Below are 57,671 nucleotides of genomic sequence, written 5' to 3' on the forward strand. Positions count from 1 at the left end.
AACCGGTCGAGAATCTCCCGCCACTCCTCGCTCGACCGCCTCACCTTCCCGTTCGCTTGCACCCGCATGCCGCCTCCTCCCGGATTGTCATGCGGTGGGTCTACATCTCGCCGGCGAGCCCGGGAAGAACGGCGATATCCGGCCGCTTACCGCTGGGTGAATCCTCGAGGACCGTGTGTACTCGTTCGACGTTTTCGTAGGCGACGTAGTTCGCAAGAAGCCGCCTGAGGTGGCCCTCGCCGAAAACGATCACGTGATCGAGGAGCTCGCGCCGACAGGTTCCCACCCACCGTTCGGCGAACCCGTTCTGCCAGGGACTGCGGTACGCCGTTCGTACGGGCTCGATCCCAAGGTTCCGAACCGTGGCGGTGACCTCTGCCGAGAAGATCGAGTCGCGGTCGTAGACGAGAAAGGGAAGGGCGGTGTCCGAGGGAAATGCCTCCCGCAACTGCTGGATCGTCCAGCGGGCCGTCGGACTCGTCGTAACGTTGAAATGGATCAGCCGTCGCCGATCATGGTCGAGGACGAACCAGACGTACAAGAGCTGGAAGCGAACGGTCGGGACGACGAAGAAGTCCATCGCCGCGATGGCATCCTTGTGATTCCGTAGGAAAGTCAGCCAGTTCTGTCCTCGCGCCGGATCTAGTGGTCGCCTCGGGAGGTAGCGTGAGACGGTCGCCAGGCTGACTTCGATACCGAGCTTCGCGAGTTCGGCGTGGATCTTTCGGGCACCCCACGGATTCTCCAGCGCCATGCGCCGGACGAGCAGTCGCACTTCCTTGGGGATGCGCGGCCGGCCGGGTCGCCTCCCGGAGCGGAACCGCCAGTAGAGGCGAAACCCCTTCCGGTGCCAGCGCACGACCGTTTCGGGCTGGACGACGACCAGGACCTCCCTCCAGCGAGGCAGAGCTGGCGCAGCAGGACCCAGAAGGCACGGTCCAAGGACGTGAGCCTGGGTCGTCGTCCTGGCTGGGCGAGGACTGCGAGCTGCTCGCGAAGGGCAAGCTCGACGAGGGCCTGCTCACTCTGGTTGCGGAAGCAGGCCCGCAGCGAGTGGAGCAGGGCGATCGCGAAAGAGAGCAGGGCAACCACGACAAGCGGGGAGCCTGCACGATCCCGCGCACACTCACCAGGCTACCGGGGCTGGTTGGGCGTGCGATACGCTTTCCCGGTTCTGACTCAGCAACGGGGAGCGGCCGATCCGATAGTGAGAACGCACAGCCGAGAACGGAGTAGACTCCCGCCGTCATGATCTGCTCGCGCTGCGCCATCGAGGCCCCGCCTGCCGCCGCCTTCTGCGCGAGCTGCGGTGTGGGGCTGCGCGCCACATCTACGGTGCGCGGCCTCTCCTCGCCGGTGGGTGCGCACGCCCTCGCGAAGCCGCGCATCCGGGAGCTCGCCAGTCCGTGACGGCGTGCGCCCGCGCCGAACTCCAAGCCGACTCCACTGTCGGCTGGGCGCGCAGCCTCGAGTGGCGCGTCGTCCAGCGGCTGCCGCTTCCGGCCTGGGCCGTGGGCCTGCTGCTCACGGGGCTGATGCTGGGCCTCTACGCGCTGGTCGAGCTGGTGGCGGGTCCGCTCGACGCGGACGACGTGATCATGATCGGTCCCTTCACGGACTCCCAGCTCGGCTTCGCCCTCTCGGCCGCGGTGGCGGGCTACGCCCTGGCCGCGGGCGCGGCGATCGCGGCGGGCAACACGGCCGACCTGGACGCCCTGCGCCTGGCCGGCGCGCTCGAGGGCCTGGACGAGCCCACCCTGCGCGGGGGGCGGGTGGCCGGCGTCGCGGGTCTCGCGTCAGGCCTGCTCTTCACCGCCTCGATCGATCCGCCTGCCCGCGACCTTCTGCTGCTGCGAGCCTGGAACCCGGACGGTCTGCTCTCGGTCCTGGCCATCGCCATCGCCTTCTGGCTGGCGACCCGCGCCGCCTGGTTCACCCTGTCCCAGCTCAGCGCCGTGGCGCGGGCCGCCGGCGCGTTTCCCGCCCCCGACCCGCTCGAGAGCGAGCGCTTCGAGCCGCTCGGCCGCATGGCCCTGCGCGCGGCCCTGCTGTGGGCGGGCGCGGCGGCGCTCGCCTCCCTTTCCATCGCGATCACCGAGGGCAGCTTCGCCGAGCTGACGGCGAGCGCGTTCCTGATCGCCGTGGCCGCCGGCGCCTTCCTGATCCCCATGCGCGGCGTGCACCGCAACCTGCGCACGGCCAAGCGCGCCGAGATCGCGCGCGTGCGCCAAGAGATCCGCCGCGACCGCGAGGCTGTAGCCGCCCTCGGTCCCGGGGCGGCCGAAGCCGCGCAGCGCCTGCCCGGCCTTCTGGCCTTCGAGGCCCGTCTCGACCGGGCGCGCGAGTGGCCGTTCGACGCAGCGACCCTTCGGCGCTTCGGGATCGTGCTGTTGCTGCCGCTCCTGTCGTGGCTCGGCGGTGCGCTGGTCGAGCGCGTCGTCGACGCGGTCCTCGACTGAGGTGAAGCGCCAGGCTTGGGATACACGCGGGATACAAGTTTCAGGGATCCTGATCCTTGCGTTTCCGCGCACTTACAGCCGAAGGTTGGGCTTTCGAGTCCCGTCCGCCCCGCCATAACTTATTGAATTTGCTAAGCAATTTTCATTTTGGTTGTGATTGGTTCCTCGGGTTGGCTGCGCTTGGTTGCGGCGACGATTGGTTTGGTCGGTCCTTTGCACCCACTGGTCTTTGTCAGGGCGCCAGATTCGCGGAGCTCGCCCGGATTCGAGTTGGTATCCCTCAAAACGGATCTTCATCCGCACCGCGCGGCGCTTCGTAGTCATATTCGATGGTGTGCTCGTTCGCGGCGCTTTCGATTTCTCTCTGGACTCGTCGCCTGTATCCCATCGCCGTGTAGCCCTTGAGGCGTTTCGTGAACATCCGCGCCAGCATCGGCACCTGAGTGTCCACATAGTCGAAGATCCGGACTTCGCTCTTGCCGCGATAGCTTCGATGCAGCCGCCCCGCGTACTGGACGAGAGTGCCCTTCCAAGAGACCGGCATCGTCAGGAACAGCGTGTCGAGTCGGGCGTCGTCGAACCCTTCACCAACGAAACGTCCCGTCGCCAGGATCAGCCGCTCTTGATCGTCGGGAATCTCGGCCAGCTGTTCTGCCGTGGCTCTTCGCTGCCTCGATCCCATTCCACCGCGGAGCACGATCACGTTCCGTGCCATGCGGCTCAGCCGTTCGGTCAAGTGGTCGAGGTGATCTCTGCGTTCAGTCAAGACCAGTGGCGATCGCCCGGCTTCGAGAGCCCGCAGGATGTCGTCCAGTATCAGCTCGTTCCGCTCGTCGTTCGCTGCAAGCTGACCGTAGACAGCCTGAATCGTTGGAGCCGAATCGCCACCCGGCATCTGGAATGCTGTCTCCCGCACGATGAGCGAGTGTTGGAACGCGTTTCGTGCGGCGCTGCTTCGTGGATCGATCGAGTCGCGGATCGGACCGAGCTGGAACGACAAGATCGGATCATGGCCGTCCCGCCGTTTCGGTGTTGCTGTGAGCCCGACCACGTACCTCGCCCGGACCTCGCTCATCACACGTTCGAATGAGACTGCCGGGACGTGGTGGCACTCGTCGACGACCACGTGACCGTAGTCATCCACCTCGTCTGCCACGTCGCCCTTCTTGACAAGGCTCTGGATCATGGCCACATCGAGCTTTCCGGTGACCTTGCGCTTTCCTCCGCCGATCTGTCCGATCTCCTTCGCAGGGAGCTCGAGGAAGAGAGCGAGCTGTGCGCGCCACTGCTCGAGGAGCTGTGTCCGGTGTACGAGAATCAGCGTACTTCGAGCGCGCGCCGCGACGAGTTGGATGCCAAGTACGGTCTTTCCGCTGCCCGGGGGCGCCACGAAGACCCCTGTATCCGCAGCGAGGAGTGCTTTCGAAGCGCGGGCCTGTTCCGGGCTGAGTTCGCCATGGAACCCGACCTCGAGATCGTTGCCAAGTGTCCTCTCATCCTGAACGACCAGTCCAACCCCGTGCGCGCTCATCAGGTCTTCGACCGAGCCCAGGCATCCGCGCGGAAGCGCTACGTGCTCTGTAAGATCCTCCGCGCAGCTGACTATTCGGGGTGTGAGTGCGGTGGAGAGGCGCATCGCCTGCTTCTTGTAGAACTCAGGGTTCTGGAACGCGGCAAGACGCTTGATCTCGTTGAGAAGGGGGGACGAGAGACCTGTCTTCTCGACGAACAGCCGCCCCGCGAGGATCGCCCGTACTCGATTTGGCGGGGCTCCCTGGCTGGGAAGTGCAGTGGAGGCACATGGAGCGCGCATTGGCAGGGCCGAACCGGCTCTGTTCTCGAAATCTCCGACCATCGGGACGCCGAGGACCCTGCCGAGATTCGAGGCCTCGCCAGCAAGTTTCTCGACGACGGCTGGCTCGATGCGAGGAATCGAAGCGAGGTAGATCCACTGGTCCGGGAGGGGCGCCCAGTTCCCATCGACGAATGCGGTGTTCCCTTGCTGGCGCGCAGCATGCTGGAGCGGCAAGGCGATCAGGTTGCCAAACCCGCCGCGGGGCATCGTGTCCTGATTCGGGAAGAGCCGATCGTAAGATGTCATTGGCAGCTCGTGCCGCTCCGCCATCGTTTCGGTCAGCAGGTACGAGCCCATGCGCCGGGCATCGATGGCCGGAACCGGCTGGGAGAAGAAGAACCAAACATGCGCACCGTTCCCGGAGCGTGAGCGCTCGACAGCCGCGCGAAGCCCGAAGCGTTCGCAGGTCTGGCAGAATGCCCGAACGTCCGCTTGCCAGTCAGCCTTGTCGAAGTCGACAGCGAGGAACCAGCAGGTCTCGTCTTCGAGAAGAGGATAGACACCAGCGATGTGTCGACCTTGGAGATGGTCGAGGATCACCTGGTGCGTGACCGCCCGGAATGCCTGGTGGGGACAATCCCCACACTTGACGCGGGGCTTCTCGCAGACGCCGGGAGCCCACTCGTTCGAACAGGCCAGTGAGTATCCGCTGGTCTGCTTCCGGGCATTGTGCCAGTGGGTTGGAAAGACATCGGTTCGGCCGCGGAAGAGTGTCTGGAACAGATCGACCTTCTCCGCGGCCGACATCGGCGTGAGTGCAGTCTGTTGCTGAGCCGCTGAAGAACGTTCGGGGGCGACGGCGGCCAACTGGCTTCTGAGGGCCGAGAGGCGCTTCTCCGCGTTCTGGCGGCTCGCCTCCGCGCGGGCGAGCTGAGCCTCTTCTCGGGCAATCCGCTCGAGCAGCGTGGTCCGGTTCGATTCCGCGTCGCCCATCGGCGTGATTCTACCGGCTCGAGCGCTTCTTCCGCCGAGGCCCTTCAGCAGTCGTGGGTGCTGGAAGGCTGGATCCTGGATGGTCTACTCGTTGGCCGCGGTCAGCGCCTCGTCTTCGCTGTCGAATTGGGTGATTCGCACGTTGGTGTCCGGGAAGCGCGCGATGAGTTCGAGTTCGCCACCGAGCGCGTGAACGTAGCTCGCGAGCTTACTGAGCAACACGTCGTGGCGGTTCTCGACTTGGGAGATTGCCCCTTGTGTGACCTTCATCAGATCGGCCAGCTGCGTCTGCGTCAGCCCGCTGACCCGCTGTCGAAGCTCTTGTAGGGTCATCTCCTGCAGCGCATCGCGCACGCGGCGGTTGACGCGCTCACGAGCCTCGGGGCTCATCCGGTCTCGTAGCTCCTTGAACGGTCGTGCCATGGTCGTCTCTCTCTGGTCTCGGATCGATTTTCTAGGTAGCGCCATCGCGCTTCAACTGGTCGAGATGCTCGTCGTAGAGGCGGTCTGCGATCGGGACCATCCGGTCGTAGAAACGGCCGTCTCCGGTCTTGTCGCCAGCGACCAGCAGAATCGCAGCCCGGTGTGGATCGAAGGCGTAGAACACGCGAACCGGTCGGCCCTGGTGTTGGATCCGAAGCTCGCGCATGTGCGTGTGCCTCGATTGGGCGACTCCCGAGCTGTACGGGTGCCCAAGCGTAGTGCCCCTTGCCTCGAGGAGACCGACTCCTTGCGCGACGCTTTCTTGCTCGGCTTCCGTGAGACCATTCCACCAGACGCCGAACTCATCGGTGTACTCGACCTCCGTCAACGGTTCAGACATCCCCCAGGATCACAGAGTAGTAGCTGAAGCTAATTATCAGTCAAGGCTAATATCGGCTTGAGTGAGCAGACCCTTGAGGACCACTCCAGACCTGGGATACACGCGGGATACAACTTTCAGGGCTCCGGATCCCTGCGTTTCCGGGCACTTACGGCCGGAGGTTGGGCTTTCGAGTCCCGTCCGCCTCGCCACAGGTGCCTGATTTCGTTGGGCTTTTCGGGTGCCTTTTCGGCCTTTGAGCACACCTTGAGCACGCTTTCGGGTCTGGCGGCGGTCGCTACGCCGGGCGTGATGTGCTCCGAAGGCCTCCACGAGCGCCGAGTCTGCGAGCTTCGGGTAGCGCTCCGTTGAACGGACGTCCCGGTGTCGCAGCATCCGGCGCACCAGCTCGAGCGGCATTCCTGAGGAGTGCCAGCGGCTCGCGCTCGAGTGCTTGGTGCCCTCGTACATGCGCACCTTGACGCCGACCGCTTCAGCGGCCCGGTTCCACTCCAGGCGCAGGGCATTCGCGATCCAGCGGCGCTCGCGGTAGTAGCTCTCCTTGTAGCGGGGATCCGTGCTGAGCAACCTCCGCAGAAGATCTTCAGGGCGGCCGTATCCTTGCCTAGCCTCCGAGGTGCCCACCGTTCCGGCGAAAATTCAAGCGGCGATTCTCGCGCACGATCTCAAGTGGCTGGAATCGCTCCGATCTAGGCGTGTCGACCACCTTCGGCCCGGCCAGAGGAATCCTGGCTGTTGCTTCCACTCGTCCGTCGAGACGTTGACTGGGCCGGGGACTGACGTGTTCGCCTCGATCAACAGCCGGTCGTTGTCCTTCTGAGGGGTGTGGGACGTTGTGACCCATTGCGCTGGAGGTTCTGGATTCAACGTCGTGATTGGGAGTTGATCCCGATCAACTCGAACCCCGATTAGAGTGGCCACGGTGTTCCTGGGCGTGATATGAGAGAGGAACTGTTGGAGGGAATCAGTCCTTGCAGTGCTCGCGCTGGTAGGACTGGAGACTTGGAAACATCGCTGGCCGGTTCGCGCAGGGTGGATGTGACGACTGCGCGCTGGAGGGATGCAAATGGCCGCCTCAGTTTCGTACCCTGGCGTCTACGTCAAGGAAGTCCCCAGTGGTGTGCGCACCATCAGCGGTGTCAGCACCTCGGTGGGCCTGTTCATAGGCTTCACCAAGACCGGCCCCGTCGACAAGCCGACCCGCTGCTTCTCGTATACGGACTACGAGCGAGTCTACGGTGCCGACACCTCCGCGGGCGACATGACGCGGCACGTGAAGCTCGCCTTTCTCAACGGGTTGACCGATTGCTACGTCCTGCGCGTGGCCGACGGCGCCACCGAGGCGGCGGTCACGCTGGAGGCCGAGGACGACACCGACGTGCTGCGGCTGACGGCCCGGCACCCCGGCTCGGACGGCGACAAGATCCGCGCGACCCTGACCTACAACGGCAACGACCCCGAGGGGACGTTCAACATCACGTTGTTCCGCTGGGCCGACCGGGGCAACGGGACCATTGTCGCCCAGGACACGGAGTCGTGGACCGGGCTGTCCATGGACCCGTCGAGCGGCAACTACGTCCAGACCTTCCTTAACTCCAACTCCAAGCTGGTGACGGCAGCCGTGCAGGGAACGCCGCTGACCCCGGATCCAAGTTCGTCGACGGGCGCGCTCGCTCTCGACGACTCGACCGACGCCAACTTCATCGCGGCCTGGGACGCTGCGGTGACGTCGGCTCGGAACCAGATCCGCATCAGCGTCGACGGCAGCCCGTACATCGGGGTCACCCTGCCGGCCGCGAACACCGACGCGACGACTACCGCTGGCGATATCGACTCCGCCATCACGGCAGCCTTCGCGGCGCAGACGCTGACCCTGCCCGGGTCCTTCTCTACCTCGTTCGAGACCTTCGGCACGGAGGTGCTGCTGCGTTTCACGTCCAGCCTCGCGACCGGCGGCAGCGTCCGCGTGCGCACGTCGACGACGGACGACGCGGCCGCCCACCTCCAGATCGGCGCCGAGCAGGGGGGCCTGGAGATCGGCGCGTATGCGGCGTTCCGACCCGCTCCGACCGGCGTGACGCTGAGCCCGCTGACGCTCTCCGACATGGCGGCTCTGGCGGGCGCCGGGAGCACGAACGTGTCGCTCAACAAGTACGACTCGTTGGGCATCGCGACCGTCGTGGGGCCGGTAGCCATCGCGCTCCCAGGCACGACGTTGGCCGACAAGCTCGGGGAGCTCCGCGACGGGATCAACGCCATCGCCTCCAACTCGGCGCTGGTCGCCGCCGGCGAGTCGTTCCCCTGGCAGGCGGAGCTGTCGGGGTGGCGCCTGGTCGTGGTGCCCACCGACGGGCCCGTTGCGGCGGGCTCCGACGACAACCGCACCAGCGGCTGGGTCATCACCACGCCAGGAGCCGGGTCGGTTGACAACGTCCGCTACTACAGTCTGGGCACCAGCGGCGGGGGCACGTTCCAGACCCTGGGCTCGGCCGGCGCCAACGGCTCCGCCGGAGGGCTGGACACCAGTAGCTACGACGATGCGTACAACATCGTTCGAAAGGAGGTGGACCTTTTCAACCTTCTGGTGCTGCCGCGGGCGAAGGACAAACCGGAGTTAGTCGACTCCCTGTGGGCCAACGCGAGTGTCTTCGCAGAGCAGAGCCGGGCGCTGCTGCTGATGGAGCCGCCCGTCGACTGGAGCGGCGCCCAGGTCCCGTCCAACCAGATCAACGGCCTGCGGGTCGGCGTCTCGAAGCAGTACGCGGCGTTGTACTACCCGCGCCTGGAGATCCGCGAGGGCAGCCTCACCGTGTCCATCAGCCCGGTCGGCGCCGTCGCGGGTATCATGGCCCGCACCGACAGCACGGTCGGCGTCTGGAAGGCTCCGGCAGGCACAGCCGCCGACCTGCGTGGCATCGTCGGGGTCGGGCAGCGGCTCAGCGACGCCCAGAACGGCGTGCTGAACCCCAAGGGTATCAACGTCATCCGCGACCTGCCCGACGGCGTGATTGTCTGGGGCGCCCGGACCATGGATGGCTACGACGAGGCCGGCAGCGAGTACAAGTACGTACCAGTGCGACGGCTCGCCAACTTCATGGAGGAGAGTCTGTACCGCGGGCTGCGCTGGGTCGTCTTCGAGCCCAACGACGAGCCGCTGTGGGCGCAGATCCGTCTGAACGTCGGCGCCTTCATGCACGACCTCTTCCGCAGGGGGGCGTTCCAGGGCACCAAGCCGGCGGACGCCTACTTCGTGAAGTGCGACAGCGAGACGACGACCACGACGGACCAGAACCTGGGCATTGTCAACGTGTGGGTCGGCTTCGCGCCGTTGAAGCCCGCCGAGTTCGTCGTGCTGTCGCTGCAGCAGATGGCTGGTCAGTCCGAGGTCTGATCGTCCCGATCTCGTCGGCTGTATCGAACGTCAGGTAGGGGAGGACCACCGCGCCATGGCACAGTTCACCGTCAACACCCAACGATTCGATCCTTACAAGAATTTCAAGTTCCGGCTGAGGTGGGATGGCCGCTACGTGGCTGGCGTCAGCAAGATGAGCCCGCTGAAGCGCTCGACCGAGCCGGTCACCCACCGGGAGGGCGGGGACCCCAGCACGGTCCGGGTCATGCCGAGCCATTGGAAGTTCGAGCCCATCACGCTCGAGCGTGGCGTCACGCACGACACCGAGTTCGAGGGCTGGGCGAACCTCGTCTACAGCACGGATGGCGACGCGGCGATCTCGCTGAAGAACTTCCGCAAGGACGTCGTCGTCGAGCTGCTCAATGAGGCTGGCCAGGTGGCGCTCGCGTGGAAAGTGTTCCGCTGCTGGGTGTCGGAGTACTCGTCGCTGCCGGAGATGGACGCCAACGGCAACGCGGTAGCCATCGAGATGCTGACGCTGCAGAACGAGGGCTGGGTCCGCGACGACGCAGTGACCGAACCCACGGAGGCCTGACGTGTCCGACGTCCTGCCGACCCCCTCCTCGGTCGTTCGGCTCGGTGACGGTCACGTTCGGCTCATGGCGCTCCGGGGTGTGGACGAGCAGGCCGTCGTCGGGACCGACGCGCACCAGGCGTGCGACCTGCTGGACCGGCTGCTCGCCGACGCGCCGGGCACCTGCGCCGGGCCGGGCGACGCCGCTCGCCTGACAGTCGCCGAGCGGGACCGCCTGCTCGCGTCCGTGTACCGGGACAGCTTCGGGGATCACGTCGCGGCCACCGCCACGTGCGCTGGCTGCGCCGAGCAGTTCGACCTGGGCTTCGCGCTGACGGCGTTGGTGGACAAGGTGCAGTTCGCGCCGCTGAAGCGCGAGGTTCGGCTGGAGGACGGGACGCAGCTGAGGGTGCCGACCGGTGAGGACGAGCAGGCCGTCGCGTCGCTCCCCCTTGCGTCGGCCGCGCAGGTGCTGCTGCGTCGCTGCATCGTCGAGCCCGGCGAAGGGCGCGGCGACGTCGACCTGGCAGCCGCGGCACGGGCGCTGGAGGAGGCTGCGCCGGTGCTGGACCTGGAGGCCGACGCGCGGTGCCCCGAGTGCGGCGGCGACAACTCCGTCCACGTGAGCGTCCAGGACCTGCTCCTAGGCGCGTTGTTCCGCGAGCGCTCGGGCCTGCTGGGCGAGGTCCACATGCTGGCGCGCGCCTATGGCTGGGGCCTGGCCGACATCCTGGGGCTCCCGCGAGTCGATCGGCGGGCGTTCGTTGCGCTTCTCGAGCGCGAGGGCCTCGGAGGGGCGGCGTGAACTACCTCGAGCGCATCGCCCACCGAGCAATGGGACAGGCGGCTCCCAAGGCCACGGCGCAGCCCCGCGCCAGGACCACGCCCGACGGTCCGGACTCGGTGGCGTTGCCCCCGGACGATCTCGCGGCGCGCGGCGACATCGCGGCGCCCGTGAGGCTGCCGGCGGAGCGTCCACCGGCCAGCGAGCTCGTCTCATCCAAGGCCGCACAGCCGGCGCCCGAGCGGGTGATGGCGCCGGACGTCCGACCGGGCGCGAGAGAGCGGAACCCACCGCCAGATTCAACGCGTCTCGCGGATGGGCCGCATGAGCAGGTGGGTGGCGAGGAGCGCGTCGTGCACGTCGTGCACGGCGTGGTGCAGGAGACGGTGCGCGAGGCAGCTGCAGCGTCGCGCCCCGACGCGGATCGCGCCGTGGTCCCCTCCGCTGAGCGCGCTCGTGCGCAGGGCCCACAGCCCGCCGAGCGGAGCGCCGAGGCGCCGCCGGAACCTGCCGCCGCCGCCACCCCGGTCCAGAGCCTGGACGACCTGCTGCGCCAGGTCCCGGGTCAGGTCGTGGCGCAGCCGGTCGCCGCACCTGCGCCTCGGGCCCGCCCGTCCGTCACCATCCGCCGGTTGGTCGTAGAGGTCACGCGGCCCACTCCGCCTGCGCCCCCGGTACCCCGCCGCCCCCGCCGCCGTGGCGCGCGGCTCGACACCAAGGCCGGCTCGTCGTCGAGGCTCCCCTTCGGCCTCGGGCAGAGCTGATGTCCCTCGCCGACCTGTGCAAGGTCACGCAGACGTTGACCTGGCTGCTGGAGAACGCCTGCCCGAAGACCGCCGGCTGGCCGTCCGGCGGGGGCCTCACGCTGTCCGTGTCGCCCATGCCCCCCGACGTGGTCCTGGCGGGAGGCGCGGCGCAGTTGGGCATGTACCTCTACCACGTCGCCGAGGACGCCCACTCGAAGAACGAAGCCGGCGACGGGTTGGGCGGCGGGAGCCAGCGCGAGAAGTCGCTGGGGCTGAACCTGTACTACCAGCTCACCGCTCAGGTGGGCGACACCATCGACGGGTGCCTGCTCGCGCAGACGCTGATGGGCTGCGCCATGCGGGTGCTCCACGACTACGCCATCATCACCGACGACGAGGTGGTGGACACCTCGCCCGTGCTCGAGCAGTTCGGGCTGCACGGCCGGCAGAACCGCTTCCGCATCGCGCTCCGGCCCGTGCCGTCCGACGACGCGGTCGATTACTGGACCGCCGGCGAGGCCCCGCTCCGGATGGCCGCCTACTACCAGGTCTCGGTGGTGATGATCGAGCCGGAGCCGGCTGTGACGGCGTCCTCGCCGGTCCTCGAGTACAGCTCAGGCATCTTCGCGACGGGCGCGCCGACCCTGACCGGCAGCCGGTCGACCGCGTCGATCGTCGTAGGCGGCGAGGCGGCTCCGCGCATCGTCACCCTGAGGCCGACGCAGGTCACCCTGAGGGAGAGCTTTCCAGCCATCGCCCCCGGTTTCGAGCACGGCGACGCGGCGTTCGAGCTCGAGGGCAGCGCGCTCAACGGCGAGGGCACCGCGCTGCGGTTGCGCGGAGACCACGGCGCATTCGACGTCGACGCGGCCGAGTGGGGACTGGTCGCCAGCGCCGACCGGGTCTTCGCCACCGTGGCGCAGTGGATGGGGTCCGCGCCCACCATGCCGGGGACGTGGTCGGCATCGGTGCAGGTCCGCAACACCGTGAGGGTCGGCTCGTCGGTGCGTACGGTGGTCAACTCGTCCAACGAGACGCCCATCCTCATTGCGCCGCGCCTCGATCCCGTCGCCGCGGCCGGGCCGATGCTGGGCGACGTCTCCAAGGCGGCGGCGTTCACGCTCAGCGGCTGGCGCTTCCGGGGCACGACGGACTACCCGATCCCCACCGATCCCGCGGACCCGCGCTCGGTGCGGCTGCGCGTCGGGGCCGTCGAGCTGGATAACCTGGTCACGGGGACCGTCGCCGCGGGCCAGTTCCGCGTGGTCGACGAGACCACACTCGAGGTCTTCCTTCCCGCCGACTTGCCCGAGCTGAGCCTCCAGCCTGTTAGCGTGTCGGTCAACGGCGCGTCTTCGACGCCCACCTGGCTGCGGGCGGTTGCCTGATGCACGCCGTGGCCCAAGAGAGCACGGAGCGGCCGGAGCACCTGGGCGTGCTATGCGATCTGGTGCGACTCCGCGCGCGGCTGCGGCTGGCGTGGATGTCGCATCTGGCCGATGGGGACCGCGTCAAGGCGCTGCTGGACGACGCGGACTCGCCCGAGGCCGAGGCAGCGTGGCAGGCGGAGACCCCCGAGGTCGCGTCCTTGCGCAGCGAGCTCGGCTCAGCCCGCGACGCCTGGGACGCGCTGACCGACACCCCCGTCGACCGCCTGGTGCAGGTGCTGCACCTCAGCCTGGCCGAGGCGGATCTCGTTGCGCTGGTGCTGGCGGCGTCGGTCGATCCCCAGGTTGGCGAGCTGTGCGCGCTGCTCGGCGGCGCCGGCGCGGCGCCGACCTTCGCCACCGCGGCCCGCCTGTTCGGCCACGACCGGACCCTCGTGCTGTCGAAGGCGAGCCCCGTGCTCGCGTGGCAGCTGATCGCGCTTGAGGCTCCGCGCGTGGGAGCGCCGGCGCTCGTGAGCATGTGCGCGAGCTTGGTGCAGTGGTTGTCGGGCGAGCCCGTGCTCGACGACGCGCTGCTGGCCCACGCACGCCAGGTGAGGCCGCTGGACCCCCTCCCGCGGTGGCCCGTGACGGACACGGCGCGTCGGCTTGAGCAGGTGCTGGGCACTGGTGCTCCCGGGGCCGTGCTGCGGGTCGACGGTCCGGTCGGCAGCGGGCGCCGTACGTTCGCAGCGTGCGTGCTCGGAAAGCTGGGGCTGGGGCTCATCGCCGTGGACACGGGCGGGGTGCCCGCCGAGCAGCGCGCCACGGTCGAGCTGCGGGCCCAGCGCCAGGCCTGGCTGGACCACGCCGGGCCGGCCTGGGTGACGCCGCCTTCGTGGAGCCCGTTCCCGCCCTGCTTTCCGGTGCAGGTCGTGCTGAACGGGCCCGGCGACCGGCACCAGGGCCCGGTGGACTGGCCCCACATCGACGTGGCGCTGCCGCTGCCGACCGTGGACGAGCGCGCCGCCCTGTGGCGCGCCATTGTGCCGGCGTCGACGGCGTGGCCGTCGAATGAGCTACGTGCGCTGTCTCGGCGCCACCGCGTCACCGTGGGCGAGGTGCGCCGGGCCGCGTGGCTGGCTCCCGACGGCGCGACGGCTGCGTCCATCGAGGTCAAGGCCGCCATGCGCGATAAGCTGGGGGACTTGGCGCGTCGGCTGCCGTGCACGTTCACGTGGGACGACCTGGTCGTCAGCGAGCCGGTCGACGTGCTGCTCCGCGAGTTGGCCTACGAGGCCGAGGTCCGCGGGAGCCTCTGGGAGGACGCCGAGATCGAGCGCCTCTTCCCTCAGGGCAAGGGGCTCATCGCGCTGGTCACCGGCCCGCCCGGCACCGGCAAGACCATGTCAGCGCAGGTGCTCGCGGGGCAGCTTGGCGTGGACCTCTTCCGCATCGACCTGTCGGCGCTGGTGTCCAAGTACGTCGGCGAGACCTCCAAGAACATCGAGAAGGTGCTGGCAGCCGCCGAGCGGCTGGACGCACTCTTGTTCTTCGACGAGGCGGACGCTCTGTTCGGCAAGCGTACCGAGATCAAGGACGCGCACGACCGCTACGCCAACACCGACACGAACTACCTGCTGCAGGCCATCGAGACGTGGCCCGGCTTCGCAATCCTGGCGAGCAACCGTCGGGGCAACCTGGACGCGGCCTTCGTGCGGCGCCTGCGGCACGTCATCGAGTTCACGCCGCCAGACGCAGCGCTGCGGCTGACCCTCTGGCAGCGGCTCGTGGGGAGCATGGCAGGTCCGGAGGCCGCGGCGACGCTCACGGAGGGCTTCACGCGCCTTGCCAACGCATTCGACCTGTCGGGTGCGCAGATCAAGTCGGCGGTCCTGACCGCCCTGCTGGAGGCGCGGCGCGATGCGGCGCCGGTGTCCTTCCCCCACCTGCTGTCCGGCGTGGAGCGCGAGCTCTGGAAGGTCGGGCGGGGCGTGTCCCGGGCCGACCGGGCGAGGCTGGAGCTCCATGCCTCTCGCTGATCTCCACGTGAACGAACTGGTTCTGCGCGTGCCCGGCTTGACGCGCGCCGAGGGCGTGCGTTTGGGGACGCTCGTGGAGGAGCGGCTGGCCGCGCGGGCCGCCATCGGGCGCTTCCCGTCGCATGCGGGCCGCCTGGAGGTCGACGTGAACCTGCCGACCGCGCAGCCGCTGGACCAGCTGGCGGAGCAGATCGTGTTGCGGCTGAGCGTCCAGCTCGGCCTGGAGGCCTGACGGTGGCGAGCGCCTTCCCGCGGAGCCCGAAGCTAACCAAGGGCGCGCTGATCCAGCTGACCGAGGGGCTCATCGGTCCGGTGCCGAATGTGGTGGCCTTCCAGTACAACCCGGAGTCGGTGACCCGGAAGCTCGAGCCGTGGGCGCCGCCGGAGTCCAGCGAGGAGCCCGAGGGCGAGGCCCAGTCCGATCCCCAGATCCAGCCCTACGACCCGCAGGAGACGCTGGATCTGACCCTGCTGTTCGACGCAACCGACGACTGGGAGGAGCCCGACGAGCACCCTATCGCGGCGGTAAGCGGCGTGGCCCACCGGCTGGCGGCGCTGGAGCGCATGCTCTACCCGGTCGAGGAGGACGGCGGTCTGCTTGGCGACGTGGTCTCGCTGATCAGCGGCGACGCGTCGGGCGCCGTGCCTCGGTCCATCGTGCCGGTGGTGCTGCTGTCGTTCAGCCCCGGCCTGGTCATGCCGATCCGCATCACCGGCTACTCCGTCGAGGAGCAGGCATGGTCGCCCACACTGTATCCGATTCGCGCGTCGGTCAGCCTGGGCGTGAAAGTGCTTACCGACCGCGCCTTCCCCGAGGAAGGGGAGGGCGCCCAGACCGGCATTGCGGCCGAGATCGCCCGCAGCGCCTACCGCTACACCCGGGTCCAGCGGGATCTCCTGGCCGCCGCCCACATGGGGAGCGGCCTGGGGAACGTCCTGTCACTGCTGCCCTTCTGACCTGCCGGAGCATCTGCCATGTTCGACAACAAGAGCCGCTTCGCCAACGCCGAGACCTACTCGGTGACCGACCGCCGGGGGCGCACGGTCACCGTCGTCGAGCCGGCGCCGCCGCCCGACCAGACGCTGGCCGGTTACCACCAGCGCAAGGCCGACACCCGCCTGGACGTGCTCGCTGGGCGCTACCTGGACGAGCCGACCGGCTTCTGGCGGATCGCGGAGCAGGCCGACGCGGTGGTGCCCGAGGCGCTGATGCTGGAAGCCGAGATCCCCATCCCGGTGAAGGGCTAGCCGATGCCGCAGGGGGTCGCCATCCTCGTGGACTCGGGTCAGACCGCCGACGCCGAGATCACCGGCGCGACGGTCGTCGAGGTTACCGAGCGGCTCGGCGAGCCGACCCTCTTCAGCCTGCAGTATGCGGTTACCCCGGCCGGCGGGGACCTGACCTGGCTGTCCGACGGGCGCCTATCGCCGGGCACGACGTTGTCCATGCGCGCGCCGTCGCCCGAGGGCGAGGTCTGCCTGGTCAAGGGACCTGTCACCGGGCAGCGCATCCACCTCCTCCACGGTGGGGCGGGTTCGACACTGGAGGTGCTGGGCGCCGACACGTCGATGACCATGGACCGCGAGACGAAGACGGTGGCCCACCTGGAGGTGACCGACAGCGACGTGGCCTCGCTGGTGCTGACCGAGTACGGGCTGGTCCCCGACGTGACGTCGACGGACGCCCGCTACAGCGAGACGGGGCGGCCCCTGGTCCAGCGCGAGACCGACCTGCGGCTGCTCCAGCGCCTAGCGCGTCGCAACGGCTTCGTCTTCTGGGTCGACTGCGACGCGACCAGCGGGATCGAGACGGGGCACTTCAAGCGCCTCGACCTGGGATCCTCGGCGGCGCAGGAGCTGGCGATCAACCTGGATCCGGCGAACCTGGAGGCGCTGGACCTGCGCTGGGACGCGGAGCGGCCGACATCGACGACAGCCAAGGCCCTGGACGCCGGCACGCTAGAGGCCGCCGACGGCAGCGCGGCTTCCACTCCGCTGACGCTCCTGGGCGACCAGGGGCTTCAGCAGATCACCGGCGACACGCGGACCATGCTTCTTTCCGCGCCAACGGCCGACGCAGCGGACCTGCGGGCCCGGGCGGAGGGCGCGCTCATCGAGGCGGATCTGTTCGTTCAGGGGACCGGGTCCACGACGGTGTCAGCCCTGGGCGGCGTGCTGCGGGCGCACACGCTAGTCGAGCTGGCGGGCGCCGGGCGGCGACACAGCGGACGGTATCTGGTCACGCGCGTGCGCCACACCATCGACTCGACAGGGCACGTGATGCGCTTCGAACTCGCCCGCAACGCTTGGGGGGCTGGATGATTCTGCGCGACCTGGTCGACGAGATGCTGACGTGGGTGCAGTCGCGCCACTTCGGCAAATACCGGGGCATCGTGGTCGACAACGACGACCCGGCGAAGCTGGGGCGGCTGAATGTCCAGGTGCCGGCGGTGCTTGGCGACATCGAGGTGTGGGCGATGCCGTGCGTGCCCTACGCGGGCGACGGCGTGGGCATGTACTTCATCCCGGAAGCGGGCACGGGCGTCTGGGTGGAGTTCGAGGCGGGCGATCCGGGCTACCCGATCTGGGCGGGCTGCTTCTGGGGCGACGGGCAGGTTCCGGGCGACTCGGTGCCTGGGGTGAAGGTCCTCAAGACCGCCGCCGCCGAGCTGCGGATCGACGACGACGGATCGGAGATGAAGCTGGAGCAGACCGACGGCGCCGTGGTAACGCTGACCACCGACTTGGTGGCCGAGGGCGGACAGGCGACGCTGAAGCTCGAGGGGAGCCAGGCCTCGCTGGAGGCTAGCCCTGCGAAGGTGGAGCTGAGCGGCGGCGCCGTTAGCCTGAACAATGGCGCCCTGGAGGCTCGGTGATGTCGGGCTTCATGATCGACTCCGGCGCCACGCTGATCTGCCCCCACGGAGGCAGCGTCAACATCGTCGCCAGCAACGCGAACGTGACCGCGGGCGCCCCGGTGGCCGTGCAGACGGACGCGATGATCATCTCGGGCTGCACGTTTGCGCCCGGCGGTGCGGCGAGCCCGTGCGTCCAGGTCCAGTGGGTCGTAGCTGACACCCGCGTGACCGTGGGCGGCGTTCCGACGCTGTCGCAGGGCAGCACGGGGCTGTGCCTCGCCACCACTGGCGCCCCGCAGGGCACGGTCATCGTCGCCTCCACCCAGACCCGCGCGCAGTCGGTGTAGCCATGCCCGACCCCATCCACTCGTTCCGATTCCCGCCCGGCATCGACCGCGGACGCGGCATGTTCGCGGAGGAGCCGAGCCACGCCGAGCACGTCGAGCAGATGATGCTCCAGGTGCTGTTCACGGCGCCCGGCGAGCGGGTCAACCGACCGGACTTCGGGTGCGGCCTGGCGCAGACGGTGTTCGCGCCCAACTCCGAGGCAGCCGTCGGGCTGCTGAACGTCTCGATCCAGTCCGCGCTGGACAAGTGGATGGGCACGGTCATCCGCGTCGACGACGTGGTCACGCGTGCCAACGACGCCACCCTCGAGGTGCGGGTCAGCTACTTGCTGCGGGCGCGGCAGGAGCGGCGCATCCTCAACCTGGAGGTGACGCCCTGATGGCCGAGGACCGCCTCCCGCTGCTGCAGGCCAACGGGTCCCTCGTCGGCATCGACTTCATCCGAGTGGAGCCGTCGACCCAGCAGACCCTGTGGGTGTTCTTCCTGGGGGCAGACACGGCGGTCACGTCGGCGTTCACGGCGTCGAAGTTCACGGCGGAAACCGACGTTACCATCGAGAGCACGTCGCCCGACAGCAGCGTGCCGACGGTCGAGGTCACCGGGCTGTCATGGGAGCCGCTCGCGACCTTCGGCCGGCCCGCGCTGCGCGTCGAGACGGTGTCGCCGGGGGACTTCTCGATCTACACGCTGTCCCTGCCCGACAATCCGGCGCTGGTCGACCCTTATTTCGGCTCGGTGGAGTTCACGTTCAAGGCGGGCTGCGAGAGCCGCCTGGACTGCAAGGAGCCCGAGGCAATCTGCGCCGAGGACGAGCCGGTCGACGTTCCGATCGACTACTCGGCGCGCGACTGGCGGAGCTACCGGCAGGCGCTGCTAGAGCTGGTCAGCCTGCGGCACCCCCATTGGAAGGACCGGCTGGAGGCTGACCTGGGCATGACGATGCTCGAGTCGATGGCCGCCCTGGCCGACGAGATGACCTACACCCAGGATCGCCACGCCCGCGAAGCGCACCTGGAGACGGCGTCCCAGCGGCGCTCGGTGCGCCGGCACGCGCGCTTCGTCGACTTCGAGATGCACGACGGGTTGGCTGCGTCGGGGTGGCTGCTCGTCGAGGTCACCGGCGGCGCCGGGACCGTGAGCATCCCCGCCGGCGCGACGGCACAGGCGACGCGCGACGACGGCAAGCCCATCGTCTTCGAGGTCGGCACCAGTATCGAGGACATGATCACGCGTCGCGCGGCGTCCGACCCGTACATCGTCGACGCAGCACTGAACGGGCTGGCGCCCTACATCTGGGACGAGGACGACACCTGCCTGAAGGCCGGAAGCAAGAGCCTGGACCTGGAAGGGTGGGTCAAGGCGGACTTCGACGCGCTGCCAGCCTACCCGCGACGCCTCCTGCTGCGTGCGGTCCCGGCCGACGCGGCGCTGCCGGTTCGCGTGAACTGGGTGGTGCTCGACGATCCCGATCAGGTGGTTGAGGCGACGGACGCGTTGACCGGGACCAACTACACGCGCCTGAGCTGGTCCGACGCCTGGGTCACCGCGAGCGACATGGACCTGGACGTGCTGCTCGTGCACGGAAACGTGGTGCCCATCGTAGCCGGGAAGACGAGACCGGACTGGCGCGCGGCCCCGGAGCCCTTCACGATCCGGCCCGAGGCCGACGCGTGGAGCGGCGAGGTGCCGCACGCCGTCGAGCGCACCGGGCCGGGTGGCGGCGCGGTGTTCCTGCGCGGCCTGGGTGTCCCGGAGGAGGAACCTGGCTCGGACGAGATTCCGCTGAGCTGGGTGCCCGAGGACGACACGGCGATCGGAAAGGTGGCCGACACCGAGACCCTGGCCCTGAGTCAGAAGCCCGAGGTCTGGCTGCAGGAGGTCGACCCCACCGGCGGCAGCGGCGACACCTGGGACTGGCAGCGGAGCCTGTTGGGGTCGCCAAGCGCCGTTTCGTCAGACAAGGCCTTCACGCTGGACGACGGACTGTGGAAGGAGGTCGTGCGCTACTGGCGCGACGATCCCGATCCCATCCGCCACTACGACTACCGCACCGGTGACGGGTACTCCATTCGCTTCGGCGATGGTGAGTTCGGCATGTCCCCGGCGCGCGGCACAAAGTTCGCCCTGCGCTACCGGCTCGGTGGCGGGGCGCTTGGCAACGTGCCGGCGGGCCGCGAGTTCGAGCTCGTCGACCCCGCCACCAGCAACGCACTCCCGGGGGTCGAGGCGGCGACGAACCCCACCGCGCTGACCAACGGGCTGGAGGCCGAGGCGCTCGAAGACGTCCGGCGCCTGGCGCCCGAGGCGTGGCGGGCCGTGACCTACCGGGCGGTCACCGAGGAGGACTACGAGGAGGCGCTGGAGCGCCTCGACTCGGTGGATCGGGCCGGGGCCGAGGTGCGCTGGACCGGCAGCTGGCACACTGTCTTCGCGACGCCCGACCCGATCGGGCGCGTGACGCTGGACGAGGCGACGCGCGACGTCGTGAGCGCGCAGCTCGAGCGCTTCCGCCTGGCCGGGCACGAGGCCCACGTGCAGGACCCGGTCTTCGCGTGGCTGGACCTGAAGCTCACCATCTGCGTCGCGTCGAGCCGCTACCGCGGGCAGGTCGAGGCGGAGATCCGCGACGCGTTGGTGGGCGCCGACGGCGCTTCCGGGTTCTTCGCGCCGGACCGGTGGGCCTTCGGTGACACGTTGCATCGCTCGGCGCTCGAGGCGGCCATCCACGCCGTGCCCGGGGTGGAGGCGGTTCGCGCCGTCGAGGTCCGGCGCCGCGGCTTCCTCGACTGGCAGGCGCTGGACCCGCAGGGCCTTGAGGTCGAGAGCAACGCGGTCGTCGGCGTGAGCAACGACCCGCTGCACCCGGAGCGGGGCAGCCTGCAGCTCGTGATGGAGGGGGGCGCATGAGCTGCCTGTGTGACCAACGCCCGGCCTGGCCCAAGTCGGACATTGAGCCCGGCCTGGACACCATCGCGCGCCAACTGGTGGGCTTTCCGGAGCTGCGCGCGCTGCTCCTGTCGGCCATCACCGACGCCGAGCACGCCATCCCCTTCGCCCGCTGGACCGCGCGCGAGGGGACAGACCTGGGGCTGATGCTGCTCGAGATGTGGGCGTATCTCGGCGACATCCTGTCGTTCTACGACGAGGTCCACGCCCACGAGGCGTACCTGCGGACCGCACGGCGGCGCCACAGCCTCCGCAAGCTGGTGGAGCTGCTGGGCTACGTCCCGACGCCAGCGGTGGGCGCCACGGTCGAGCTGGCGCTGAAGGCCGACGGGCGTCGCGCGGTGACCCTGCCCCTGGGCACGGCGTTCCGGTCGGGAGCCGTGGACGGCGGGCCGCCGCAGGTCTTCGAGCTGAACGCCGAGACGATCATCCACCCGGCCCGCAACCGGTGGGACATCGCGGCGCCCCAGCCAACGAGCCTTGCCGACGCGGGCGTGCTGGACAGCGGTAGCGCCGTGTTCCTGCTGGCGCGGCGCACCGCCGGCGCCGTCGCCGAGGGGGACCTGGTCCTGGTCCAGGCCAACGGCAGCATGTACACGTCGATCGCGCGCCGCGTCGAGGCCGTCGAGGACGTCCAGGATGACAACGGGAAGCCTTACCGCCAGGTCTCGCTGGACGGCGACCTCGGCGGCATCAGCGAGGCGACGGCGCTGGCAGACATCCGCCTGTATCGGCCCACCCAGACGACGGGGCTGTGGACGCTGACGACGGTGACGGTCGTGCAAGCCGACCAGCTCACGCTCGAGGGCGTCGCGCGCTCGATCCGGCCCGAGGACCACATCCTGGTGACCTACGGCACCCAGATCGCCTGGTTCGAGGTCGACTACATCGAGGAGAAGCCGTTCGACGTGACGGTCAGCACCGACATCAACGTCGGGAAGGCCAAGTTGCCGACGACCGTGATCGACCTGGACGCCTACCTGAGCAACGCCAGTCGCAACACGGCCACCACGTCGTCGATCACCAACGCAAACAAGAAGTACATCGCCGTCCACCACGGCATGGCGCTGGTCGGCACGCCGACGGCGATGCCGAAGACCGAGCTCGGGCCGACGGACGCGCTGGCGCTGGACGGCCCGATGAGGGAGCCCTTCGAGGACTCCGGCGGCGCCCGCTTCTTCGTCACCGACCTGAACGAGCAGGCCGTCGCGTTCAACGGCAGCGTGGACTTCGAGACTGCGCTGCTTACGCCAGAGGCCGATGTGGAGACCCGCCCGACCATGACCCTGCCAGTGGAGGCGTGGGGGAACGTGGCGAAGGCGAGCCGCGGCGAGACGGTCTCCCGGGAGGTCCTGGGCAGCGGCGACGCGACCGTCGGCAACCAGAGCTTCACGCTGAAGAAGAAGCCGCTGACGTACCTGACCAGCGCCACCACCGCCTCAGGGCTGGCCAGCACGCTGCAGGTGTGGATCGACGGCGTGCGCTGGGAGCAGGTGACGAGCTTCTACGGCCAGTCCGCGACGGCCCGGGTTTACGTCGTGCGCTGCGACGAAGACGGCGCGGCCACCGTGACCTTCGGCGACGGCCTGCGCGGCGCACGCTTGACGACGGGCTCGGGCAACGTGGTGGCCAGCTTCCGGTTCGGTGCCGGCGCGGCCGCGCCCGAGGCGGGGTCCATCAAGCAGATCGCCAAGCCGATGGCCGGGCTCGCGGGGGTGAGCCAGCCCATCGCGGCGGCGGGCGGCGAGGAGGCCGAGGACGCCGACGGGATTCGGACCTGTGCGCCGCAGCAGGCGATGTTTCTCGGCCGCGCGGTGTCGCTCCTGGACTACCAAGCCGTCGTGTCGGCCTACCCGGGTGTCACTGCGGCGAAGGTCGCCTGGGCCTGGGCCACCCGCGGCCAGCGGACGGTGGTGAGGGTCTGGTACATCGGCGCCGACTCGCTGCAGGCCGACATCCTGGCGCGGCTCAAGGGGGTGTCGGACCCGAACACGCCCTTCGAGGTCGGCATCGCCGAGGCCGTTCCCATCGACCTGGCCTTGACCGTCGACATCGATCCCGACCACGTCGCCGAGGACGTGGAGGCAGCGGTGACGGCGGCGCTGGCCGACACGAGCACCGGGTTGCTGTGCCACGAGCGCATCGGCATCGGCACGCGGCTCCGGTTCAGTAGGATCCGGGCAATGGTGCAGGGCGTCTCCGGGGTGCTGTCGGTCCGCCTCCGCTGGAAGGAGCTGGGCTCGGAGGGCGTGGCCACGGGCCAGTCTGTGGCCCCGGGGCAGGGGCGCTACTTCGACCTGGAGGGCGGCGCGTTCTCCATCAACGGGATGGCTTATGGCATCGCGTGACCCCAGTCTGGCCGCGGACGGCTACGAGCAGTGGCTCACCGAGAAGCTGTGGGAGCTGGTGCCGTCGTGGACCCGCGCGCAGGACGAGTTGGCCGGGCCGCCCGGCACGCTGCGGCAGCTGGTGGAGATCATCGGCGAGAACGCCGCCGAGCTGCGGCGGAGCCACGACCGGCTGTGGGACGACGCATTCATCGAGCTGGCTGACCCGTGGGCGGTGCCCTATCTGGGCGACCTCGTGGGCACCCGCCTGGTGCAGGCGCTCCTTGCGCGAGCCCAGCGCATCGATGTCGCCAAGACGATCTACTATCGACGGCGCGCCGGCACCCTGCGCGTGCTCGAGGAGCTCATCGCCGACATCACTGGTTGGGAGGGGGTGGTCCGCGAACAGTTCCGGCGGCTGGGGCGCGCGCCTCACGGCCTGGACCCGGCGCCGACGGCTGGCGCGCTCACCGGGACGCCGGTCTTCGGCCTGGCGGGCTTGCGATCACCGGTCGGGGCCGAGCTGGCGGGCTCGCCCTTCGACGAGCTCCACCACACGCCCGACCTGCGGCGCCCGCAGGGCACCGACGGCCGCTACGGCATCAACCGCCTGGCCGTGCACCTTTACCGCTTGGGCTCGTGGGGCGTCGACGCTGCAGACCCGCGGCTGCTCACGGACGCGGACGGCGACTTCCACACGTTCGACCCTTCGGGGCGCGACACGGCGCTGTTCGCGCGGCGCTCGCGGGGCGAGGGCTATGACTACGACGACTGGCGCAGCGCTGCCGAGGCCGAACTGCCGCTCCCGATCCGGTGCCGGCTCCTGGGCCACGGCGTGTTCGAGATCACCTCGGCGGTCATCGCCAACATCGCGGCAGACGTCATCGCCGACCTGGGCGCCGTCCCGGCGGGCTGGGCCGCGGCGCTGCAGGGCGTGCGCGGACATCGGGTCGCCTCCGACCAGCGCCTGCGCGCGACCCTCGAGGCGACGGTGGGCGCGGGTTGGGCCGACCTGCTGGTCTACGTGCGTCGCCACGCACTCCTCGAGGACACCAGGCGCGCGATCCTGCTGCAGGACGACGAGCCATCGCTGGCCGTGACGCCCGACACCGCGACCCCGGGCGACGCCATCGCCCAAGAGCACGTGGGCGCGGGCCGCGTCGCAGGCAGCGCCACGGTGCCGACCGGGCGCCAGGTGCTGGTGGACACCGAGCGCGGGCGCTTCGTGCTGGACGGCTCCGTGACCGTCGACGCGCCGCTGGTGGACTACCGCTTCGGCTTCAGCGGCTGGGTCGGAGCCGGCCCCTGGGATCGGGAGCAGCTGCCCTGGGCCGACGATGACCGGACGCTCCCGGATCTGGGCAGCCCCGACATCGTCGACGGCGCCGCCATCGCGCTGGCCGCCGAGGACACGACGACGGTGGGTGACAGCCGGACCTACCCGTCGGTCACCGGCCCAGGCGCTCCGTTCAGCGAGCTGGCGTGGCGCGCCGGCGACCAGGTGCGCCCGTATCTGCAGCTGTCCGGGGATCTCACCTTCGACGGCCAGGCCGGCGCCGGGCCCGACGACCCGGACGCCTACCTTCTGCTCGACGGCCTGTGGCTGGGTGCCGTCGGGGCGCCGCGGGCCATCGTGCTGGACGGCGACTTCGAGCTGGTCGAGATTCGCGGCTGCACGCTGGATCCGGGCGGAAAGGACGCGGCCGGCAGCGACATCTTCCCGGTGCTCCTGCGCGTCGACGGCGCTGTCGAGCGGCTGGTGGTGCAGTCGTCGATCGTGTCGCGCATCGAGCTGTCCGGCACGGGCGCCGATTCGGTGAAGATCCTGGAGGTCTCCGACAGCATCCTGGACCCGCAGGTCACCGACCTGGCGGCGCCAGCCGTGACCGGCCCGGTCGCGCTGGCCGGGGCGGAGGTTCACCTGGCCCGGGTGACGGTGCTGGCCGACCTGAACGTGCACCGCCTGTGGGCGACCGACAGCCTGGTCGCCGGGACCGGTGACGTCTTCGACACCCAGAATGGCTGCTTCCGGTTCTCGGCGGCCAGCGAGGCCAGCCGCGACAAGCTGCCGCACCCCTACGAGTCGGCGTTCTTCGTCAACCCGGAGCCGCTGCTGGTGTCCCGCACCTTCGGCGACCCGGGCTACGCGCAGCTCTCGGACGCACCTGTGCGGGTCAGCGGCAGTGACGACGACCTGGACGCTCACGCGTCCATCGCGTCCGGCGCGGAGGACGACGGCGAGATGGGCGCTTTCCACGACCTGCACGGACCGCTGAAGGAGCGCGCGCTGCGCGCGAAGCTCGAGGAGTACATGCCCTTCGGGCTACTCCCGGTTCTGCTCCACGAGACCTGATGATTCGCACCGGGCCGCCCGCGTGCGGCCCGACACAACCACGAGGACAGTCCAATGGCCACCGTCGACCTCTCGAGAGACGCGACCCAGCCGCTCAAGCACTACGCCGGCGTACGTATGCAGCAGGGGCGGGTGCTCACCGACGACGACTTCAACGAGGCCGCCGCGCTGGACGCCGAGGGCGCGCGCCTCGCCCTGATCGACCTGGTGGGCCCCTGCGGCAGCCCGGACGACGGGTTCAAGGTGGAGGGGCCGCCGGCAGCCGTCGGCGGGCTGGTCGACCTCACCCTGAAGGCGGGGACGATGTACGTGGGCGGGCTGCGGGTCGGGATCGAGGCGGACATAAGACTGTCGGATCAGCCGGACTTCTTGCTCCAACGCACGGCGGACCGGGCGCGCGACGGGGGCAGGGACGGCGACTTGATCTACTTGGAGGTCTGGCAGCAACCGGTGAGTGCGGTCGAGGATGGTGAGCTCTTCGAGGAGGCCCTGGGCGGGCCTGACACGTCCCAGCGCGTGCGGACCATGGCGCGGGTGCGGATGGTCGGCGTCGACGACACCACGTGCTCCGGCGCTTGGTCCGAGCTGACGGCGCAGCTGCAGACCGACGGTCGCGGCGGGTGGAAGGCGGACACGGCGGCGCTCGACAACGACCTGCGTCTGGTCGTGGACTTCGACGAGACTGGCGACGAGGAGGATCTGTGCGCGCCCGAGATCGCGGAGGGTTACCTGGGCGCCAGGAACACGGCCATCCGCGTGCAGCTGGTCGATCCGACCGGCACCGGGTCGGCCGCAGCGCTCACCTGGGGGTACGACAACGGGGCACCGCTGTACCGCGTGAGCATCAACACTGCGGTCGCACCGCCCCGGACGACGATTACGTTCCTGACCGAGCCGAAGGACCAGGCCCACTGGCCGCTGGCGGACCAGCACATCGAGCTGGTGCCCCTGTCGGCCATCCTCGACCCCAATCGCGAGTTGGTCGGCGAGGGGCATGGGCGGTGCGAGGAGCAGGCGGGTGGCGAGCTGCTGTCGGTCGGTCACGGGCATCTCGCTCCCGTGGTCACGGGCTACGACCCGACGAGCCGGACCATCATCGTGGACGGCCACCCGCCCGCTGGGTTCAACGCGCTGGCGGCCGCCCATGCGGAGGCGGCGCTGGACGACCAGGGCGACCCCCGTGACTTCGAGTGTTTCCTGCGTCTGTGGGACCGCGGGACGGACCTGGGCAGCGACCCGCGCATTGGCATCACGCCGGGTGGCGCCGCGGTCACCCTGGGCAACACCGGCATCACGGTGCAGCTCAACGGCAGCGACGTCGGCGCGGACGCCCACTGGATCATCGCCGCGCGGCCTCACACGCCGTCGCAGGTGGTGCCGTGGGATCTCCAGCACGCCGACGGGCGCGCGCCCCACGGCGTCACGACCTACCTGTGCCCGCTGGCGGTCATCGACTGGACGGGTGCGCCGGACGTGCGGGATTGCCGCGAGACTTTTCGGCCGCTGACGCGCATCAAGACGTGCTGCACGGTAACGGTGGGTGACGGCGAGGTCAGCCACGGCGACTACACGTCGATCCAGAAGGCGATCGACGAGCTCCCCCCCGAGGGCGGCGAGGTCTGCGTCCTGCCCGGGACCTACACCGACCCCATCACCATCCGCGACCGCAGGGACATCCGCGTCCACGGGTGCGGTGACCGGAGCTTGATCGAGGTGAGCGCAGGCGCCACGACCCCGGCCGTATTCGTAGTCGACAGCGAGCGGATCACCCTGGACGGCCTGAAGGTGGTGGCTCGCGAGTTCTGGTGCGTGCGCGTGGCCGAGGACAGGGATTCGACGCGCAGCGTGACCATCGAGAACTGCACCATGCAGGCTCGGGACTACGGCGCGGTCACGTTCGACGACGGGGCGACGCTGACGCTGGCGGGCAGCCACCTGAGAGCGGAGGGGCTGCCCGAGGACCCGGAGCCCGGCAGCCCGGCCGGGCGCATCCCGCTGGTGTGGACCCAGGGTGTGAACGTCCGGATCACCGGCAACACGATAACGGCCGAGGAGGGCGAGAGCCCGATACGGCGCGGCGCCGGCGGCGTGCGCATCGCCGGCAACAGCGCCGACGTGTGGGTGGTCGACAACGGCATCAGCGGCGGCAACGGCGCGGGCATCACCCTGGGGAGCGTGACCACCGAGGAGGTCTCGGGCGATTTCCCCGGCTGGTTCTGGGGTTGGGGCTTCTACTACTGGTACTGGGAGGACGGCTGCCTGAAGCTCGGGTACAGGCCGGGCGGCTGGAGAGACCCTGACGACGAGGTCGTCCTGGTGTCCGAGGGCATCCTCGAGGACGTGGAGATCCGCCGCAACCGCATCCGGGACATGGGCGCCGACGGCATCGCCGTGGCGTGGTTCTTCGACGACGTCGACGGCAACGGGTTTCCCGATGACACCATCTTCGTGGACGATCTGCGCATCTCGGGCAACGTCATCACGAACTGCTGCCGCGGGGAGTTCGTCGAGATCTCCGACTACCTGACCAACAACGTCAGCCACGGCGGCATCACTCTGGCCGACGTCAATCGACTTCACATCCACCGCAACGAGATCAACGACAACGGCGCGGGCCGCGACGTCGCGCTCGCGGTCATCTCCACGTGGCTGGCCAGCGGCGTGGTCATCGAGCACGTGCACGCGGAGAACAATGGCTCGGGGACCGTCACACCCGACAACGAGTTCGCGGGCGGGGTCATCCTGCGCGTGGTCCTGCCGGTGTTCGAAAGCGCGGGACGCTGGTCCGGGCTGGACGCGCTGACCATGCACGACAACCGTATCAGCGTGCCCCAGGGGCGGCCGCTGACCACGGTCGCGTACGGGCCGGTGTCGGTGCAGTCGAACGTGTTGACGTCGCTGAGGGTGCGTGACGCTGTCGGCGCCGGCGGGCTGGGGACGGGCATCCTCCTGCTCAACCTGGGCGGGTGGGGTGAGGACTTCGGCGGGACGACCAAGCCTCCGGCGAGCGGGGGCGAGGCGGGCCTGGTCCACTTCGTCGACAACCAGGTGACCGTCGGCGGCAGCGCGGAGGCCGACTCCGGCCCGCTGTTGTTCCAGCACCTCCTGGCCAGTATGGACAGCGTCAGCGCCCACGGCAACACGTTCCGCGCGGACCTCTCGCGGACGCTCATCGTCTTCGACGTCTGGGGGCTCGCGCGCGCCGTGCAGGGCGGCAACAACCGGGTCGTGGAGACCCCGAGGGGGGCACTGTTCTCGATGCTGTGGTGGGGCACCTTCGCGTCCGAGCTGACGACGAACATGGCGACCCACTGCTTCCTGCGCATCGACCCTGTCGAGGGCGCCGATAGCGGGCACCGGAACCGATCGATCTACGACGGCTGGGCCGCTACGGACGACGCCGAGCTCCGGTGTGACGCGCTGGTCAAGGCGCTGGGCGCGCTCCTGTTCCGGCTGGATGGCGACCGCGGCCAGACCCGTGCCGCCAACGACGCGATCCGGAAAGTCGTTCGTCTCTAGGCGCCCGACGCTTGGAAGAAGGCAGACATCCAACGAAACACCGGAGGCACAAGAAATGGCCAACAAGCTACCGACGACCGCCAGCGAGGTGGCCGAGTGCATCCAGGATGCAGCGAAGGCCCAGGAGCGCCTGGAGCTGGACGGGCTGGTCGCCCGGGCGGGGATGCTCCGTGCCAGGAGGAATGCGCTCGCCCGGGCCGCGAAGCAGCGGCCGGAGCGAGCCGCGCGCCACCGGGCGCACCTGGCCGCGGTGTCCGCCACCATTGGAGAGGCCGACGGGCGCGTGATGGCTCGGGCCGTGGAGATCAAGTCCAGGCCGGCGTCCTCCAAGGGCTTCGCACTGTGGGGCCGCACCGTCGACGACCGCGGAGCGGCCGTGCCGTGCACGACCGTGGCAGTGCTCGGGCGCAAGGACGAGGTGGATGCGTGGACGGCCTCGGACGTCGGCGGGTGGTACGCGCTGGCGGTGGATGACGCGGAGGCCGCCGCGCTCGTCCAGGTGTCCGACGAGCGCGGCACCGTGATCAGCAAGGGGTCGCTGAAGGGGGTAGGGCCGGGCGCCCGGCTGCGGCGCGACTTCACGGTGCCGGCGGCGAAGACGAAGGGGACGGCGCCGCCGCAAAGCAAGGGCGGGCCGACGGAGGTGGCGGAGCCCGTCGGCGTCTCGCTCAAGCGCGAGAAAGAGCTGGCGGCGCGCCGAGCTGAGCTTGTGAAGGTGCGTGACGCGAGGGCCGAAGCCGTCGAGAAGCTCCAGTCGGCTGTGGACGCGCTGGACGAGCGAGAGGCCGAGCTGAAGGCGGCCAAGGCCGAGGCCGCCGCGAGCGTGAAGAAGGTGCGCCGAAAGGTATCTCGGAACCGGACGTCGCTGCGAAGGATCGACGCTGAGATGGATGGCTACGAGTCCAAGCGGTCGACGAAGTACGAGGCGCTCTCGAAACGGCGGGGCGCGAGCGCCGCGAAGCTAGAGGCCCTCGAACGCGAGCTGGACCAAGCCGTGGCGCACGAGGGCGGTCTGGCCGAAGCAGGCGCGAACCTGGCCGCGGAGCGCGAGGCGGCCGAGGCAGCGCTGGACAGGGCGAAGGCCGAGCTGACGGCGCTCGGGACTGACGCGGGGTAGCCCCGCGCGGGGGGGCCGCGAATCGAATGACAGTGGTGCGCGACAAGAAGCGGGCGGAGGTGACGGTGAAGGCCGCGGCCCGCAAGACGCGCGCCCAGGTTGCGAAGGATGAAGGCGAGAGCGCCGCGGCCGAGGTGCGCTTGCCTCCGTGGCGGGAACTCGTCGCGGCGGGGCCTGCCGAGGGAATGCAGTCGGCCGGGGAGGCCGAGGAGGCGTCGGCCCTGCCGGCCGAGCTGGAGCAGGTCCCGGCCGAGGCGATGGAGGACCAGTCGACCGCCGTTCAGCCGGACGCGGCGGCCGCGGAGTCGCCGGAGCCGTCACCGCTAGAGCTGGAGGCGCCGCTGGACGAGCCGGAGGTGGCGTCGGCGCCGGTCGACGAGGCCGTCGAGCCAGAGCTGGCGCCAGGGCCGGTTCCTGAACTGGAGCCCAAGCAAGGCCCCGAGCCCGCGCCCGACCTGGCGCAGGAGGCGGAGGACGCGGCGCCAGAGCGGGCGGCTCCATCGCCGGTCGAGGACGCGCCCGTGCTGCGGCGGTCTCACCAGTCGGCGCTGCGCCCGGTCGAGCGGCTGGCCCAGGCGCGGTTGCTCGCGCGGGTGAGCCGAGGGGAGGCGCTTCCGTCGGGTCTGGAGACGCTGCTGCCCGGCGTGCCGGCGCAGCTGCTGCGCGACGTGTCCATCCACACGGACACCGCGGCGGCCCGAGCGGCAGAGCGCCTGCATGCCGAGGCGTTCACCATCGGTACCCACGTCTACTTCGCTGAGGGGCGGTTCGCGCTGCAGTCGAGCGATGGCCTCGCGCTGCTCGCCCACGAGCTGGCCCACGTCGCGCAGTACCGGACAGGTCGGCTGGCTGGTCTCCCCGCGGTGTCGCAGCCCAGCGACCCGGTTGAGCACGAGGCGGACGGGTGGGCGGTCCGTTGGCGCGCACCGGCGGCGGTCGAGGCCGACGGCGCTGCGGGCGCCGAGCCTGCGCGGGCCAACGTGGCGATCCAGCCGGATCCGAGCGCGGCGGAAGCACCCGAGCCCATCAACGACGGCCGGACGCTGCCCCGCTCGGCCGTGCCGTCGGACGGGCCCGTACTGCGCCGGGCGACGGACACGGCCAGGACCTTCTTCGACAAGTCCTACTTCGCCCAGGCCGACGAGTGGAGCTCGGTCAGCGGCGACATCGACGGCTCGCTGGCAGCCGATACCCAGGCGACGACGGCCGCATTCCCGACGCCGCAAGCGGAGCTGGGGCCGGCGTCGCAGGCTCCGACGCCGGCCTCAGCCGCGCCGACGACGCTGTCGCTAGGCGAGCAGGTTCCGGAGCCCGGCGCCGACACCGGGCAGGTCCAACCGGAAGCGACCGAGACGCCCGCGGCTCCGGCCACACCCGCCACGCCGCGGATCGCGTTCGGGGCCGACGGGGACTCGTCGGCGGCCCAGCGCAACTTCTCGGCAGCGCTGGGCCAGGTGCCGACATCGCTGGACAGCCTGGAGACATCGCCGCTGCCGCCGCCCGTGGAGCTGACCGGGTCGGCAGACCCGGCGCAGGCGGCCGAGCAGGCGCAGACGGCGGCCCAGCAGGCGGAGACCCTGCGGGGTCAGGCGGCGGCCAACGTTGACAACGGCCCGGGGCCGGAGCAGGTGCAGCCTCGCAGCATCCGCGACGCCCGCCTCATCGAGGAGGCCCAGGCGCCGGCGTCCGAGCCCCTGCCCGAGATCGGGCGGATGACGGAGATCGAGGCGGCCGGGACGGTCACCGCCGAGATCCAGGCCGAGACCGACGCCCAGGGCCAGGCGCAGATCGACGCGACGCTCGCCGAGGCGAAGACCCAGCTCGACGACGCGGCGATCGAGGCGGACGAGAAGCAGGCCCAGGAGGTCCAGGGCGCCGAGCAGGAGAATGCGCGGCTCAACGCGGAGGCCAACGCCGAGCAGGAGTTCGCCGTCTCCGAGGCGCGGACGAACATCGAGGACAACAAGGAGGACACCAAGCGCCAGCAGCACGAGAGGGTCGACGAGGCGGAGGTCAAGAACGAGCGGGAGCGGCAGAAGCTCGCGGACGACGTCGACGCCCGGGTGGAGCAGGACGAGCAGCGCATCGACGACGCGTTCTCCGACGCCGAGCGGGACGCCGAGCGGGTGAAGGGCGAGGGCGAGGCCGAGGCCGAGCGCAAGAAGCGTGAGGCCGAGCGGGACGCCGAGAACGACTCGTGGTGGGACCGTGTGGCGGACGCCATCTCCAGCGCATTCGCGGCGTTGACGAGCTTCATCGGCGATGTCTTCGACGCGGCCATCAGCGCCGTGGGCGCGATCATCGACGCGGTCAAGGAGGCCGCGGCGGCGATCATCAACGCCGTCCGCGACTTCGTGGTCAGCGCGCTCCAGGCCCTTGGCGACGTCCTGACGGGGCTGATCGACGACCTGCTGGGGGACATCTTCCCTGTGCTGGCGGCCGCGCTGACCCAGCTCGTCAACGCCGCGGTCGACCGGGCGGTCTCGGCGGTCAACGCGCTGGCCGATGCGCTCATCGCGGGCATCAACGCGCTGTTGGACGCCATCGGTGGCGCCATCACGGCGATCCTGGAGGCCTACCAGGCGGCCATCAACGCGGCGCTGGCCTTTGCGCAGGCGCTGCTGACCGGCGACTGGGCGGCCCTGGGGCGGATGATCCTCGAGGCCGTCCTGACCCTGGCCGGTATCCCGCCCGAGGCCTTTTACGCGCTCATCGCCCGGGCGATGGGGGCGCTCGACACGATCATCGACGACCCGGGCGCGTTCGTCGGCAACGTCATCAATGCCGTCGGCCAGGGCTTCCGGAGCTTCGCCGACAACATCCTGACCCACCTTCAGGAGGGATTCTTCCGGTGGATCGTGGGACCGCTGGGCGAGCTGGGCGTCACGCTGCCGACGAGCTGGGACATCGTCGGCATTCTGGGCCTGGTGTTGCAGGTTCTGGGCCTCACGGCGTCCGGCATCCGCAGCATCATCGTCGAGGTGCTAGGCGAAGCGGCGGGCGCAATCTTCGACTTCGTGTGGCGCTACGTCGACGCGCTGATCACCGGCGGCTGGGAGGGCTTGTGGGAGCAGATCCAGAACGACCTGTCCCAGCTGTGGAGCACGGTCGTGGACGGCATCAAGGACTACCTGATCGAGACCATCGTCACCCAGGCCGTCCTGCGTATCGCGACCATGTTCAACCCGGTCGGCGCGCTGCTGAATGCCGTGATGATGGTGTGGAACGTCTACAACTTCCTCCGCACCAACATCCAGCGAATCTGGGGCGTCGTCACCTCCATCGTGAACATGATCGCCACGATCGTCGCCGGCAATATCACGCCGGCCGCCCAGGCCGTGGAGAACGCCATCGCGAGTCTCATCCCCATCGCCATCTCGCTGCTGGCCAACCTGCTGGGCCTGGGCGGCCTGACCACCAAGGTGCGCGAGGTGCTGGAGAGCGTGCGCGCGGCCGTGCGCAACGCGATCGTGAGCCTCATCCGCCGCGTGCAGGGGCTCTTCAGCGGCGGAGGGACCCGCGACGACGACGCCGCTACCGATCCGAGCGGCGGCGACCAGGAGATCGGCCAGGACGCTCCGGCGAGCGGCGGTGGCGAGTCGCACACTGTCACCATCGACCAGGTAGGCAGCGACGCGCGCCTGATGATCAACACGACCCCCACGCCCGCGGAGCATTGGGTCAACGACCTCCCGAGTCGCGCGCCGTGGTCGAGCATGGCCAACAACGAGGACTTTCGGACGAAGAAGCAGAACGCGCTCGCGCTCGCGGCACAGATCGACACGGAGGCAGACGCGCTCGCGCGCCTGGTGGTGCAGCACGCGTCCGACGAGAGCCCGCCGCCGGTCGAGGATGACTCGGTCGAAAGCAAGCAACGGCAGTTCGCGCAGGCCGTCAGCCAGTTGTTGGCGTTGGGTCGCATCGAGGATCCAGTAGCGTTCTTCAGCGACCAGCTCGGGGAGATGCCGCCGGGGGCGCACCTCTACGCGACCGAGCAGCTCGGCGGGCTGCCGGACAACCTCCGGGTCCCCGAGTGGGACCTGGTCGGGGACTGGCTCGGGCAGCGGACCGGGTTCGATCGTTTCCTCGGCGAGAACAGCCGGGTCGGCAATGATACGAAGCTCATCAACGACGCCGCCGTCCAGGCTAGGCTCACTCAACTAGCCAACGGGCCGGTGCCGAACGAGGATGTGATCGGTGTCGTCGGGCGGGCCAAGCCGAAGATCCACCAGGGGAACGCCCCGTATGGCGCCCTGAACACCGCGTTCAAGGCGTTCACCTTCTCCGCGTCCACCGCATCGGCTGCACGCTCAGCAGCGGATGGCGCGTACGCCGACCGGGACAACGGTGACATCGCGTACGTCACGAACACGCTACGGCCCCAGGATCAGGCGTTGGTGGATCAGTACGACGCGCTGATCGTGCCGATGCAGCGCAGCGGGGAGATCGCCGGCAACGCCATAGGTCTCCGGAACCAGTTCGAGGGACAACTGCGCAGCTCGAGCGGGTTGAAGTACATGTTCGCGGCCGGATTCGGAACCCAGATGCGACAGATCATCCAGGCGGCGACCCTGCCTACACGATTACGTGGAGTGGAGGTCAGCGTCGGAGACCGCCGTGCCGACTACACCGAGTGGACCGAAGGAGACCTCGTCACGGTCGTCGAGGTGAAGAACTGGACCGGACGGGCTCGCTGGACGCGCGAGCAGCGGCTCGACCGGGTCCTCGAAGCAGTTGCACAGGTTCAGGACCACCTCACGTCGCCCGCCACCGATGATGGAGACCCGATCGGCGGTGTTCGGCTCGAGGTCCGCGGCGGGGCGCCGGCGTTGCTCCAGAGCCGCGCGGCCGGGCTATCGGCGTTCGCGGCAGCCCAGCCGACCAAGATCCCAGGCAGAAGCAAGCGTTTCGACCTCAGCGTGATCTCTTGAAAGCAAAGACCGTTGCCATCGTCCTCGTGTTGTCCCGCGACGAGCAGCCCTCGGGCGCCACAGGCCTCGCTCGGCGGTTCGTTTCGGCGATGCCGAGCGACGACGGTCAGGTGGCCGTGCCGTGGCTGGACGTGGACGTCGAGACGCTCGGCGGCGAGCGCAACGTGGACTTCGAGCAGTCCATGACGGCCATCTCAATCCGGCATCCGCCAGGGGTCCTCGGCGACGTCCTCTGGGTGAGCACGCTCACGTTCCTCGACGGGGGCGACGCCGGTTCGTCCCTGGTGCTCTCGAGCATACTCGGTGGGCCCGCGTTCACTCGCATCTGGTCCTACCTGGTCCGGACAGCCGATGCTGTCACCCGCGCCTTGAAACCTCGGTGCGCAACGCTCGGGGGACTTCTGACGTCTGACAATCCGGCGGCGGTCCTCCGGGACGAGCACGTGCCGAGGACGTTCGCACCGTGGACGTACGTGTCACTCGAGGGCCTTGGCGACGACGTCGTCGCGGGACTCCGAGGGCTTCCGGACTGCACGATCCGCGAAGCTGCGAACGGTGTCGTGATCGAAGCGGTCGAGGACGTTCATAGCCCCCCGACTCAGCGTTTCGTCGACGCGCTCGCAGCGCTGCCGGTCGTGCCGCGCGTCACCTATAAGGACCTTACGTTCCCCGTTCCGCCGGTTCGCTGAGCAGTCGCCACGGCGTTCGTTGGTGTTGCATCCGACGGAACGGAAGGTGGCGCCACGGACCGCCACCTTCCCGACCTCGGTCCATGGCGGACCCTGACGCTGGCGTGGGCCTTCGGTCTGGCAGCTCGCGCGGGCAGGTCCCGTCCCACTGCTCAGCGAACGAGTTCTGCCAGGTTGGTCAGACCGAGTTGTGAGAACGCACAAGGCCGAGAGCAGCGCCCATGCCAAGAGTCCAGATTGCCCGCCTTCCGGATCGGCTGCCTCTTTGGCACAACACGGCTTCGAAGGAACGGCCTGTGTACCGTGAGGATTGCGAGGCCAGCTACTTCCTTGGGTCCGAGTTCGGCGTCCACTCCCCTTGAGTGTCCACCGCCTCCTGGGGACCCGGCCAGGTCGGCATGGTCGCGAGCAGGAGCCGCAAGTCGGCCTTCTCGCCGGCGCGGAATTGAAAGGCCGTACCCACCGGAATTCGGAGCGAATCACCTTCCCGGACCAGGTCGACACGCCCCGCGTCGTCGAGACCCCGCCAGACCTGGCCTTCCCCGCCCAGGACGTACCAGAGCTCTTCCACGGTGCGGTGCCGGACTGGGGCCGACGTCCTTCCCGCGGGCAGGACGCAGTGGGCGAATCCGCCGTTCCCCCCTTCGACGAGGAGACGGATCTCGGAACCGTCAGGGGCGAGGTAGTCGTAGCTCTCCGGGAGCCTCCGGATGTCCTCGTTCTCGAGCGGCTCCTGCGGAATCCCCTTGCTCGCAGCGATGCGTCGTTCGGATTCTGCGCGCTCGGCGCGAGCCTGGTATGCGTCGACCCGGAGCCCCGGCAAGTCGCCTCCGGCTCGTTCGAACTCGTCCCACGTTCGCGCCACCAGAATGGCGTCGTCATACACGACCGTGTCTCCGTCCATCTCGAAGACGTAGGAAGGCGATACGATGTAGAGCACCTGAGCCGGTTCGTCTCCCTCGTTGCAGAGCTGGAAGAGCGTGCCAGGTTGCGACACGACTGCTTGCCCCGGCCGGATTCGCAACGAGTAGGGCTTGCCGCCGTCTTCCTCCTTCATCCAGATGAGAAGCTGACCGGAAACGACGTAGGTCACCTGGGTGACGGCTGGGTGGCGGTGGATCCACGAGCTGACCCTGGGGCCGATGGCTCCCGCCGCGATACTCATGTCACCGAGAGCCCCCCCAGGGTACGTCCTTCTGCATGACGTCACTCGCGTTGAGGAAGGGGCTCACCTCGGTGCCGTCCGGGACGGTGAAGTAGCCGCGCGCTTCGAAGACTCTGTTCATGGCTCCATCTCCCCCGAGCGCGTGGTTCCGGGTGGCCTAACTCAGCTGCCGGTGCTGTTCGGGGGTCCAGGGAGGCGCAGTGCACACGACGAGGGAGACTTCTTGCGCCTCGACCCACCACCACGAGTCTGTGGGAAAGAAGAAGATATCTCCTTCGGTCATGGAATGATCGCCCCCTTCATCGTGCAAAATGCAGGAGCCCGACGTGACGAGATACGTCTCATCGCAAGCCCGATTGACGACCTTGCCCCCTCCGGGTATCGCCCGCGAATCTTGGCGGTGACGAGTCCCATGCGGCGGGACGGAAGGTCGTACTTCCACACGCTGCACGTGCTTCCATTCTCGAAGCGCTCAGTGGATTTCTTCTCGATCTTCATCTTCTTCTCCGGCGATCCGCGCGAATCTCGGTACCGGACAGGACTCCCGAGCCCGCTTGGGCACGTTGGCCGCATCCGGTCGGGAGTTGTGAGAGTATATGCTGGCGAGTTTCGGTAGCGCGAACTCCTCCGGGTCCATCGGGTTCTCCTTGGCCAGAAGCCAGGGCGGATCGTGCACCGACCGCGTGACGACCCCGGTCACAGGCGGACTGAGCAGCATAGGCAGAGGTCGTCCAAGGCCATCGTCCTGCTCGATGGCCTCCCGGAGGCCCCGCGTCGCACCGAATGAGAGCTCGCGCTTTAGGTGGCGCTCGCAGCGACGTGGCGGGGGCTGGAAGCGGGCCCATGGCATGGCTGCTGAGGCACTTCCAGAGGAAACGGGGAGCTACCGATAGGCTACGCCTACAGGTACCGCACCAGGCCTCGACCCTACCAGGCGAGATTCTCAGTAGCCCCGCCCTCATCTGGAATCCGCGCCCCTCAGTTGACCGCGAGTCCGCGACCGATCAACTCGTAACAGGGCGACGACGTGGCGACCTATCGGTCTCCGGTGGCCGACTGGCCTGTCTTGTCGGAGTGCGACGTTCCCCGTGCCAATGAGGGGAACGCGCGGCATAGCAGGGGGGGCTTGATGGGCTCCGGCAGTTCTTTCTTGGCCAGCAACTTCTGCCCGACGACTAGGAAGCTGCGCTCTCGGCCGCGGGCGCCCCGCAAGAGCACGTCCGTTGCACCTGTCTGGGATACGAGTCCGTAGAGGGCAGTCATATGAACCACGCGAAGGCCGAGAAACAAGACCAGTGAGCCGGTGCCCAGGAGCGCGGTGAACCTTGCGGAAGCGATCCATCCTCGCTGGTCGCTGAAGTCGAACCAGCCACAGAAGCATCCGACGAATAGGAGGACTGAGCCGCACACCATTGCCGCAAGATACTTCGCGATGACGCCTGCCAGCTCCCGCCGACTCTTCGCCGGATCGTCCTCTTGCTTATGTCCGCTCTCAGCGAACAACCGAGCGAGAAAGAGGAACGCTGCCAACGTAGCCGCGCCGCCGAGGAACAGGCCTCCCATGTCGCCCACCCATCGTTCGGTTCCCCGTTCGAACCAGCCCGCAAGGTTGCCGGCCGTGAGGAATGCGCATGGTAGTACGAGCGTTCGCGCCGCCTTCGAGAGCTCCAGCCATGGCGCGACTTGTTCCCTCCAATTCCTGCCGCCCGAGAGTAGTTCTTCCGCTGCCCCGTAGAGTCCGCGAACCATCCTCTCGTCGCCCGTCAGGATTCGTGCTGCCTTGCCTCTGTGCGACGCAAGGAACTTGGAGAACGGAGCTAGTCCGCCGGCCGGCCTACGTTGAGCGGGTCCATACAGAGGATCGAAGATGAGCGGGTCGAGCACGCTCCCCATTCGATATGCAACGAACAGCAGGACGATCCCCACCAATAAGGTCAGCCAATTGTCGCCAGCCGGGCCGGGTCGAGGGGATCGTTGTTCTTCACATCCACCGACGAAGGGGTGCGCTGGAAAACGTACAAGTGTTCCGCCGACTCAGCCGCGTGCGGTACGCATTGCACTGCCGTCGCGCCGGTGCCAAGGATGCCGACGCGCTTTCCCGCCAGCCCCGTGAGGTTTCCGTCGGCATCACCGCCCGTGTAGCCATAATCCCAGCGGCTGGCGTGGAAGGTATGACCCTTGAATTTCTCGATCCCGGGGATCCCGGGCAGCTTCGGTTTGTTGAGTACTCCGAGGGCCATGACCACGAAATGGGCTCGCATCCGATCAGCGCGATTCGTGGAGATGATCCAGCGAGCAGCCTCCTCGTCCCAGCGCACTTCGGTCACCTTGGTCTGAAAACAAACATCCCGGTAGAGATCGAATTTTCTTCCGATCCTCTGACAATGCTCGAGAATTTCGGCCCCGGTGACGTACTTCTGTTTCGGAATGTGGCCGGTTTCTTCGAGCAAAGGCAAGTAGATGTAGGACTCGATGTCGCAGGCCACGCCGGGGTAGCGATTCCAGTACCAGGTACCACCAAAGTCGCCAGCGCTGTCGATGATTCGAATGTCTTCGACACCCTCATCGCGCAGCCGCGCGGCGGTGAGCAGCCCACCGAAGCCGCCACCGATCACAGCGATTTCGACCTCGTCGGTCAGTGGCGGACGGCTGAATCCCGGCTCGACATAGGGGTCATCGAGGAAATGAGCGAACTCTCCTTCGACCTGAATGAATTGAGCGTTGGCATCGGGCCGAATTCTCTTGTCGCGCTCCTGACGGTATTTCTCGCGGAGTGCATCTGAATCGAATTCAAGCGCATTGGATTCTTCTTCGGTTCGGCCAGCGCCGGTTTCTCGGGTCATTCTCGAATTCCTCTCCGAAATGGAGGTTATGGCATGCAGCGCGCCGATACTGCGGGCTGCAACCGACGATGCGGTATGACAATGGTCATACCCGCGGCGACCCGAAGGCGCGAGACCGGCTCGGTAGGCTCGGCCGGGTGCGTGTCGATGCTGCGGCCGCGGTTGGCCTTCGAACCCGAGGGGGAATTGCGATGGCTTCTCGAAATCTGAAGCTGGCGCGGAGTTCGCTCGAAGCTCTCGCCGAGAATCCCGACGATACCGCCCAGGCAATCGTCGTCATCGCCGCGATGACTGGCAACTCGAACGAACGACTCTTCGAGCGCTTCAAGCGATCTCCGAGAGGAAAGAAGATCCTCGACGAAGGCCGCGATCTCTACGACATCCTTTGTGACCGTGAGCGGTTGCTGGCAATGCCAGCAGGTTCGCTGGGCCACACGATCTGCGAGTGGTTCATTCGCGAGAACATCGGCGCCGAGGGCCTCGCCGGCGCAAGTGAGGCCGCTTCCAAGCAGTTCCCGGATCGCCCGGTGAATTCGGGCGAAGGGGCACGCGTCTTCGGGACGCGCTTGCTCAATCTCCACGATGTCTTCCATGTACTCACGGGCTACGACCGCGACATGCGGGGCGAGATTGCCGTGCTCGCGTTCACCGTGCCCCAGACTTGGAATACCGGTATCGCCTACCTGGTATGGCGGTCGCTCATCCACAACGGTTGGAGTTCGGAAGGCGGCCAGCTGATCCGCCAGGGGCTGCGCCGCGGGTTGCGCGCGAAGTGGCTCCTCGATCAGGATTGGGAGGCGCTCTTCGAGCAGCCGATCGATGCCGTGCGGGAGCAACTCGGTATCAGCGCGCCGCCGGCCTATGAGCAGCTGCGCTCACGCGCGGCACCTCCGCTGGTCAACTGAAGCGGGCTTCGTACGTGCTCCAAGGGCGCGGCCGCGCTCCCGCTGCCCGACGATCGAATTGTCTGCTGGCCGCTAGATCGTGAAACCCAGGTCGCGATAGTTCTGTGCCGTACGATCCGTGATCAGATCGATTCGGTTCAGCTGCGGCAATACGTGGTCGCGAATCGGGTCTGGCTGACTCGCGATGAACTCGGGGTCTTGAAACCGCTCGATGACTTCAGGCAACACGGTGGCCGCGTCGACTCCCGCATCCCCGAGGATCTCGAGTTGCGAAGTGAAGCCCGTACCGGGCCTTCGGCCGCTGATCGCGTCGACCGCGGCGAATGCGAAATCCTCCACACGGTTGCGGTCCGCGTCCGTCATCCTCGGTAGTTCATCTTTCATGTAGATCAGCCCGTAGGAAACATGCCGAGCCTCGTCGTCGGCCGTCAGACTGACGATCTCACGGAGCAGTTGGTCTCGGCTTCCCTCCTTCATGATCTTGAAAGAGCCCATGGCGAGCCCCTCGACGATCACCTGCATGCCGACGCACTTCATCTGCCAGAGATCCGCTTCGAGGATCTGGTTCAGCACCGCTTGAAGGGTGGGGTCGATCGGATAGACGCGGTGTAGCCGCTCGATATAGCGGTGAAACACCTCGACGTGGCGTGCTTCATCGACCACCTGCGTCGCCGCGTAGAGCTTTCCGTCGATATCCGGGACGGCTTCGACGAGCTGGCCGCAACAGAGCAGCGCTCCCTGCTCACCGTGAAGAAATTGCGAAAGGATCCACGCCGCATTGCACACCGAGAGCTTGGTCTGCGTTTCGTCTGGCAAGGCCTTGATGACGTCGAGTTCACGGAGCGCATCTTGGCTCGGGTCGAGAATGTTGCCATCCGGATCGATTTCGAGATCCCATGGAATATCGGCCGCAGCATTCCACTGTTGTTTCTTTGCGACTTCATAGAGATCGCGTAGAGCCTTGATCTTGGGGTCATAGTCGAACTTCCAGCGCGTCGTCAGTTGGGTGACGATCTCTTCCACGGCCATGGCTCTTCTCCCCCTGCTCTTCTGCTTCTATTGGAACGTGCCGCAATATTCGATCGCTGGGCACGGCGTACCGACGGTTCGTCGCTCGACGATCCAATGGGTAGGCTACGAGCGGGCAACAATGGCGCGGTATGACGTTCGTCATACGACGTCAGGCTTTAGGGGCGACTTTTCGCCACAGATCACCCGCGCTTTGGTACGGTACCGGGATATGCCGTCAAAACCCGAATGCGTCGAAGGTGGGCGACCGGAGCGACAGACCGTGGGCGAACAGTCAATTCAGATGGAAATCGACGAAACACACTGCACCCAGTGTGGTCTGTGCGAAGAACGTGCGCCGGAGAACATGGAGATGGCCACCGACGAACCCTGTGCCCGGGTGATCAAACAACCCGTCGGAGAATCCGAAACGAACGATTGCATCGAAGCCGCCGACTATTGTCCGACCGGTGGACTGACGGCGACTCAGCTCATTCCAGAGCCGGGCGACGAACTCGCCTGATCGTCGCGGACGACGGCCGAGGGCGGCTTCACGAAACAATGCAACCCGGACCACCAGGTCCGCCCCGCAACATTACGATTTCCGGCGCGGATTGAACCTTCGTCGGAGTAGTTCCGATTCCCCTGTAGGAGGACTCGTGATGCGGATGCGGAAAAACGCACTTGGCGAGACAATCCGGGTGGCCGCGATCGGCTTCGTCGTATCGGGATTCCTGGGCTCTGCCTCCGCGGCTAGCTGGGCGGATCCGGGAGCCACTGGTTCCAAGACATCGCCGCAAGGCAAATCGGCCGGGATTTCCGGCGAAACACTCCCCGGACCCAAAACGAAGGGAGCTGCGGAGGCGACCAAGGCAGGTGCTCCCAAGCTCCCGGTGCCCAAGGAAGCGGGTTCGCCTGTTCCGGTGAAGCCCGTGGATCCGCGTCGCGAGGCGGTGTCTTTGCGGCCGGGAATTCCGGGCGAGCGCGTTCCGATCGATGGGCGCCTTCCAGTGCTGCGGCGCAGCGGAGACCGAGGGCGACCGGAGCTGCCGCCGCCTGGCTCCGCGGGCGTCCGGCGGGCGCTTGCGACCCTCCTGCGTCTGGACGGCCGGACCGGCAGCCTGGACGTAACCGAGCCCGGGGATCCGGTGGTTCCCGCCGAATGGCACTTCGCGGACCCGGCAGTCGATCTCGCCGTGTTGCACGTTGGGTTGCGTCATCCGGCCTCATGCCCGGCTGCGGGCACTCCAGCGGACGTTGGCCTGCGGCAACTGGAAGGGCAGGGGGGAACGCTGCTCGTCGACGGATTCGTCAGCGCGCGCGGACGGCGTGGCTTCGACCTGAACGACTTCCGCTTTCGGGGCTACCCCGAATACCAGGTCAGTGTGTGTGGGCTCGGCCGTGGTGTTTTCACCGGCGAACGGACCAATGTCGTACGTGTGGCGCGCACCTACCTGGCGACGATCCACGGCATGATCGTCGGAGCCGAGTACCGCGCTCCGGATCGGGACTTCGTAAGCGAAGGGGTCGCCCTCGTCACCGTCCGGATCTACTCACCGGAGGGAGCGACGGTGCCCGGGACCCAGCTTCAGATCATGGACTTCAACGACGGCGTCTCCGGGCCCTGCCTTCCAGGGGGCGCCGCCTTCGAGGTGCCCGAGCTGCCAGAGAGTGGCTACGTCCAGGGCAAGCTGGGGTTCCGCTGCGCGGGCTGGAACCGGGCAGGCAGCGACCTCTGCGTCCAGCTTACGATCAACAGCGATGGCCGTGTTCTCCGAAGCGGGGGGGCGCGCGGGCCCGCTTCCTACCGGGCCTGTGTAGGGGGCGGGTCCAGGGACCCCCTCGCCCTGACCTCGGGGCCACCTCACCTCACCGCACAGGACGCACCCCGGCCCCGTTCTGGACCCGTGGTGCTTGGTAGCTGGGAGGCTTCGCAGCGGCGTTCGCCGAAGCAGTAGCCGGTTCACCCCCGGGATGACATGATCCAGGGAGCCGTGGATCACGACCAACTCCTGGCAAGCATCGCAGCGGGCAACGAATCCGCGCTCGTGGAGCTGTTCCGGGCCTTCGAGGGCAGGATCTTCGCCTTTGCGCAAAGTAGATTGAACGATCCAGCCTTCGCCAGCGACCTCGTGTGTGAGGTGATGGTCGAAGTGTGGAAGAACGCAGACAGCTTCGAAGGCCGGTCGGCCGTATCGAGCTGGATCCTGGGGATCGCCCGGAACCGGCTGATGGACGAGATCCGCCGCCGCGGCAGGCGTCACTTCGACGAACTGGACGAAACCACGGCCGACGATGAGTCCATCGATGCATCCGATGCCCTTGCCGCTGCCGGCGACGCCGGACATGTCAAGGAGTGCATGGACCGCCTGAACGAAGCCCAGCGCGAAGCCGTCCACCTCGCGTTCTACGAGGATTTGACCTACGTCGAAATCGCCGGGATCACCGATTGCCCCGAGGGCACCGTGAAGACCCGCATCTACCACGCCAAGAAGGCTTTGCAGCGCTGTCTGCAGGGATTCGGCCTGGAGTCACGAAATGCCTGAGAGCCCCGAAGAGCGCCGCGCGACCCAGGATCTCCTGCCCCTCTATGCGAACGGCAGGCTGGTCGGTGACGAGCGGGCGCGGGTCGAAGCCGCCCTTGCGGACGACGAGGAGCTGCGCGTCGAGTTGCAGTTCCTCGAGAGCTTGCGGCGCTCGGTCAAGCATAACGCCGAAGCCCCAGGTATGGGCGAGTTGGGCGAGCGCCGGCTGCTGAAGCGAATCCACCAGGAGCGCAGGCGGGAGTTCGTGCAACGCGCATGGCGCCCTGCCTTGGCGATGGCAGCAGGCCTGGCCATCCTGGCCCAGACGTTCGTCATAGGGTCCCTTCAGGGGGAGCTCGGCGAGCTCGAAATGCTGGGTGCCGGGAGCGGCGACCTTCAGGTCCGCTTCAGCCCGAAGGCGCCCGAAGCCGATATCCGCGCGCTGCTCATCGAAGTGAACGCACAGATCGTAGACGGGCCTTCGGCGATCGGGCTGTATCACCTCGATGTGGAGGGGCTCGAAGCCAGCCAGCCCGAGGATCGTGCTCCATTGGAACGGGTCGTTGAAGCGCTGCACGCGCGCGGAGACGTGATCGAATATGCGGCGCCCGAGCTGGGTGAATGAGGGGGCTGGCCCCTCGGGCCGTGCACTGGCGCCTTCTGACCAGCCTTCTGGTGCTGGCCGTGCCGAGCCTCGCGTTCTCCTCGCCGTACATCGAGTCGATCAAGTACAGCGGCTCCTGCGTGACGGGCGGTGCGGCCATCGACCTGAAGGGCAAGGGCTTCGGGAAGCAGGGTGACCTTGTCGTCGTTGCACGCAGTCTTCCCGGCAAGCCCACCCTGAGCACGACGGCATGGACGGACACCTCGATCCGGGCACTCACCGTGTCCGGGACCGGCGGTGGATCCGTCACCGTGGCGCTGCGGGACGCCAACGGTGCCTGGCACGGCAACCAGGTCAAGTATCCAGTCTGCGTGAAGAAAGCGAGCGGCCCGCCCGGGAATTCCAAGAAAGCGAGCGGCTCACCCGGGGATTCCAAGAACGTGAAGGCCGGGCCCGGGGAAACGAAGAAGCCGGTGTTTTCCGCGCTTGCGGGGCACCCGAGTACGCGACGTCAGCTGACAGGCTTGCGGCCGATAGGCCCCGGGGATCTGCTCGCGGGGGAAGAGCTCGTGGTGTTGCTGCGCCGTCGCAGTACTTCGGCCGAGCCGAGTTTGAGCACGCAGCGGGACCGCTACATCTTGAACCATCTCGATCTGTTCCTCGAGGTACGCCTGCCCGGCCCGGGAGTGCCCACCGGGGCCGCGCTCCAAGAGCTTCGCATGCGGCCAGAGGTCGTGGCCGCGGATCTCAACGATCGACTCGAACTGCTCGCCGATCAAGCTGCCAGCGACCCCCGCCGCTACGCCACGAGGCTGCTCGGTTGGGAGGATCGGGGCGGTGAATGCGGCAATCGCACTCGCATCGGCCTGGTGGACACGGGAGTGGACAAGGGACATCCGATCTTGCGGGGTGCCACCATCCGCGACCGCAGCTTCACCAGCTCCGAAAGCGGGCGTGACCATGGCACGGCAATCTCCGGTCTCTTGCTCGGTCGAGGCGGACCGATGCCGGGCCTCGTCCCGAAGGCCGAACTCTGGGTCGCCGCGGTCGTCGGTCTGGAGCGCGGCGGAGAAACCCGCGCCCAGGTCGCCGCGATCGGCCGTGCCCTCGACTGGCTGGTGGGCAAGAAGGTCCGCGTGATCAACTTCAGCATGGGTGGCGCGCGAAACTCGGTGCTGCACGAACTGGTCCGCAGGGTCCTCGAGCGAGATGTGGTCGTCGTGGCCGCCGCGGGCAACGGTGGGCGATCGACATCTCCCGTCTATCCCGCCGCCCAGGAGGGTGTCCTGGCGGTCTCCGCGGTCGACACACGCTCGAAGCCGTGGCGCGGCGGCAACCGGGGCACCTACGTAGACCTGGCTGCACCCGGGGTAGACCTGTGGGTCGCCCGCGCTGGGGGCAGCAGCGCTTTCGCCTCGGGAACTTCCTTTGCGGCGCCGTTCGTCACCGCTGCCGTCGCGGCACTCGGCGAGTCCCAGGATCCGGAACGGCTCCTGGACGACGCACTCGACCTCGGCGCGCCGGGTCATGACCCGGTGTTCGGGCATGGGCTGCTCCGGCCACCGGCGGAGTGCCTCGCCCGGTCGATTCGAGCCGCTCACCCCTGAATCCATTGGGTTGTGCCCGCGAAATTCCTGCTGGCACGCGGCTGGCAGTGTAGGGGTGTATGTCCGCGCCCGAGCAAGGCTTTCAGCCTCCGCACTGCCCGAATCCAAAGTGTGAAACCCACCAGAATCCGGTGGGTTGGCGGTATAAACGCGACGGATTCCATTTCCGTCAATGCGATGGGCGCCGCATCCAGCGGTACCTCTGTTCACATTGCGGCCGGTCCCTTAGTACACAGACGTTCTCCACCACCTACTGGTTGAAGCGCCCCGATCTCCTTCTCCCGCTCCTCAAGGCAAGCCTGGCCTGCGCAGGCCTCCGCCAGATGGCGCGCATCCACGGCGTCTCACCCTCCACCGTCGCACTCCAAGTCGGCCACGCCGGCCGTCATTGCCTGGCCTACCACGAACAGAGGCGGCCTCGTACCCCACCCACGGAGCCCCTCGTGGTCGATGGCTTCGAGACTTTCGAGTTCAGCCAGTACTGGGTCACGCACCTGAACACGGTGATCGGTGCCGAGAGCCACTACGTCTACACCACGACCGTCTCCGAATTGCGCCGAAAGGGCCGCACCACACGCTGTCAGAAGGAAAGGCTCAAGCAACTCGAGGCTCGCTTTGGAAGGCCTCATCCTCGCTCCATCGAGCGGGGCATCTCCGAGGCCCTCGGCTTGGTACTGCCCGAAGGCTCCGCAGCTGTCGTCCGCTCCGACGATCATCGCCAGTACCCGCCCGCCCTGCGCAAGCTCCAGGGCCGGGAGATCCAACACGAGATCACATCGTCGAAGGCACCTCGGACCCCTCAGAACGCGCTCTTCCCCGTGAACCTCTACCACCTGCTCCTCCGCCATGGCGGGGGCAACCACAAGCGCGAGACGATTGCCTTCTCGAAGCGGAACCAGGCGATGGTGTGGCGAGAGGCCATCCACCGCGTGTGGAGGAATCACGTCAAGCAGCTCTCCGAGCGGCGGGGCGGGGGGACACCGGCGATGGCCCTGGGCATGGATGAGGCGCCGCTCTCATGGGAGAAGATCCTAGGAAAGCGCATCTTTCCATCTCGGATCGAACTCCCCGAGCCCCTTCGCAAAGCCTACTTTGGGCGGATTCCGACGCGGCAGCTACCTCGCGCGCGGGCTCACCTGCTCAGCTACGCCGCGTAGGCCACAACTCGGAGCTGACGTGAAGCGCGGGTTTCGCCTCCATGCGGCTTCGTTCTGGGCCCAGCAGGAATTTCGCGGGCACAACCAATGGGTTGAACCCTTGGCAGGGCCCGGACGACCCAGGCCCGAACCGCCCGTTGTGGGCGAACCAACAAGGGAGATCGACATGGGTTTCATCAAGAACGTGGGAATCGGATTCGTCTGCGCCAGCCTGCTGGGAACGGGCGCACAAGCTGCTGGGTACGTGAAGTTCCACAGCGAAGGCAGCCGCTCCTTCAAGGTCGAAAAGGGTGAGAGCGCTTTCGAAGGAGCGACTCCAAAGCAGAGGGGCAGGAACGCGCCGGGCAAAACGCCATCGTTGGTCGAGGCCGGTCCGCAGCCGGAGCCGCCGACTCGAGCGGGCAAACGGATGCGTGGTGGAGCGAGCCGGGTCAGTCCGAAGCCCGTCCCCGCGACGGACTCGACCGGTTCGCATGCCAGGTCGCCGAGCGCCCTGGGCGGCGCTCGGCCGGATTCGTCCAGCCGTCTGGGCGCGCTGACGAATGGACGGCGTACCGCAGCTCGGCCCACTACGAGCGGCGGCGGTGGTTGCGTGGATCCGGTGGCGGAGAACATCGTCGTGTCCGGCGTACGCGCCAATGGAGACGGGACCTACGATTTCTCGCTGCGGGGGTCCGTCGTAAATCGGGGATCGGCCGGGTGGGCCTCCGGGATGGACCAGCAGATCGCGAACCTGACCCAGAACGGAATCGCCAAGGCCGTTGCCCGGTTCCCGCGTCTGGATGCCGGAGCCAGGGTCAACACCAGCTTTGCTCGCGTTCGCGGGTGGATGCCATCCCAGGAGTTCCAGGCCGGTTTCGAACTCCGGATCTCGTACGATCCGGACATCTTCATGGACGGCAACGAGCGAAACGACGACTGCCGGATGGGGAACAACCTTTCCTCGATCAGCGTGGACGAGATCAACCGGGAGATCGCTCGGCAGGCGCCGTAGCGCCGGATGAGCTTCGACCCCCGGGCCTTCGAGCCCGAGAAGGGCTGGGTGGCGCTCCCACCCAGCCCTTTTTTTTGCATGGCTGGCAGATGGCTTCCGCGAGCAGAAGCCCCGGGGATCTCCCAACTAGTGGAATCTATGGGCGTTTTTCTGTTGAACCCTCGTCGGCGTTGGAACCACCCAGGCTCGAACACAACGGGCCATGAAAGGCTCAAGGGGAGAACGAGATGATGGATCGAAATGAACGACGATTCCGGACCCTGCGCCGCGCAACTGCCAGTCTGGCATTTGGCGCTCTTTCACTTTTCGACGTCGCAGCCTGGGCTGCACCGCCCTTGCCGGTGATTGGTGGCTTCGGCACCGCGAACGAGCAAATGCCGACCGAGCAGCGACAGCTGAAGAAAGACAAGCGGCGAAGCGCGGCGATGCAGACGCACTCGCGGATTCCCGCAAAGGGCGTTGCCCCGGGCAAGCTCTCAGGACCGACGCTTTCGAAGGAGAAGCGGAAGGTCGGCAAGGCCGCGTTGCAGGAGCTGCCCGCCGTGCAGATGCCGGCTCCGGCCCGCAAGTTGAAGCGGGAGGGTCCGAGGGCCCACATTCAGCCCGGGAAGCAGGGCAAGCTTCGCCAGCCGATGTCGCCGAGCTTCGGCAAAGCCGCCCCGATTCAGGGTCTGCATCTTGGTACGACTCCGCTGCCGTCGGGGGGCGTTCCCGCTAGCGCAGCTCCGCGCGGAGGATCCGGGGATGGTCGCGGAATCCGAGAGGCCGCCCGCCAGATTCGTGAGGACGCCTCGAGACGCAACTCGATTCGGCTGACCGGTCTGTCCGGTTTCACCGGCTACGAAGGACAGTGCGCCGGCTCTGGTGAGCCGCTCGTGCTCGCGGGCTACGGCTTCGGCGAGGCCCGAGGTAGCCGACAGATCGTGCTCGAGCGACGCGGCACTCGCAGCAGCTCGGTCGCGGCCTACCTGCGCACCGACTCGTGGAGCGATGGTCGCGTCACGGCGGCGGTGCCCAGCGGCCTCGACGAGGGCCAGACGTATCGCATCCTGGTACAGGATTCTGCGGGCCGCCATTTGAGCAATAGCCTGTCGATCACCGCCTGCCGAACTCGTGGTCGCGTCGTCGTGAACATGGATACCAGCTGGTGCGCCTACTCGACGGATCAGGTGATCGTCGAGGCGCGCAACTTGGGCGGCCGCGCCTACTCGCTCGGTGCGATGACCGGCTCCCACGATTTCGATGTGGTGTTCGGTAGCGATAGCCTGCCCCTTGGCCGGTACAGCATCGAGGCGAGCTTCCGCGGCGATCCGTGCCCGGGTGGGATGTGGTCGGGCAGCCCGAACATCCACATCTCCCACGACGATCCGCTCGAGCGGGTGACATTGAACTACGACGTGACCATGACCGAGACCCCGCTCGCCGTGAGCCTGGTCGAGGGCTTGCTGCGCAGCTCCTTTCGAGGGCTGCAGGTCCGGTTGAACAACTACGACCCCGCAAGGCGGGGTGGCACCCGCTTCCTGCCAGGTGATGCGTTCATCGACCTGCCCGAAGCTCTGGGCGGGAGACGAATTGCGCTTGACCTACCGGAGATCAGAGAAGGGGCCTTCCGCTACTACGTGCAGGATCTGAATCTGGATGGAATCCACGTAGGCCATGAAGGCGAGCGCTTCCACGTTCGGCTCGACTTCGAAAGCGCTGGAAACGAGCTGAAGGGGCATTGTTTTGGCGACCTCACGGACGGCTGCCTGGCGGGTAGTGACAGCTCGGCACCCGACGGTCACGTGAACCGGGTTGCGGTCGACATCTTCTTCGACGCGATCCGTTACAACGTGGGAGGTGGCACCGGTGGTGACGTCTCGATCGGCAATGTCGAGGTCAGCATGAGTGCGGACCTGGCGATCAACGGAATCCTCGGCCCGATCTTCGAGCTGATCGAAGGCGAGATCCAGGGGCGCGTGATTCCTCCGCTCGAGGCGAACCTGCGCGCCCAGCTCTCGACCCGGGCCTTCCAGACCCAGGTCGCGGAGGGCATCCGCAGTGCGACTGGCGGGCTGATTGGCAACGTCCAGGGTGTGAACCTGGTCGGCAGCAACCTCATTGTTCGCCACGTTCCGCGTAGCTAGGCAAGTATGCGCAGCCAACACCTGGGAGCCCCGAGCAGCCCTGCTGCTCGGGGCTCCATCAGATCAGGTTCTGGTGAGTTGATCCGGCATTCTGGTAGAGCGCTGCAGCCGTCCCGTGTGTGCGATCAGCCGCGGGGGCGAGCCAGCTCCGGCGGATCGGGTCGAGGCAGGCGCTCCGCAACCGGTGCGAGGGCGGGGAGCGGCTCGCTACGAGCGGCTTGGTACCAGTAGGCCGTGCTCGAATAGTCGTTGGCCAGGGCGTTGGCGTGGCCCGTCTCGATGGTGACACGGATCGATTCCTCGAAGCGGATCGGATCCTCGACGTGAAACCGGTACATGCTGTTCTTGCCGCCCCAGGGCCACGACGGGTTGCCGCTGTACAGGGTGAGCCCGTGGTAGGCGGATGAGAACACCTGGGTGGGGCAGAAGGCGGTGTTGAAGTAGTCCTCGGTGCCCGTGCCGTGGAGCCGCGGCGGCCAGGCGTCTCCATCGACGAAGATCATGTCGTCACCCTCTCCGTACCAATCGTTGACCTGGCGATCGAAGACGTCGATGTTCAGCACACAGCCGACGTATTGTCCGCGCCCCCGCACATCGAGGATCGTGTAGTTGCGGGCAGCGTCGAGATTGGGCTCGCTCCAGGGGCCTCCGATGGCCAGGCCTGCGCCAACGGGGCGCCGATCGTCGAGGCGGTAGTCCTTGCGAGTCCAGCCCTTTTCCGTGGCGACCCCCGCGCTGGGATTCTGTCGATGCCAGCTGGCGTGGAAACGGGCGAGTTCGGGATCGAGAGCAGGATAGGCCTCGTAGTCGATGTAGTAGTAGAAGAGGATGACGCTCTCGCCCTGGTTCTCGATGCTGAAACGTGCACCGTCAGCGAAGGGCATCGGAAACCAGCAGTTGAGGCTCTTGCCGTCCTCCGGGCTCGCCTGCAACGGGAGGGAGTCGAAGTTGCGGCGGCGTCCGAAGCCGAGGCCGAAGAACTCGCCGACCGGGACCTCGACGCTCGGGGAGGTTTCACCGTCCCACCAGATGCGCAAAACGCTCTTCATGAGGTCGTCGGGGTCGTCGGGCAACGGCATCGTGGTGACCCAGATGTGTTTGATGCATCCTGCGCCGTCGATGCTGCCGAGGTCGGCGGTTTCGCCGGGCTGGATCGCCAGGCAATCTGCGTTGCCACCGCTGCGATCCCAGGACGAGAGGCGGTGGCGTTCGAAGGTTCGAAGGCGTGCGAGGTCAGCAAGCGAGCCGGTTCCGATCTGCATGCGTCCCTCCTTGGATACGATCGGCGAGGGTAGCCATTCCGGAAGCGCGGGACGCCTGGAATCCCCGGAAGCCAGGATCGTCTCCCAGGGACCGACCCGTATGGGCGTGCCGTGGTGGATGTGGAGTGAGCCCTCCGGACGACGACAACGTTCGATCCACCGCCCGGCTGCGACCCTCAGCCCCTCCGAGCTCGGGTTGAAGCCAGATCCCCACATTTCGCCGGATTGAACCGCCGGGCCACCTCGGACGACTCAGATGTGGGATGGTTTGTCTCCAGGAGGAATCTGATGTCGATTCGAATGATGCAGTGGGTCCTTGGCCTCGCCCTCGCGTGCCTGGTTGCGGTACCGGGCCCGGCCCAGGTCCGCGAGGACCTGCTCGAGGGAGATCCGCTCGGCGGGCAGGGCAAAGCGACGAGCCCCGTCCCGGTGCAGGATCCCGACGCGCCGAAGAAGAGGGTGCCGAAACCCACGCGGCACGATCCGCGCGAAGGAAAGGTGGGCGAAGAGGCCACTACGCCGGGTGCCGTAAGGCCTCCACCGATGCGGCCGGGCATGGGTCAGCTCGATCCCAACCAGATCGACAGCCGGCCAAAATCCGACGTCGGCATCCGCATCGTCGAAGCCGTTCTGCCGCAAGTCGAGGTCGTCGTAGAGGTGAAGAACCACGGCCCCACTCCGCTCGACCGCAGCGCGATCGTCTCCGTGCGCGTCGACACGGGCGATGGTTGCGACTGGCCGAGCGGGAATCCCGTTGTCCCGGTCTCTGGCCTGCGAGTCGGTGAGACACGCCAGGTCATCGTCCGCACCCGCAACCCGCGATGCTCCGAGCGCTACGCCCGGCCCTGCGAAGAGCTATCGGTGCACGCAAGGGTGGCGCCGTCGATGCGGCGTGGCGAAGGCTATGCGGATCCCAACCCGGCCAACGATCGCGCGACCGCGCGTCTCGCGGCCGTACTCCGCGATGATCGCCAGACGCCGGCCACGCGGGGGGAGCGGAGGGTCCGCGTCAAGCTCTCGAACCTCGTCTTCTGGATGCGCTGTGGCCGTGGCGCAGGCGCTGTCTGCGAGATCGAGTGGATCAAGACCCAGCTCCACAACGCACGCGAATCCACCTACGACCACAGGACGCTCGGAATCATGCAGTCGGGACGATCGGGAGACCGCCTCGCACACAGCCCACGCCATCTCAAGGTGCGCGATGGCGACCTTGTGGGAGTTCCGCACGCGGCGACGGCCGAGGCGTATGCCTACGAGGGTGAGACGATCGAGTTCGTGATGAAGGCGCGCGACATGGACTGCACGGGAGATCGCGACTGTCGGCGGGGCAATACCGGCAAGCGCGTCTACCGCTTCCAGGTGCCTCAGTTCTGGCCGGGCTTCCTCGGCAACTGCGACGCCAAGCAGTCCGTCCACGAGATGAGGGGCTGGAGCAGCTCCGGGGAGGTCGGCGGATTGCCGCGTCCGCGCATCCAGCCGGAGGGCTACGAGGTCTACCCGGCGCAGATCTGCTTCGAGCCTGTTACGGAGGGCCGTTCGGGGTTCTGAGCTGGGGGATTGGCTCCCCCGGCAAGTACCCGAGGAAATCTTCGGGCGCTGCAAGGCGGCGTGTTCGGATTGGCCCCTGGGCCAATCCGTCGCACACGATCTGGTCGGTCACCGGATCGAAGGGAGTGAGCGGGGGTAGGGCGGAATCCGGACGATGATCGTCGTGAAGGAGGACGCCGAAGTCGTCGGCGACTTCGTTGGTCCAGCTCTCGTCGCCGGCGATCATCGACACGATCCAGTCGCGCACGGTGGGGACGCCGCCGGTGGTATCGTCAGGACGATCTCATCCTCGGCGGCGCCAAGGCCTGGGCCGATGATTGCGAGGAAGCGAACCACCACGGCCGCGTCGAACTCGGAGCCCCCCGGGTTCATTGCGATGCCGTACGTATGACCTGCAAACGAGGCGAGGAGATCGCCTGGCGCAGTGAGTGCGGGTCGAGGGCTGCCGAGCGGGAGGAGAATCATGACGACGAGGAGTGCCCTGGACCCGAATCCGCCGCGATGGGAAGGGCGTTGCTCACGATTGCGTCGGCGACTCAGGTGCAACAGCCGTGCGACCAGGACCCACTCGAAGCCCAGCCCGCAGGCGGGTGCCTGGTCGGTATGGATGGGGCCGGGCGGCGTCTCGTTCGCGGTATCCACTTCCGTGCAGATCGCGAGCGCGGTCAGGGCAGTGGGGCCACCTCGATCGGCCGCCTTCGGTTCCCGGAGGTGAAGGGAGGATCATTGAGAGCGTTGAAGGTGCTCGCTGTGTGCCTAGTGGGAGTGTCGTCTTGGGGCTGCGTTGGCGGCGATGTGGTGTCGTCGACGAACACCTCGCAGGCGTCCAATACCAGGGGCACCCTGGGAGATGGAGGTGTCTCAGGGTTCTATCACTACGACGGCGAGGTTCCGTCAACGCCAGGAACGCTATCGCGGCAGGAGCCACTGCAGGCCCATCAGTCGATTCCTGGCGCCGCCGACAACATCCGCTTGCGTTATTCATCGACGAATGGCCTCGATGGGAAGGCGGCGATCGCCGTTTCCGGTGGCTGTTTCTTCCGCAAGGTGTGCCTCCCGAGGGTGGCTGGCCGCTGCTTCTGTGGTCACACGGCACGGTTGGAATCGCGGATGTCTGTGCGCCGAGTTGGACGGGCTAGGTGCCGTTTCATCAGGAGCACTTGAGGCGTTGGCTGGAGAGTGGTTACGCGTTCGTGGCATCGGACTATCAAGGCCTGGGGACGAAGGGAACGCACCCCTACCTTGCCACCCGCCCCGCAGCGTTCAGCAACCTGGATGCGATCCGAGCGGTGAAAGCAGCGGATCTCCCGCTCTCGGATGAGGTCGTCATCGCGGGCCAATCGCAAGGAGCGGCGCAGCGCTGGTGACGGCGGTGTATTCGGCAAGCTACGCCCCAGAAATTCGCCTTCGCGGTGTCGTTGCGACAGGCGTGCCCTATTTCACCCCCGAGGCCCTCGTTGCCGTTCAAGAAGCCCGTCCCAGGGACGTCGTGGATCCCATGCTCGGCTACAACTTCCTGGTTCTATCGCTGGTCGAACATTTGGACCCAAGCTTTGACGCTTCAGACTACGTCTACGAGGGGGTGCTGCCGACGGCGCGCACGGTCCAAGGTGTCTGCAATCTGGATATCAGGGCGAAGATCCAGGATCTTGGCCTCACCAACGACAGTACTTTCAAGACGCCGCCTCCGCTCCAAAAGGGATTCGAACAGATGCAGTTCCCGACACTCGAGTTCTCCGTTCCAATCTTCGTCGGAACGGGGTGGGTCGATCGCGATACGCCGCCGCGCATGCAGGCCCGTTTCGTTGATGCCGCATTCGAGGCGGGCTCGAACGTATCGGCCCACCTGTACGAAGGCTACGACCACCTGACCGTGCTCAACCACTCGATGGCGGACTCGATCCCATTCGTGGCCGCGGCATTCTCCTGTGACGAGATTCCTGGAAACTGCGACAAGTTGCCGTTCGAGAACCAGGTTCGAGCCAAGGTTGGCTGCTCGCGGGTATCGTGCTTCTGCAGTAGGTTTCCGCGGACTGATCGTCGTGGGTGCCTCACGAACAAGGCCTGACGTTGGACCATTACTTCTTCAACATCGACGTCGTAGGGAGCTGCAACCTGCGCTGTCCATCCTGCCCTGTTGGGAACTCCGATGTCGCCCTGCCAAGGGGCTTGATGGACGTCGAGACCATGGAGCGGATCGCGGACAAGGCGTTGGCCGAATGCGATCTCAAGGGTATCGGGCTCTTCAACTGGACCGAGCCGCTTCTGCATCCGCGGCTGGCTTCCTTGATCCGTGTTCTTCGGGAGCGGGAGATCAAGGTCAACATCAGTTCGAATTTGAACATTGCCAAACGGTTGGACGAAATCCTCGCCTCGGATCCGACCCAGTTCCGGGTGTCGCTTTCGGGGATCAAGCCGGACACCTACGCGCGCTATCACAGGGGCGGCGAACTTGCGACCGTTCTGGGGAACCTCCAGGAGCTCGCGGACATACGAGAACGCACGGGCGCCGCAACGAGGGTCCATCTTCTCTTCCACAGATACCGCGACAACCTCGACGAAGAACCTGAGGTTGCCAAGCTTGCCGCCGAGCTGGGTTTCGATTTCATCGGCGTGTGGGCGTTCATGATGCCTCTGGAGAAGGTTCTCGCTCTCCGAGATCCAGGCCTGCATCCGGAACTCCTCACGGAAGAGGACCGGGCGTTGGTCGATCGACTCGCTCTTGATCCCTCAGATGCCCTGTCGGCGACCGCCCCCTACCGTTCCAGGCCGTGTGACCTCCTCGAGCATCAGATCACGTTGGATTGGCAGGGCAACGTCCAACTCTGCTGCGGGTTGTTCGACCCGGAGCGGTTCGGTGTCGGCTCATACCTGGAGTTTCCGATCGAAGAGATTCAGCGACGGAAATACGAGGATCCGTACTGCTCCAGGTGCACGGAACTCGGCGGCCATGTCTATGCGAACTACGGCGCTCCTGAGTTCGATGAGCTTGCGGAGCGCAAGGCGGGGCCCGTACAGGTGTGGGAGCCACCTCGGCCCAGCCGTTGGACACGAATGCTGGGATCGGTTCGTCACTGGGCAAGCCACAGCTGATCCGAAAGCGTCCGCCTTCCGGATTCCCGGGGTCGACGCACTACCGCACCGCGTCCTGGTCCCGAGTGGACCTGCGCAGGTCCACTCGGGATAACCGGGAATCGACTCATGTCCCGGGCGACTTCCGGTAAGGACCGCTTTCGAGGTGGCCGGTGCGACCGGCCAGCACATGCCTTTGATGCGTGTGCCCAAGTCCTTTCACGATCGCGCGCGTCCCCGATCACGGCTCCACGCGCCCGGAGCTACGATTGCACGCGCATCCGGGGGGTGACGCGGAGGCATACGTGGACCTTCCGCTTGAAAAGGCGTCGAAGGTACGCCACGTCCGAGCACCCGACCCTCTCCGCAACTTCGGATAGAGGGAGCCCGGTTCGTTCGAGGAGGTTTCGCGCATGCTCGATCCACAGGTCGTGCACGTAGGACAAGCTTCTGCCGAATGTGCCGGCTCGACTACGAAAGCGATTCGATGAACGTCTTCTACGAGTTCCGACCGTAGTCCGCCGCACGTCATGGCTTCTTGCTTGAGGTTGGGCGCCGAGTGGGCGGAGCCGTGGTTTCTTGATCCATGGCTCGGCTGGGGATCGTCCGCCGGGTCGTCGAGTATGAAGAGCGTGATCTCTTCGTACACGTCGGGTCCGACGTTGACTCTGCGCGGTGGATGCGATCGGTCGGCTCGTCCCAGTCCGCCTCGCCCGGTGAGATCGTGAAGCGGTTGATCTCGTCGGTGTCCTAGCTCCAATCCGTCGTATTGAGGTGAAGGCCGGACATTGAAATGGCCCTGCGAGTGTGAGATGAAGGAGTTACGAGGCTT

General features: G+C 67.6%; 47 protein-coding genes. 34 read left to right on the plus strand and 13 right to left on the minus strand.

Going from position 1 to position 57,671, the window contains the following annotated elements:
* Positions 1-100: 100 nt before the first annotated feature.
* Complete coding sequence (locus GY937_25460; protein ID MCP5060064.1) at positions 101-859, minus strand: transposase family protein; 759 nt, start codon at positions 857-859, stop codon at positions 101-103.
* Positions 860-1,406: 547 nt separating this feature from the next.
* Here GY937_25460 and GY937_25465 point away from each other — a divergent pair.
* On the plus strand, positions 1,407-2,459 hold the full coding sequence (locus GY937_25465) for a hypothetical protein (protein ID MCP5060065.1): 1,053 nt from the start codon (positions 1,407-1,409) through the stop codon (positions 2,457-2,459).
* A 280-nt stretch (positions 2,460-2,739) separates the two neighbouring features.
* Here GY937_25465 and GY937_25470 read toward each other — a convergent pair whose 3' ends face one another.
* From GY937_25470 to GY937_25485, 4 genes are all read right to left on the minus strand, one after another.
* On the minus strand, positions 2,740-5,247 hold the full coding sequence (locus GY937_25470; protein ID MCP5060066.1) for a DEAD/DEAH box helicase family protein: 2,508 nt from the start codon (positions 5,245-5,247) through the stop codon (positions 2,740-2,742).
* An 84-nt stretch (positions 5,248-5,331) separates the two neighbouring features.
* A complete protein-coding gene (locus GY937_25475) occupies positions 5,332-5,670 on the minus strand; it encodes a helix-turn-helix transcriptional regulator (GenBank protein ID MCP5060067.1) in 339 nt (112 codons plus the stop codon).
* Positions 5,671-5,701: 31 nt separating this feature from the next.
* Positions 5,702-6,070 (minus strand): addiction module toxin RelE, encoded by a 369-nt coding sequence (locus tag GY937_25480; GenBank protein MCP5060068.1) that lies wholly within the window; start codon positions 6,068-6,070, stop codon positions 5,702-5,704.
* Between the two features lie 36 nt (positions 6,071-6,106).
* A complete protein-coding gene (locus tag GY937_25485) occupies positions 6,107-6,637 on the minus strand; it encodes a site-specific integrase (protein ID MCP5060069.1) in 531 nt (176 codons plus the stop codon).
* Between the two features lie 1,537 nt (positions 6,638-8,174).
* On the opposite strand from GY937_25485, the gene GY937_25490 reads away from it, so the two are divergent.
* Genes GY937_25490 through GY937_25585 form a run of 20 tightly spaced genes read left to right on the plus strand, consistent with a single transcriptional unit; the run spans position 8,175 to position 36,023 of the window.
* Positions 8,175-9,461, plus strand: coding sequence for a phage tail sheath family protein (locus tag GY937_25490; protein MCP5060070.1), 1,287 nt, complete (start codon positions 8,175-8,177; stop codon positions 9,459-9,461).
* Between the two features lie 55 nt (positions 9,462-9,516).
* Positions 9,517-10,017 (plus strand): phage tail protein, encoded by a 501-nt coding sequence (locus tag GY937_25495; protein MCP5060071.1) that lies wholly within the window; start codon positions 9,517-9,519, stop codon positions 10,015-10,017.
* Position 10,018: 1 nt separating this feature from the next.
* The gene (locus tag GY937_25500; protein ID MCP5060072.1) at positions 10,019-10,801 is read left to right on the plus strand and encodes a hypothetical protein; all 783 of its coding nucleotides are present in this window, start codon (positions 10,019-10,021) and stop codon (positions 10,799-10,801) included.
* Positions 10,798-11,544, plus strand: a complete 747-nt coding sequence (locus tag GY937_25505) for a hypothetical protein (GenBank protein ID MCP5060073.1) — start codon at positions 10,798-10,800, stop codon at positions 11,542-11,544. Before GY937_25500 ends, GY937_25505 begins: the two co-directional genes overlap by 4 nt.
* Positions 11,544-12,914, plus strand: a complete 1,371-nt coding sequence (locus tag GY937_25510) for a DUF4255 domain-containing protein (GenBank protein MCP5060074.1) — start codon at positions 11,544-11,546, stop codon at positions 12,912-12,914. Before GY937_25505 ends, GY937_25510 begins: the two co-directional genes overlap by 1 nt.
* Positions 12,914-14,935, plus strand: a complete 2,022-nt coding sequence (locus GY937_25515; protein MCP5060075.1) for an ATP-binding protein — start codon at positions 12,914-12,916, stop codon at positions 14,933-14,935. Before GY937_25510 ends, GY937_25515 begins: the two co-directional genes overlap by 1 nt.
* Positions 14,922-15,167 (plus strand): hypothetical protein, encoded by a 246-nt coding sequence (locus GY937_25520; protein ID MCP5060076.1) that lies wholly within the window; start codon positions 14,922-14,924, stop codon positions 15,165-15,167. The genes GY937_25515 and GY937_25520 overlap by 14 nt, the downstream gene beginning before the upstream one ends.
* A gap of 2 nt (positions 15,168-15,169) precedes the next feature.
* Positions 15,170-15,892 (plus strand): hypothetical protein, encoded by a 723-nt coding sequence (locus GY937_25525; GenBank protein MCP5060077.1) that lies wholly within the window; start codon positions 15,170-15,172, stop codon positions 15,890-15,892.
* A gap of 18 nt (positions 15,893-15,910) precedes the next feature.
* Complete coding sequence (locus GY937_25530; protein MCP5060078.1) at positions 15,911-16,183, plus strand: hypothetical protein; 273 nt, start codon at positions 15,911-15,913, stop codon at positions 16,181-16,183.
* 3 nt (positions 16,184-16,186) lie between these two features.
* Positions 16,187-17,257 carry a hypothetical protein gene (locus GY937_25535; protein MCP5060079.1) on the plus strand — a complete coding sequence of 357 codons (1,071 nt, stop codon included), beginning with the start codon at positions 16,187-16,189 and terminating at the stop codon, positions 17,255-17,257.
* A gap of 23 nt (positions 17,258-17,280) precedes the next feature.
* Positions 17,281-17,811, plus strand: a complete 531-nt coding sequence (locus GY937_25540) for a baseplate assembly protein (protein MCP5060080.1) — start codon at positions 17,281-17,283, stop codon at positions 17,809-17,811.
* 11 nt (positions 17,812-17,822) lie between these two features.
* On the plus strand, positions 17,823-18,140 hold the full coding sequence (locus GY937_25545) for a hypothetical protein (protein MCP5060081.1): 318 nt from the start codon (positions 17,823-17,825) through the stop codon (positions 18,138-18,140).
* Between the two features lie 2 nt (positions 18,141-18,142).
* Positions 18,143-18,520, plus strand: a complete 378-nt coding sequence (locus tag GY937_25550; GenBank protein MCP5060082.1) for a GPW/gp25 family protein — start codon at positions 18,143-18,145, stop codon at positions 18,518-18,520.
* On the plus strand, positions 18,520-21,048 hold the full coding sequence (locus tag GY937_25555) for a hypothetical protein (GenBank protein MCP5060083.1): 2,529 nt from the start codon (positions 18,520-18,522) through the stop codon (positions 21,046-21,048). Before GY937_25550 ends, GY937_25555 begins: the two co-directional genes overlap by 1 nt.
* Complete coding sequence (locus GY937_25560; GenBank protein MCP5060084.1) at positions 21,045-23,435, plus strand: hypothetical protein; 2,391 nt, start codon at positions 21,045-21,047, stop codon at positions 23,433-23,435. Before GY937_25555 ends, GY937_25560 begins: the two co-directional genes overlap by 4 nt.
* Positions 23,422-25,767, plus strand: a complete 2,346-nt coding sequence (locus GY937_25565; protein ID MCP5060085.1) for a hypothetical protein — start codon at positions 23,422-23,424, stop codon at positions 25,765-25,767. Before GY937_25560 ends, GY937_25565 begins: the two co-directional genes overlap by 14 nt.
* A gap of 54 nt (positions 25,768-25,821) precedes the next feature.
* The gene (locus tag GY937_25570) at positions 25,822-29,286 is read left to right on the plus strand and encodes a hypothetical protein (protein ID MCP5060086.1); all 3,465 of its coding nucleotides are present in this window, start codon (positions 25,822-25,824) and stop codon (positions 29,284-29,286) included.
* A gap of 55 nt (positions 29,287-29,341) precedes the next feature.
* Positions 29,342-30,403: a hypothetical protein gene (locus tag GY937_25575; protein MCP5060087.1), complete on the plus strand. Its 1,062-nt coding sequence runs from the start codon at positions 29,342-29,344 to the stop codon at positions 30,401-30,403.
* 35 nt (positions 30,404-30,438) lie between these two features.
* Positions 30,439-35,334: a DUF4157 domain-containing protein gene (locus GY937_25580; GenBank protein MCP5060088.1), complete on the plus strand. Its 4,896-nt coding sequence runs from the start codon at positions 30,439-30,441 to the stop codon at positions 35,332-35,334.
* Positions 35,331-36,023, plus strand: coding sequence for a hypothetical protein (locus GY937_25585; GenBank protein MCP5060089.1), 693 nt, complete (start codon positions 35,331-35,333; stop codon positions 36,021-36,023). Before GY937_25580 ends, GY937_25585 begins: the two co-directional genes overlap by 4 nt.
* Positions 36,024-36,345: 322 nt before the next feature.
* Here the strand turns inward: GY937_25585 and GY937_25590 are convergent, their stop codons facing one another.
* The 3 genes from GY937_25590 to GY937_25600 form a co-directional block, all read right to left on the minus strand.
* Positions 36,346-37,188, minus strand: coding sequence for a cupin domain-containing protein (locus GY937_25590; protein ID MCP5060090.1), 843 nt, complete (start codon positions 37,186-37,188; stop codon positions 36,346-36,348).
* A 1,035-nt stretch (positions 37,189-38,223) separates the two neighbouring features.
* Positions 38,224-38,937, minus strand: coding sequence for a hypothetical protein (locus tag GY937_25595; GenBank protein ID MCP5060091.1), 714 nt, complete (start codon positions 38,935-38,937; stop codon positions 38,224-38,226).
* A gap of 185 nt (positions 38,938-39,122) precedes the next feature.
* On the minus strand, positions 39,123-40,031 hold the full coding sequence (locus GY937_25600; protein MCP5060092.1) for an NAD(P)/FAD-dependent oxidoreductase: 909 nt from the start codon (positions 40,029-40,031) through the stop codon (positions 39,123-39,125).
* Positions 40,032-40,099: 68 nt separating this feature from the next.
* On the opposite strand from GY937_25600, the gene GY937_25605 reads away from it, so the two are divergent.
* Positions 40,100-40,936 carry a hypothetical protein gene (locus GY937_25605; GenBank protein MCP5060093.1) on the plus strand — a complete coding sequence of 279 codons (837 nt, stop codon included), beginning with the start codon at positions 40,100-40,102 and terminating at the stop codon, positions 40,934-40,936.
* A 72-nt stretch (positions 40,937-41,008) separates the two neighbouring features.
* On the opposite strand, the gene GY937_25610 is transcribed toward GY937_25605, so the two are convergent.
* Positions 41,009-41,965 (minus strand): ferritin-like domain-containing protein, encoded by a 957-nt coding sequence (locus GY937_25610; protein MCP5060094.1) that lies wholly within the window; start codon positions 41,963-41,965, stop codon positions 41,009-41,011.
* Here GY937_25610 and GY937_25615 point away from each other — a divergent pair.
* The 8 genes from GY937_25615 (at position 41,964) to GY937_25650 (ending at position 50,957) form a co-directional block, all read left to right on the plus strand.
* Positions 41,964-42,467 (plus strand): ferredoxin, encoded by a 504-nt coding sequence (locus GY937_25615; protein MCP5060095.1) that lies wholly within the window; start codon positions 41,964-41,966, stop codon positions 42,465-42,467. The two genes, GY937_25610 and GY937_25615, sit on opposite strands and share 2 nt — an antisense overlap.
* Positions 42,468-42,606: 139 nt before the next feature.
* A complete protein-coding gene (locus GY937_25620; protein ID MCP5060096.1) occupies positions 42,607-43,902 on the plus strand; it encodes a hypothetical protein in 1,296 nt (431 codons plus the stop codon).
* A gap of 21 nt (positions 43,903-43,923) precedes the next feature.
* Positions 43,924-44,490, plus strand: coding sequence for a sigma-70 family RNA polymerase sigma factor (locus tag GY937_25625; GenBank protein MCP5060097.1), 567 nt, complete (start codon positions 43,924-43,926; stop codon positions 44,488-44,490).
* Positions 44,483-45,094 carry a hypothetical protein gene (locus tag GY937_25630; protein ID MCP5060098.1) on the plus strand — a complete coding sequence of 204 codons (612 nt, stop codon included), beginning with the start codon at positions 44,483-44,485 and terminating at the stop codon, positions 45,092-45,094. The genes GY937_25625 and GY937_25630 overlap by 8 nt, the downstream gene beginning before the upstream one ends.
* A 20-nt stretch (positions 45,095-45,114) precedes the next feature.
* On the plus strand, positions 45,115-46,680 hold the full coding sequence (locus GY937_25635) for a S8 family serine peptidase (protein MCP5060099.1): 1,566 nt from the start codon (positions 45,115-45,117) through the stop codon (positions 46,678-46,680).
* 257 nt (positions 46,681-46,937) lie between these two features.
* Positions 46,938-47,837, plus strand: a complete 900-nt coding sequence (locus GY937_25640; GenBank protein MCP5060100.1) for a hypothetical protein — start codon at positions 46,938-46,940, stop codon at positions 47,835-47,837.
* A 166-nt stretch (positions 47,838-48,003) separates the two neighbouring features.
* A complete protein-coding gene (locus GY937_25645; protein ID MCP5060101.1) occupies positions 48,004-48,831 on the plus strand; it encodes a hypothetical protein in 828 nt (275 codons plus the stop codon).
* 227 nt (positions 48,832-49,058) lie between these two features.
* Positions 49,059-50,957, plus strand: a complete 1,899-nt coding sequence (locus GY937_25650; GenBank protein ID MCP5060102.1) for a hypothetical protein — start codon at positions 49,059-49,061, stop codon at positions 50,955-50,957.
* Between the two features lie 125 nt (positions 50,958-51,082).
* Here the strand turns inward: GY937_25650 and GY937_25655 are convergent, their stop codons facing one another.
* Positions 51,083-52,219: a DUF2961 domain-containing protein gene (locus tag GY937_25655; protein MCP5060103.1), complete on the minus strand. Its 1,137-nt coding sequence runs from the start codon at positions 52,217-52,219 to the stop codon at positions 51,083-51,085.
* 288 nt (positions 52,220-52,507) lie between these two features.
* On the opposite strand from GY937_25655, the gene GY937_25660 reads away from it, so the two are divergent.
* Entirely contained in the window at positions 52,508-53,767 is a 1,260-nt protein-coding gene (locus GY937_25660; protein MCP5060104.1) for a hypothetical protein, read from the plus strand.
* Here the strand turns inward: GY937_25660 and GY937_25665 are convergent.
* Together GY937_25665 and GY937_25670 are read right to left on the minus strand one after the other, a co-directional pair.
* Complete coding sequence (locus GY937_25665; GenBank protein ID MCP5060105.1) at positions 53,742-54,014, minus strand: hypothetical protein; 273 nt, start codon at positions 54,012-54,014, stop codon at positions 53,742-53,744. The two genes, GY937_25660 and GY937_25665, sit on opposite strands and share 26 nt — an antisense overlap.
* Entirely contained in the window at positions 53,990-54,409 is a 420-nt protein-coding gene (locus GY937_25670) for a hypothetical protein (GenBank protein MCP5060106.1), read from the minus strand. Before GY937_25670 ends, GY937_25665 begins: the two co-directional genes overlap by 25 nt.
* A 518-nt stretch (positions 54,410-54,927) precedes the next feature.
* Between GY937_25670 and GY937_25675 the strand changes: the two genes are divergently transcribed.
* From GY937_25675 to GY937_25685, 3 genes are read left to right on the plus strand one after another with little or no spacing between them, the layout of a single operon-like run.
* A complete protein-coding gene (locus tag GY937_25675) occupies positions 54,928-55,134 on the plus strand; it encodes a hypothetical protein (protein ID MCP5060107.1) in 207 nt (68 codons plus the stop codon).
* Positions 55,131-55,835 carry a hypothetical protein gene (locus tag GY937_25680; GenBank protein ID MCP5060108.1) on the plus strand — a complete coding sequence of 235 codons (705 nt, stop codon included), beginning with the start codon at positions 55,131-55,133 and terminating at the stop codon, positions 55,833-55,835. Before GY937_25675 ends, GY937_25680 begins: the two co-directional genes overlap by 4 nt.
* On the plus strand, positions 55,814-56,860 hold the full coding sequence (locus tag GY937_25685; GenBank protein MCP5060109.1) for a radical SAM protein: 1,047 nt from the start codon (positions 55,814-55,816) through the stop codon (positions 56,858-56,860). The genes GY937_25680 and GY937_25685 overlap by 22 nt, the downstream gene beginning before the upstream one ends.
* A gap of 242 nt (positions 56,861-57,102) precedes the next feature.
* Here GY937_25685 and GY937_25690 read toward each other — a convergent pair whose 3' ends face one another.
* Positions 57,103-57,366: a helix-turn-helix domain-containing protein gene (locus tag GY937_25690; protein MCP5060110.1), complete on the minus strand. Its 264-nt coding sequence runs from the start codon at positions 57,364-57,366 to the stop codon at positions 57,103-57,105.
* Between the last annotated feature and the right edge of the window lie 305 nt (positions 57,367-57,671).

The organism is bacterium (assembly GCA_024228115.1).
In the GTDB taxonomy this organism is placed as follows: Bacteria; Myxococcota_A; UBA9160; order UBA9160; family UBA6930.

Bases quoted from the DNA above. Each gene is read 5' to 3' on its own strand.
- GY937_25550 (MCP5060082.1), top strand. From the start codon at position 18,143: ATGCCCGACCCCATCCACTCGTTCCGATTCCCGCCCGGCATCGACCGC.
- GY937_25625 (MCP5060097.1), top strand. From the start codon at position 43,924: ATGATCCAGGGAGCCGTGGATCACGACCAACTCCTGGCAAGCATCGCA.
- GY937_25655 (MCP5060103.1), bottom strand. From the start codon at position 52,219: ATGCAGATCGGAACCGGCTCGCTTGCTGACCTCGCACGCCTTCGAACC.
- GY937_25590 (MCP5060090.1), bottom strand. From the start codon at position 37,188: ATGAGTATCGCGGCGGGAGCCATCGGCCCCAGGGTCAGCTCGTGGATC.
- GY937_25565 (MCP5060085.1), top strand. From the start codon at position 23,422: ATGGCATCGCGTGACCCCAGTCTGGCCGCGGACGGCTACGAGCAGTGG.
- GY937_25645 (MCP5060101.1), top strand. From the start codon at position 48,004: ATGGGTTTCATCAAGAACGTGGGAATCGGATTCGTCTGCGCCAGCCTG.
- GY937_25605 (MCP5060093.1), top strand. From the start codon at position 40,100: ATGCGGTATGACAATGGTCATACCCGCGGCGACCCGAAGGCGCGAGAC.
- GY937_25530 (MCP5060078.1), top strand. From the start codon at position 15,911: ATGTTCGACAACAAGAGCCGCTTCGCCAACGCCGAGACCTACTCGGTG.
- GY937_25660 (MCP5060104.1), top strand. From the start codon at position 52,508: ATGTCGATTCGAATGATGCAGTGGGTCCTTGGCCTCGCCCTCGCGTGC.
- GY937_25570 (MCP5060086.1), top strand. From the start codon at position 25,822: ATGGCCACCGTCGACCTCTCGAGAGACGCGACCCAGCCGCTCAAGCAC.
- GY937_25560 (MCP5060084.1), top strand. From the start codon at position 21,045: ATGAGCTGCCTGTGTGACCAACGCCCGGCCTGGCCCAAGTCGGACATT.
- GY937_25595 (MCP5060091.1), bottom strand. From the start codon at position 38,937: ATGGTTCGCGGACTCTACGGGGCAGCGGAAGAACTACTCTCGGGCGGC.
- GY937_25555 (MCP5060083.1), top strand. From the start codon at position 18,520: ATGGCCGAGGACCGCCTCCCGCTGCTGCAGGCCAACGGGTCCCTCGTC.
- GY937_25515 (MCP5060075.1), top strand. From the start codon at position 12,914: ATGCACGCCGTGGCCCAAGAGAGCACGGAGCGGCCGGAGCACCTGGGC.
- GY937_25475 (MCP5060067.1), bottom strand. From the start codon at position 5,670: ATGGCACGACCGTTCAAGGAGCTACGAGACCGGATGAGCCCCGAGGCT.
- GY937_25610 (MCP5060094.1), bottom strand. From the start codon at position 41,965: ATGGCCGTGGAAGAGATCGTCACCCAACTGACGACGCGCTGGAAGTTC.
- GY937_25480 (MCP5060068.1), bottom strand. From the start codon at position 6,070: ATGTCTGAACCGTTGACGGAGGTCGAGTACACCGATGAGTTCGGCGTC.
- GY937_25535 (MCP5060079.1), top strand. From the start codon at position 16,187: ATGCCGCAGGGGGTCGCCATCCTCGTGGACTCGGGTCAGACCGCCGAC.
- GY937_25540 (MCP5060080.1), top strand. From the start codon at position 17,281: ATGCTGACGTGGGTGCAGTCGCGCCACTTCGGCAAATACCGGGGCATC.
- GY937_25510 (MCP5060074.1), top strand. From the start codon at position 11,544: ATGTCCCTCGCCGACCTGTGCAAGGTCACGCAGACGTTGACCTGGCTG.
- GY937_25620 (MCP5060096.1), top strand. From the start codon at position 42,607: ATGCGGATGCGGAAAAACGCACTTGGCGAGACAATCCGGGTGGCCGCG.
- GY937_25545 (MCP5060081.1), top strand. From the start codon at position 17,823: ATGATCGACTCCGGCGCCACGCTGATCTGCCCCCACGGAGGCAGCGTC.
- GY937_25520 (MCP5060076.1), top strand. From the start codon at position 14,922: ATGCCTCTCGCTGATCTCCACGTGAACGAACTGGTTCTGCGCGTGCCC.
- GY937_25470 (MCP5060066.1), bottom strand. From the start codon at position 5,247: ATGGGCGACGCGGAATCGAACCGGACCACGCTGCTCGAGCGGATTGCC.
- GY937_25615 (MCP5060095.1), top strand. From the start codon at position 41,964: ATGGCTCTTCTCCCCCTGCTCTTCTGCTTCTATTGGAACGTGCCGCAA.
- GY937_25495 (MCP5060071.1), top strand. From the start codon at position 9,517: ATGGCACAGTTCACCGTCAACACCCAACGATTCGATCCTTACAAGAAT.
- GY937_25600 (MCP5060092.1), bottom strand. From the start codon at position 40,031: ATGACCCGAGAAACCGGCGCTGGCCGAACCGAAGAAGAATCCAATGCG.
- GY937_25650 (MCP5060102.1), top strand. From the start codon at position 49,059: ATGATGGATCGAAATGAACGACGATTCCGGACCCTGCGCCGCGCAACT.
- GY937_25575 (MCP5060087.1), top strand. From the start codon at position 29,342: ATGGCCAACAAGCTACCGACGACCGCCAGCGAGGTGGCCGAGTGCATC.
- GY937_25490 (MCP5060070.1), top strand. From the start codon at position 8,175: ATGGCGGCTCTGGCGGGCGCCGGGAGCACGAACGTGTCGCTCAACAAG.
- GY937_25630 (MCP5060098.1), top strand. From the start codon at position 44,483: ATGCCTGAGAGCCCCGAAGAGCGCCGCGCGACCCAGGATCTCCTGCCC.